Origin of the sequence: Tardiphaga sp. 619_E2_N8_4 (genome assembly GCF_051810905.1) — a bacterium.
Lineage (GTDB): Bacteria > Pseudomonadota > Alphaproteobacteria > Rhizobiales > Xanthobacteraceae > Tardiphaga > Tardiphaga robiniae.
Genome location: NZ_JBPWQJ010000001.1, coordinates 5,344,636 through 5,401,903, shown reverse-complemented (window position 1 = coordinate 5,401,903; position 57,268 = coordinate 5,344,636). Strand labels below are relative to the sequence as shown.

The 57,268-nt window shown below is 62.2% G+C and carries 50 protein-coding genes (1 of these 50 cut by a window edge); 34 read left to right on the top strand and 16 right to left on the bottom strand.

The features are described from left to right. The 8 genes from AB8A23_RS25750 to ligA form a co-directional block, all read left to right on the top strand. Nucleotides 1-131, top strand: the 3' end of a protein-coding gene (locus tag AB8A23_RS25750; protein WP_089267340.1) for a cell division protein FtsQ/DivIB. Its footprint begins 874 nt before the window's first position; the window shows 131 of its 1,005 coding nt (coding positions 875-1,005); its start codon lies off the left edge, out of view; the stop codon is at nt 129-131. Then, nucleotides 128-1,453: a cell division protein FtsA gene (gene ftsA, locus AB8A23_RS25745; RefSeq protein ID WP_068734085.1), complete on the top strand. Its 1,326-nt coding sequence runs from the start codon at nt 128-130 to the stop codon at nt 1,451-1,453. The genes AB8A23_RS25750 and ftsA overlap by 4 nt, the downstream gene beginning before the upstream one ends. Nucleotides 1,454-1,551: 98 nt before the next feature. Next, nucleotides 1,552-3,321 carry a cell division protein FtsZ gene (gene ftsZ / locus AB8A23_RS25740; RefSeq protein ID WP_231077571.1) on the top strand — a complete coding sequence of 590 codons (1,770 nt, stop codon included), beginning with the start codon at nt 1,552-1,554 and terminating at the stop codon, nt 3,319-3,321. Between the two features lie 345 nt (nt 3,322-3,666). Then, nucleotides 3,667-4,632, top strand: coding sequence for a UDP-3-O-acyl-N-acetylglucosamine deacetylase (lpxC, locus tag AB8A23_RS25735; RefSeq protein ID WP_089267338.1), 966 nt, complete (start codon nt 3,667-3,669; stop codon nt 4,630-4,632). Nucleotides 4,633-4,920: 288 nt separating this feature from the next. Next, nucleotides 4,921-5,817, top strand: coding sequence for an outer membrane protein assembly factor BamD (locus AB8A23_RS25730; RefSeq protein WP_120289304.1), 897 nt, complete (start codon nt 4,921-4,923; stop codon nt 5,815-5,817). A gap of 13 nt (nt 5,818-5,830) precedes the next feature. After that, nucleotides 5,831-7,504 carry a DNA repair protein RecN gene (gene recN / locus AB8A23_RS25725; RefSeq protein WP_439057690.1) on the top strand — a complete coding sequence of 558 codons (1,674 nt, stop codon included), beginning with the start codon at nt 5,831-5,833 and terminating at the stop codon, nt 7,502-7,504. 90 nt (nt 7,505-7,594) lie between these two features. After that, nucleotides 7,595-7,879 carry a GIY-YIG nuclease family protein gene (locus AB8A23_RS25720; protein ID WP_439057691.1) on the top strand — a complete coding sequence of 95 codons (285 nt, stop codon included), beginning with the start codon at nt 7,595-7,597 and terminating at the stop codon, nt 7,877-7,879. A gap of 109 nt (nt 7,880-7,988) precedes the next feature. Next, the gene (gene ligA, locus AB8A23_RS25715) at nt 7,989-10,142 is read left to right on the top strand and encodes an NAD-dependent DNA ligase LigA (protein WP_439057692.1); all 2,154 of its coding nucleotides are present in this window, start codon (nt 7,989-7,991) and stop codon (nt 10,140-10,142) included. 1,060 nt (nt 10,143-11,202) lie between these two features. Here ligA and AB8A23_RS25710 read toward each other — a convergent pair. Further along, nucleotides 11,203-12,426 carry a multidrug effflux MFS transporter gene (locus AB8A23_RS25710; RefSeq protein WP_439060453.1) on the bottom strand — a complete coding sequence of 408 codons (1,224 nt, stop codon included), beginning with the start codon at nt 12,424-12,426 and terminating at the stop codon, nt 11,203-11,205. A gap of 78 nt (nt 12,427-12,504) precedes the next feature. Further along, the gene (locus AB8A23_RS25705) at nt 12,505-14,343 is read right to left on the bottom strand and encodes an aminopeptidase P family protein (protein ID WP_439057693.1); all 1,839 of its coding nucleotides are present in this window, start codon (nt 14,341-14,343) and stop codon (nt 12,505-12,507) included. 189 nt (nt 14,344-14,532) lie between these two features. Between AB8A23_RS25705 and AB8A23_RS25700 the strand changes: the two genes are divergently transcribed. Then, nucleotides 14,533-14,748, top strand: a complete 216-nt coding sequence (locus AB8A23_RS25700; protein WP_439057694.1) for a hypothetical protein — start codon at nt 14,533-14,535, stop codon at nt 14,746-14,748. Between the two features lie 71 nt (nt 14,749-14,819). On the opposite strand, the gene AB8A23_RS25695 is transcribed toward AB8A23_RS25700, so the two are convergent. Then, nucleotides 14,820-15,710, bottom strand: coding sequence for a 50S ribosomal protein L11 methyltransferase (locus AB8A23_RS25695; protein ID WP_439057695.1), 891 nt, complete (start codon nt 15,708-15,710; stop codon nt 14,820-14,822). Between the two features lie 203 nt (nt 15,711-15,913). Then, nucleotides 15,914-17,515: a phytoene desaturase family protein gene (locus AB8A23_RS25690; protein ID WP_439057696.1), complete on the bottom strand. Its 1,602-nt coding sequence runs from the start codon at nt 17,513-17,515 to the stop codon at nt 15,914-15,916. 249 nt (nt 17,516-17,764) lie between these two features. On the opposite strand from AB8A23_RS25690, the gene AB8A23_RS25685 reads away from it, so the two are divergent. Then, nucleotides 17,765-20,041 carry a spermidine synthase gene (locus AB8A23_RS25685; protein ID WP_439057697.1) on the top strand — a complete coding sequence of 759 codons (2,277 nt, stop codon included), beginning with the start codon at nt 17,765-17,767 and terminating at the stop codon, nt 20,039-20,041. Nucleotides 20,042-20,101: 60 nt separating this feature from the next. Here AB8A23_RS25685 and AB8A23_RS25680 read toward each other — a convergent pair whose 3' ends face one another. Further along, nucleotides 20,102-20,890, bottom strand: coding sequence for a L,D-transpeptidase (locus AB8A23_RS25680; protein ID WP_439057698.1), 789 nt, complete (start codon nt 20,888-20,890; stop codon nt 20,102-20,104). A gap of 278 nt (nt 20,891-21,168) precedes the next feature. Between AB8A23_RS25680 and AB8A23_RS25675 the strand changes: the two genes are divergently transcribed. Then, complete coding sequence (locus AB8A23_RS25675) at nt 21,169-21,495, top strand: hypothetical protein (RefSeq protein ID WP_089268246.1); 327 nt, start codon at nt 21,169-21,171, stop codon at nt 21,493-21,495. 64 nt (nt 21,496-21,559) lie between these two features. Here the strand turns inward: AB8A23_RS25675 and AB8A23_RS25670 are convergent, their stop codons facing one another. The 4 genes from AB8A23_RS25670 to AB8A23_RS25655 form a co-directional block, all read right to left on the bottom strand. Further along, nucleotides 21,560-22,321 (bottom strand): ABC transporter permease, encoded by a 762-nt coding sequence (locus AB8A23_RS25670; RefSeq protein ID WP_093760486.1) that lies wholly within the window; start codon nt 22,319-22,321, stop codon nt 21,560-21,562. A gap of 1 nt (nt 22,322) precedes the next feature. Continuing rightward, complete coding sequence (locus AB8A23_RS25665; protein WP_089268247.1) at nt 22,323-23,243, bottom strand: ABC transporter ATP-binding protein; 921 nt, start codon at nt 23,241-23,243, stop codon at nt 22,323-22,325. 154 nt (nt 23,244-23,397) lie between these two features. Then, nucleotides 23,398-23,679, bottom strand: a complete 282-nt coding sequence (locus tag AB8A23_RS25660; RefSeq protein WP_089268248.1) for a type II toxin-antitoxin system HicB family antitoxin — start codon at nt 23,677-23,679, stop codon at nt 23,398-23,400. A gap of 2 nt (nt 23,680-23,681) precedes the next feature. Next, nucleotides 23,682-26,147 carry an ATP-dependent helicase gene (locus tag AB8A23_RS25655; RefSeq protein WP_439057699.1) on the bottom strand — a complete coding sequence of 822 codons (2,466 nt, stop codon included), beginning with the start codon at nt 26,145-26,147 and terminating at the stop codon, nt 23,682-23,684. A gap of 271 nt (nt 26,148-26,418) precedes the next feature. Between AB8A23_RS25655 and AB8A23_RS25650 the strand changes: the two genes are divergently transcribed. After that, nucleotides 26,419-26,592: a DUF1328 domain-containing protein gene (locus tag AB8A23_RS25650; RefSeq protein ID WP_309946607.1), complete on the top strand. Its 174-nt coding sequence runs from the start codon at nt 26,419-26,421 to the stop codon at nt 26,590-26,592. 3 nt (nt 26,593-26,595) lie between these two features. Here AB8A23_RS25650 and AB8A23_RS25645 read toward each other — a convergent pair whose 3' ends face one another. Continuing rightward, a complete protein-coding gene (locus AB8A23_RS25645; RefSeq protein ID WP_439057700.1) occupies nt 26,596-27,102 on the bottom strand; it encodes a thioesterase family protein in 507 nt (168 codons plus the stop codon). A gap of 81 nt (nt 27,103-27,183) precedes the next feature. Here AB8A23_RS25645 and AB8A23_RS25640 point away from each other — a divergent pair, with 81 nt between their 5' ends. The 3 genes from AB8A23_RS25640 (at nt 27,184) to AB8A23_RS25630 (ending at nt 34,007) form a co-directional block, all read left to right on the top strand. Then, nucleotides 27,184-28,599, top strand: coding sequence for an FAD-binding oxidoreductase (locus AB8A23_RS25640; RefSeq protein WP_439057701.1), 1,416 nt, complete (start codon nt 27,184-27,186; stop codon nt 28,597-28,599). A gap of 194 nt (nt 28,600-28,793) precedes the next feature. After that, on the top strand, nt 28,794-30,110 hold the full coding sequence (locus AB8A23_RS25635; protein ID WP_439057702.1) for an MFS transporter: 1,317 nt from the start codon (nt 28,794-28,796) through the stop codon (nt 30,108-30,110). A 225-nt stretch (nt 30,111-30,335) separates the two neighbouring features. Then, nucleotides 30,336-34,007: an AsmA family protein gene (locus tag AB8A23_RS25630; RefSeq protein WP_439057703.1), complete on the top strand. Its 3,672-nt coding sequence runs from the start codon at nt 30,336-30,338 to the stop codon at nt 34,005-34,007. A 56-nt stretch (nt 34,008-34,063) separates the two neighbouring features. Here the strand turns inward: AB8A23_RS25630 and AB8A23_RS25625 are convergent, their stop codons facing one another. The 4 genes from AB8A23_RS25625 to AB8A23_RS25610 all read right to left on the bottom strand — a co-directional run bounded on the left by AB8A23_RS25625 (nt 34,064) and on the right by AB8A23_RS25610 (nt 36,837). After that, entirely contained in the window at nt 34,064-34,321 is a 258-nt protein-coding gene (locus tag AB8A23_RS25625; RefSeq protein WP_068734045.1) for a ribbon-helix-helix domain-containing protein, read from the bottom strand. Then, nucleotides 34,318-34,506: a DUF4169 family protein gene (locus tag AB8A23_RS25620; protein WP_439057704.1), complete on the bottom strand. Its 189-nt coding sequence runs from the start codon at nt 34,504-34,506 to the stop codon at nt 34,318-34,320. Before AB8A23_RS25620 ends, AB8A23_RS25625 begins: the two co-directional genes overlap by 4 nt. A gap of 294 nt (nt 34,507-34,800) precedes the next feature. After that, a complete protein-coding gene (gene fumC / locus AB8A23_RS25615; RefSeq protein ID WP_439057705.1) occupies nt 34,801-36,213 on the bottom strand; it encodes a class II fumarate hydratase in 1,413 nt (470 codons plus the stop codon). 108 nt (nt 36,214-36,321) lie between these two features. Further along, on the bottom strand, nt 36,322-36,837 hold the full coding sequence (locus AB8A23_RS25610; protein ID WP_439057706.1) for an SspB family protein: 516 nt from the start codon (nt 36,835-36,837) through the stop codon (nt 36,322-36,324). Nucleotides 36,838-37,093: 256 nt separating this feature from the next. On the opposite strand from AB8A23_RS25610, the gene AB8A23_RS25605 reads away from it, so the two are divergent. The 11 genes from AB8A23_RS25605 to AB8A23_RS25555 all read left to right on the top strand — a co-directional run bounded on the left by AB8A23_RS25605 (nt 37,094) and on the right by AB8A23_RS25555 (nt 47,311). Further along, nucleotides 37,094-37,696 carry a chromate transporter gene (locus AB8A23_RS25605; RefSeq protein ID WP_089268257.1) on the top strand — a complete coding sequence of 201 codons (603 nt, stop codon included), beginning with the start codon at nt 37,094-37,096 and terminating at the stop codon, nt 37,694-37,696. Continuing rightward, nucleotides 37,693-38,229, top strand: coding sequence for a chromate transporter (locus AB8A23_RS25600; protein ID WP_439060454.1), 537 nt, complete (start codon nt 37,693-37,695; stop codon nt 38,227-38,229). Before AB8A23_RS25605 ends, AB8A23_RS25600 begins: the two co-directional genes overlap by 4 nt. A gap of 92 nt (nt 38,230-38,321) precedes the next feature. Next, on the top strand, nt 38,322-38,822 hold the full coding sequence (locus AB8A23_RS25595; protein WP_089268259.1) for a tripartite tricarboxylate transporter TctB family protein: 501 nt from the start codon (nt 38,322-38,324) through the stop codon (nt 38,820-38,822). Between the two features lie 13 nt (nt 38,823-38,835). Then, nucleotides 38,836-40,401, top strand: coding sequence for a tripartite tricarboxylate transporter permease (locus AB8A23_RS25590; RefSeq protein ID WP_170849787.1), 1,566 nt, complete (start codon nt 38,836-38,838; stop codon nt 40,399-40,401). 127 nt (nt 40,402-40,528) lie between these two features. Next, nucleotides 40,529-41,512 (top strand): tripartite tricarboxylate transporter substrate-binding protein, encoded by a 984-nt coding sequence (locus AB8A23_RS25585; protein ID WP_089268260.1) that lies wholly within the window; start codon nt 40,529-40,531, stop codon nt 41,510-41,512. Between the two features lie 167 nt (nt 41,513-41,679). Then, on the top strand, nt 41,680-42,474 hold the full coding sequence (locus AB8A23_RS25580) for a thymidylate synthase (RefSeq protein ID WP_089268261.1): 795 nt from the start codon (nt 41,680-41,682) through the stop codon (nt 42,472-42,474). Beyond that, entirely contained in the window at nt 42,471-43,007 is a 537-nt protein-coding gene (locus AB8A23_RS25575) for a dihydrofolate reductase (RefSeq protein WP_439057707.1), read from the top strand. Before AB8A23_RS25580 ends, AB8A23_RS25575 begins: the two co-directional genes overlap by 4 nt. 153 nt (nt 43,008-43,160) lie before the next feature. Next, complete coding sequence (gene hflK / locus AB8A23_RS25570; protein ID WP_089268263.1) at nt 43,161-44,315, top strand: FtsH protease activity modulator HflK; 1,155 nt, start codon at nt 43,161-43,163, stop codon at nt 44,313-44,315. Further along, the gene (hflC, locus tag AB8A23_RS25565; RefSeq protein ID WP_089268264.1) at nt 44,312-45,205 is read left to right on the top strand and encodes a protease modulator HflC; all 894 of its coding nucleotides are present in this window, start codon (nt 44,312-44,314) and stop codon (nt 45,203-45,205) included. Before hflK ends, hflC begins: the two co-directional genes overlap by 4 nt. Nucleotides 45,206-45,373: 168 nt before the next feature. Then, entirely contained in the window at nt 45,374-45,574 is a 201-nt protein-coding gene (locus AB8A23_RS25560) for a DUF2065 domain-containing protein (protein WP_068734021.1), read from the top strand. A gap of 198 nt (nt 45,575-45,772) precedes the next feature. Then, complete coding sequence (locus AB8A23_RS25555) at nt 45,773-47,311, top strand: Do family serine endopeptidase (RefSeq protein WP_439057708.1); 1,539 nt, start codon at nt 45,773-45,775, stop codon at nt 47,309-47,311. Between the two features lie 1,057 nt (nt 47,312-48,368). On the opposite strand, the gene serB is transcribed toward AB8A23_RS25555, so the two are convergent. Then, nucleotides 48,369-49,259: a phosphoserine phosphatase SerB gene (gene serB / locus AB8A23_RS25550; protein ID WP_439057709.1), complete on the bottom strand. Its 891-nt coding sequence runs from the start codon at nt 49,257-49,259 to the stop codon at nt 48,369-48,371. A gap of 3 nt (nt 49,260-49,262) precedes the next feature. Here serB and miaA point away from each other — a divergent pair, with 3 nt between their 5' ends. From miaA to ilvC, 8 genes are all read left to right on the top strand, one after another. Further along, nucleotides 49,263-50,189 carry a tRNA (adenosine(37)-N6)-dimethylallyltransferase MiaA gene (gene miaA / locus AB8A23_RS25545; protein ID WP_439057710.1) on the top strand — a complete coding sequence of 309 codons (927 nt, stop codon included), beginning with the start codon at nt 49,263-49,265 and terminating at the stop codon, nt 50,187-50,189. 39 nt (nt 50,190-50,228) lie between these two features. Then, nucleotides 50,229-50,525, top strand: a complete 297-nt coding sequence (locus AB8A23_RS25540; protein ID WP_439057711.1) for a type II toxin-antitoxin system RelE/ParE family toxin — start codon at nt 50,229-50,231, stop codon at nt 50,523-50,525. Between the two features lie 8 nt (nt 50,526-50,533). Next, nucleotides 50,534-50,842, top strand: a complete 309-nt coding sequence (locus tag AB8A23_RS25535) for a HigA family addiction module antitoxin (RefSeq protein ID WP_439057712.1) — start codon at nt 50,534-50,536, stop codon at nt 50,840-50,842. A 542-nt stretch (nt 50,843-51,384) separates the two neighbouring features. Continuing rightward, nucleotides 51,385-53,163, top strand: coding sequence for an acetolactate synthase 3 large subunit (locus AB8A23_RS25530; protein ID WP_439057713.1), 1,779 nt, complete (start codon nt 51,385-51,387; stop codon nt 53,161-53,163). 163 nt (nt 53,164-53,326) lie between these two features. Further along, nucleotides 53,327-53,869 (top strand): acetolactate synthase small subunit, encoded by a 543-nt coding sequence (ilvN, locus tag AB8A23_RS25525; RefSeq protein ID WP_068738461.1) that lies wholly within the window; start codon nt 53,327-53,329, stop codon nt 53,867-53,869. 18 nt (nt 53,870-53,887) lie between these two features. Then, a complete protein-coding gene (locus tag AB8A23_RS25520; protein ID WP_439057714.1) occupies nt 53,888-54,760 on the top strand; it encodes an EamA family transporter in 873 nt (290 codons plus the stop codon). Nucleotides 54,761-54,764: 4 nt separating this feature from the next. Next, a complete protein-coding gene (locus AB8A23_RS25515) occupies nt 54,765-55,367 on the top strand; it encodes a LysE family translocator (RefSeq protein ID WP_439057715.1) in 603 nt (200 codons plus the stop codon). A gap of 153 nt (nt 55,368-55,520) precedes the next feature. Next, a complete protein-coding gene (ilvC, locus tag AB8A23_RS25510) occupies nt 55,521-56,540 on the top strand; it encodes a ketol-acid reductoisomerase (RefSeq protein WP_089267877.1) in 1,020 nt (339 codons plus the stop codon). Between the two features lie 51 nt (nt 56,541-56,591). On the opposite strand, the gene AB8A23_RS25505 is transcribed toward ilvC, so the two are convergent. Then, nucleotides 56,592-57,221: a ferric reductase-like transmembrane domain-containing protein gene (locus AB8A23_RS25505; protein ID WP_175365596.1), complete on the bottom strand. Its 630-nt coding sequence runs from the start codon at nt 57,219-57,221 to the stop codon at nt 56,592-56,594. Nucleotides 57,222-57,268 lie beyond the last annotated feature (47 nt).

Here is a 57,268-nt window from a genome sequence, read left to right as displayed (position 1 = left end):
GCGACATCGTCGCCATCGACATGCGGCTGTCGGATCGGCTGACCGTGCGGCTCTCGGAAGACGCCGCGAAGGCGCGCGAAGATCTGTTCAAGGCACAAGACAAGTCCAAGAAGAAGGCTGGCGCGGCATGACCGGTCTCGATCGCAACCAGGCGCCGAAAACGCGTCAGATGGCGGCCAACCGCACCGCGCTGGTGGCGTCGCTGGACGTCGGCACCAGCAAGATCGCGTGCATGATCGCGCGTCTGCGGCCATCCGCGCCGAACGAAGCCCTGCGCGGCCGCAGCCATGCGGTTGAACTGATCGGCTACAGCCAGATCCAGTCGCGCGGCGTCAAGTCCGGTGCGATCGTCGATATGGGCGAGGCCGAGCAGGCCGTCCGTCAGGCGGTGGCGCTGGCCGAACGTATGGCCAAGGTTCGCGTCGAATCCGTTTTGCTGTCGGTGTCGGCCGGTCGCCTGCAGGGCCAACTGATTGAAGCGTCAGCCGATATCAAGGGCGGCGCCGTCACGGCGTCCGATATCGCACGTGTCACCTCGACCGGCATGCGCCACGCGACGCCGCCGGGCCGCACGGTGCTGCATGCATTGCCGGTCGGCTATTCACTCGATGGCGTGAAGGGCATTCGCGATCCCAAGGGCATGGTCGCCTCGCAGTTCGGCGTCGATATGAATGTCGTCACTGCGGACGCGACGGTCGCGCGTAACCTGATGCTGGTCGTCGAGCGCTGCCATCTCAACGTCGAAGCCATGGCTGCGGCGCCTTATGTCGCAGGTCTCTCTGTTCTCACCGACGACGAGACCGATCTCGGTGCTGCGGTCGTCGAGATGGGCGCAGGTACGACAACGATCGCGACCTATTCCGGCGGACGCTTCGTGCACGCGTCGGGATTTGCGGTCGGCGGGCAACACATCACCATGGATCTCGCGCGCGGACTCGGTGCTTGCATCGCGGATGCCGAGCGAATCAAGACGTTATATGGCACGGTGCTGACGGGTGGCTCCGATGCGCGCGAACTGATGAACGTGCCGACGGCTGGTGATAACGATCGCGATTTTCCGCAGGTCGTATCCCGCGCCACGATCGCGAACATCGTGCGTCAGCGTGCCGAGGAGATTTTTGAAATGGTCAGGGACCGGTTGGCGGATTCGCCCTTCGCTGCAGAACCGCGCGCACGCGTGGTGCTGTCAGGCGGCGCGTCGCAGCTCACGGGCCTTGCCGAACTCGGCAGCCAGATTCTCGGACGGTCCGTTCGCATTGCACGACCACTCGGCTTCGGCCGGCTGCCCAATGAAGCCAAGAGCGCTTCGTTCGCGGTGCCGTCGGGCCTCTTGGTCTATCCGCAATTCGCTCATCTTGAACATGTCGAACCGCGGCATACGCGGCAGCTCAAGACAGGGACCAGTGACGGTTATTTCGGAAAGGTCGGACGATGGCTTCGAGAGGGCTTCTGATGAAATTTTTCCGGCCAGTGTTTTTTCCATCTCCGACGCCATCGGCCACCGGTCAATGGCATGACCACACAACGCGCGCGTAATCGAGAGGCAACCTCATGACCATCAATCTCAACGTTCCTGATATCAGCGAGCTGAAGCCCCGCATTACCGTGTTCGGTGTCGGTGGCGCTGGCGGCAACGCCGTCAACAACATGATCACCGCCGGTCTGCAGGGCGTCGATTTCGTCGTCGCCAACACCGATGCGCAGGCGCTGACCATGTCGAAGGCCCAGCGCATCGTGCAGATGGGCACGCAGGTCACCCAGGGCCTCGGCGCCGGTTCGCAGCCGGATGTCGGTGCGGCCGCAGCGCAGGAAGTCATCGACGAAATCCGTGATCACCTGACCGGCGCCAATATGGTGTTCGTCACCGCCGGCATGGGCGGCGGCACCGGCACCGGCGCTGCTCCGGTCATCGCCAAGACCGCGCGCGACATGGGCATCCTCACCGTCGGCGTGATCACCAAGCCGTTCCACTTCGAAGGCCAGCGCCGCATGCGCACCGCCGAAGCCGGCATTGCCGAGCTGCACAAGGTGGTCGACACGCTGTTGATCATCCCGAACCAGAACCTGTTCCGGGTCGCCAACGAGAAGACCACTTTCGCCGACGCTTTCGCGATGGCCGACCAGGTGCTCTATTCGGGCGTTGCCTGCATCACCGACCTGATGGTCAAGGAAGGCCTCATCAACCTCGACTTCGCCGACGTGCGCGCAGTCATGAAGGAGATGGGCAAGGCGATGATGGGCACCGGCGAAGCCACCGGTGAGAAGCGCGCGCTGACCGCAGCGGAAGCTGCGATCGCCAACCCGCTGATCGACGATAGCTCGATGAAGGGTGCCCGCGGCCTGCTGATCTCGATCACCGGCGGCAAGGATCTGACCCTGTTCGAAGTCGACGAAGCCGCGACCCGTATTCGCGAAGAAGTCGATGCCGACGCCAACATCATTGTCGGCGCCACCTTCGACGAGAGCCTCGACGGCGTGATCCGCGTGTCGGTCGTCGCCACCGGCATCGAGCAGGCCATGCTGGCCCGCAATTCCTCGGCTCCGGTGACCACCGTGACCTCGGCCGTTGCGGCTCCTGCTGGCAACGGCGCTCCGGATGCCCGCCTGGCCGATCTGACCGCGCGTCTCCGCGCGGACAACCAGCGTCTCGCTGCCGCAGCGGCTGCCAAATCTGTCGGCGCTCCGGCGCCCGCTGCTGCGCCCCGTGCCCCGGCGACCAGCCATGAGCGTGCCGCGCTCGCCGCCATCGCCGCTGCTGTGGCTCCGGAAGCCGCTGCGCCGCAGCAGTATGGCGACGTGATGGTGCGTCCGATCGCGCAGAAGCCCTCGCTGTTCCCGGAAGCGCCGCGTCAGGAAGCCCCTGTCGAAGCGCCGATCCCCGAACAGTTCATTCCGCCATCGGCCGAACGTGCTCCGCTGCGCGCTCCGCGGATGCCGAAATTCGAAGAACTGCCGATGCCGGCCCAGAACGAGATCCGTCAGGCACGTGGCGAATCGGAAGAGGAACCGCAGAAGGCTCGCCTGTCGCTGCTGCAGCGTCTGGCCAATGTCGGTCTCGGCCGCCGCGACGAGGAAACGGAAGCGCCGGTCTCCGGTCGTCCGTCGGCCCCGCCGATGGCTCCGATGCCGCCGCTGCCCGAGCGTAAGCCACAGCGCAGCGTCGCCCAGCAGATGGGTAACGAGCCGCCGGTGTCCGAATACGCCCGCCGTCCGGCCCCGCAGGGTCTTGATTCTCATGGCCGCCCGGCACCTGTTGCGCCGGCGCCACAGGGCGATGATCATCTGGATATCCCGGCCTTCCTGCGCCGCCAGACCAGCTGACCTTTGTTACAATCGTGACGACGACAGAAGCCCCGGCTGGATCAGCCGGGGCTTTCGTTTGTGACAGCCACCAAAAGGCGTAGGATTTCTTAACCTATTGATAGTAAGTCATTAATCTTTACCGTCGCGCTCTGCCAAGGCTCGAAACGGCCGTGGAACCGGCAGAAATTTTGGTTAACCCCTGGCCTGATTGCGGCAAAGGTGGGGTAACAATCGGTAAAAAAGCGTGAGTTGGCGCACTTTGTGGCAGGGGTTAATGTGACTGCGACTCGGGGACTCAGGAGGCCGCAAGGTTCGACTGAGAGAGTCCCTCTCATGACGAGAGGCTACTTGGGTGGGTACCTTATGACTTTCAGCCGACAGACAACGCTTGGATCGCAAGCCACCGTTACCGGTGTCGGCGTCCATTCTGGAAAGCCTGTCAGTCTCACGCTTGGACCTGCGCCCGTCGATGCAGGTTATATTTTTGTTCGCACCGGTCTTGAAGGTGCTGATCGCGAAATCCAGGCCGACGCCAAATCCGTTATCGCCACCGAGTTTGCCACCGTGCTCGGCGATCGTGAAGGCCCAATCGTTTCCACCGCCGAACATGTTCTCGCTGCGCTGCGCGGCATGGGCATCGACAACGCCACCATCGAAGTCGATGGACCGGAAGTGCCGATCATGGACGGCTCCGCAGCCGCCTTCGTCGCCGCCATCGATCAGGCCGGCGTTGTGGAGCAGGGCGCCCGTCGCCGCTTCATTCAGGTTCTCAAACCGGTGCAGGTTGCCATCGGTGACTCGTTCGGCGAAATCCGCCCCCACGCTGCGGGTTTCCGCGCCGAAGTCGAAATCAGCTTCGCCAATCCGGTGATTGGCCGCCAGAGCTACGTGCTCGATCTCAATCCCGAATCCTTCCGCCGCGATATCGCCCGTGCCCGCACCTTCGGTTGCATGAACGACGTGGCCCGCCTCTGGAGCGCCGGTTTTGCGCTCGGCGCGTCCTTCGAGAATTCCGTCGTGTTCGACGATGACAAGCTGCTCAACACCGAAGGCCTGCGCTACAGCGATGAATGCGCCCGCCACAAGGTGCTGGACGCTGTCGGCGATCTCGCGCTGGCAGGTCTGCCGATCCTCGGCGCTTACCGCTCGGTGCGCGGCGGCCACAAGCTCAACAACGCCGTGCTCTGCGCCCTGATGGCCGATCGTTCGGCCTGGAAGATCGTCGAAGCCGATGCCGTCCCTGTCCGCCGCGGCCGCGCCAGCGCCGATGTCACCTCGGGCATGCTTGGCGGCATGATCGCCCCGGCTTTCGGCCCGGACGTTTCCTAAGATCGGGCTTTCTGGCCTTCTTCTACCCGCTGCCGGTATTTTGCGTTGCGCTTTTGCGGGCGCGTAGACCTTTGCGGGCACCGAGACATCCCCGGTAACCATAACCGCCTGTATCTCCACATCCTTCGCCTTAATCCGGGCGAAATGGCTCCGTATCCGGTTGGTTAACGGATGTCATTCGGGTAGATAGAGCACGCGGTCAAGCGAAGCTGCGGGCGCGTATCCGGTTGGTCCGTGATTGTGCGCGTACCGCGCAGACACCGCATGAAGGCGTCAGGTCTCAGATATATGTCGGCACAGCGCATTACGCTCGAATCCCGTGATTCCCTGCTCACCCGCTTCGGCCGCCATGTGCGGTTGGCGTCGGGCCTCATCGTGCTGGCCGTGCCGCTGAGTGGCTGCGGCACCGGCGCACTGTGGGACAAGTTCGGCACCAAGGACGACACTTTCGTCGAGGAGCCCGCCGACAAGCTCTACAATGAGGGCTTGTACCTCATGAACAACAACAAGGATCCCAAGGCCGCCGCGAAGAAATTCGAGGAAGTCGATCGTCAGCATCCGTATTCGGAATGGGCGCGCAAGTCGCTGCTGATGTCGGCCTATGCGGCCTACGAATCCGCCGACTACGACACCTGCATCGGCTCGGCCACGCGCTATGTGACGCTGCATCCCGGTAGCCCGGATGCGGCCTATGCGCAGTATCTGATCGCCGCCTCGCATTACGACCAGATCCCGGACATCTCGCGCGACCAAGGCCGCACCGAAAAGGCAATGGCTGCGCTCGAGGAAGTGGTCCGCAAATATCCGACCTCGGAATATGCGACCTCGGCCAAGAAGAAGCTGGAAGGCGCACGCGACCAGATTGCCGGCAAGGAAATGGAAATCGGCCGCTACAATCTCGATAAGCGCAACTACACCGGCGCCATCAACCGCTTCAAGACCGTCGTGACACAGTACCAGACCACGCGTCACGTCGAGGAGGCGCTGATGCGCCTGACCGAGGCCTATATGGCGATCGGCGTGGTCAACGAGGCGCAGACCGCTGCCGCCGTGCTTGGCCACAACTTTCCTGACAGCAAGTGGTACAAAGACGCCTACAATCTTGTAAAGTCCGGCGGTCTCGAGCCGAGCGAGAACAAGGGGTCTTACCTGAGCAAGGCCTTCAAGAGATTTGGCCTCGGTTAGGAACTGACCTCCCATGCTGGCCCGTCTGTCGATCCGTGACATCGTCCTGATCGAACGGCTCGATATCGAGTTTTCCCGCGGTCTTGCAGTGCTGACCGGTGAAACCGGCGCCGGCAAATCCATTCTTCTCGATGCCTTCGCGCTGGCCCTCGGCGGCCGTGGCGATGCCGGCCTAGTGCGCCACGGCGTCGAGCAGGGCCAGGTCACGGCCGTGTTCGACCTGGCCAAGGGCCACCCGGCGCTGGCGATTCTCAAGGACAATGGTTTCGACGACGATTCTGGCGAGATGATTCTGCGCCGCGTGCAGCTCGCCGATGGCCGCACCCGTGCCTTCATCAACGATCAGGCGATCTCCGTGCAGACCATGAAGGCGGTCGGCGCAGCTTTGGTCGAGATCCACGGCCAGCACGATGAGCGCGCCCTCGTGGATGCCGCCACCCATCGCCGGCTGCTCGACGCTTTCGCCGGGCTGGAAAAGGACGTCACCGCGCTGGAGACGCTCTGGGACGCCCGCAAGACCGCCTATGCGGCGCTGGAGACCCATCGCGCCAATATGGAGCGCGCCGCGCGCGATGCCGATTATCTGCGCCACGCCGCGGATGAGCTGAAGAAGCTCAATCCGAAGGACGGCGAGGAGAGCAAGCTTGCGGAGCGCCGCACCGGCATGATGCAGGGCGAGAAGATCGCGGCGGATCTGCGCGAGGCACAGGAAGCCGTGTCCGGCCATCATTCGCCGATCTCGTCGCTGGCCGCCGCCGTGCGCCGGCTGGAGCGCCGCGCCGGATCATCGCCGTCGCTGGTCGAGCCCGCGGTGAAAGCGATCGACGTCGCCATCAACGCGCTGGAAGAAGCCGACCAGCATCTCAGCGCCGCGCTCATCGCTGCCGATTTCGATCCTGCGGAACTCGAGCGCATCGAGGAACGGCTGTTCGCGCTGCGCGGCGCCGCGCGAAAATATTCGACGCCCGTCGACGGGCTCGCCGCGCTGGCCGCGAAATACTTTGCCGATGTCGCCACCATCGATGCCGGCGCCGGCCAGCTCAAGGGACTGGAGACCGCGGCGTCGGATGCCGACAGGAAATACAGCGCTGCGGCGACCAAGCTTTCGGCCGCGCGCATCAAGTCCGCCGAGAAGCTCAACAAAGCCGTCATCGCCGAACTCGGGCCGCTCAAGCTCGAACGTGCCAAGTTCATCACCCAGGTCGACAGCGATGCCGCGACGCCGGGTCCGTACGGCATCGACCGCGTCGAGTTCTGGGTTCAGACCAATCCCGGCACCCGCCCTGGCCCGATGATGAAGGTCGCCTCCGGCGGCGAACTCTCGCGCTTCCTGCTGGCGCTGAAAGTCGTGCTGTCCGACAAGGGCTCCGCGCCGACTTTGGTGTTCGACGAAATCGACACCGGTGTCGGCGGCGCGGTGGCCGACGCCATCGGCGCGCGCCTGGCGCGGCTTGCCGGCAAGGTCCAGGTGATGGCCGTCACCCACGCCCCGCAGGTGGCGGCTCGGGCCGACCAGCATCTGCTGATCTCCAAGGACGCCCTCGACAAGGGCAAGCGCGTGGCGACGCGCGTCAACACGCTGGCGGAGGATCACCGCCGCGAGGAAATCGCGCGGATGCTCGCGGGTGCGGAGATCACCGCCGAAGCGCGGGCCGCAGCGGAGCGGTTGCTCAAGGGCGCGGCCTGATTTGAACGTCATTCCGGGGCGCTCGCGCTTGCGAGCGAACCCGGAATCCCATCATGTTCAGCACTGCGTCGTCGCAACACGGTGCGCGTCATGCCCTATTACGTCTACATGCTCGCTTCGAAGAAGAACGGCGTGCTGTATATCGGTATCACCAACGATCTCGTCCGGCGCGTCTACGAACACAAAACGAGCCCGGTGAAAAGCTTCACCTCGCGCTCCAATGTTTCCTTGCTCGTCTGGTTCGAAGTGTACGACGATCCCCTGACTGCGATCAGCCGAGAAAAGGAACTCAAGAAATGGCGACGCGCCTGGAAGGTCGCGCTGATCGAGGTGAGCAATCCCGAATGGCATGATTTGTACGATTCGATCGTGTAAGAGCAGAACATGACGGGATTCCGGGTTCGCCCGCCAAATGGCGAGCGCCCCGGAATGACGGCATGGGGCAGGCCGTTGTTGGAGCCTGTGCAACACGTTATTCTGGGCCATGGCGAAGACATCAAAAATCACTCCCCCCGACATCTCCACGCTCACGAAGCCCAAAGCGAAGATCGAGCTGATGCGGTTGTCGCTGGAGATGGAAGCGCACAACAAGCGCTACTATCAGGACGACGCGCCGACGGTGTCGGATGCGGAGTACGACGCGCTGCGTCGCCGGGTGGAGGCGATCGAGGCGAAGTTTCCCGATCTCGTCACCGGCGCGTCACCGACACAGACGGTCGGCGCGGCGCCCGCGCGCGGCTTCGCCAAGGTGCAGCATGTGGTGCCGATGCTGTCGCTGGGCAACGCGTTCAGCGATGAGGAAGTGACCGAGTTCGTGGAGCGCATCCAGCGCTTCCTCAAGCTTGATGAAATCCCCGCCATCGTCGCCGAGCCGAAGATCGACGGTCTGTCTCTGTCGCTGCGCTACGAGAATGGCGAACTGATCCGCGCCGCCACGCGGGGCGACGGTTTTACGGGCGAGGACGTCACCGCCAATGTTCGCACCATTAAGGACATTCCAACTACGCTGAAAGGCAAGCACATCCCTGCCGCCTGCGAGCTGCGCGGCGAGGTCTACATGCTCAAGAGCGACTTCCTCGCGCTCAACAAGAAGCAGGAAGACGCCGGCGACACTGTGTTCGCAAATCCGCGCAACTCGGCAGCGGGCTCGTTGCGCCAGAAGGACGTGGCGATCACGGCGTCACGCCCGCTGAAATTCTTCGCCTATGCTTGGGGCGAGATGTCGGACTATCCGATGCAGGAGCCGACCCAGCACGCGATGATCGCGTGGCTGGACAAGGCCGGCTTCACGGTCAATCCCGAGATCACGCTCTGCAAGAGTGTCGACGATGCGCTCGCCTTCTACCGCCGCATCGGCGAGATCAGGGCGAAGCTCGGCTATGATATCGACGGCGTCGTCTACAAGGTCGACCGCATCGACTGGCAGGCGCGGCTCGGTTTCGCCGGCCGCGCGCCGCGCTGGGCCATCGCGCACAAATTTGCGGCCGAGCAGGCGACGACGGTGCTGGAAAAGATCGACATTCAGGTCGGCCGCACCGGCGCGATGACGCCGGTGGCGCGGCTGACGCCGATCACCGTTGGCGGCGTCGTGGTGTCGAACGCGACGCTGCACAATGCGGATTACATCAAGGGCATCGGCAATGACGGCCAGCCGCTACGCGACGGCGTCGACATCCGCGAAGGCGACACGGTGATCGTGCAACGCGCCGGCGACGTCATCCCGCAGGTCGTCAATGTTGTCCTCGACAAGCGCCCGAAGAGCGCAAAGCCGTATGAATTTCCCACCAAGTGTCCGGTCTGCGGCAGTCACGCCATCCGCGAGAATGACGAAGTCGTCACGCGCTGCACCGGCGCGCTGGTATGTCCGGCGCAGGCGGTCGAGAAGCTCAAGCATTTCGTCTCGCGCCTCGCCTTCGACATCGACGGGCTCGGCGACAAGCAGATCCAGGAATTCTACGACGAGGGCATCATCATGCATCCCGTCGATATCTTCACGCTGGCCAAACGCGACGAGCGCAACACCAAGAAACTGCGTGACCGCGAAGGCTATGGCGAGACCTCGGTGCGCAACCTGTTCGCCGCCATCGATGACCGCCGCAAGGTTGAGCTCAATCGCCTGATCTTCGCGCTCGGCATCCGCCATATCGGCGAAGGCAATGCCAAGCTGCTGGCGCGACATTACGGCTCATTCACCGCGTTCCGCGATGCGATGCTGGCGGCCGCTGCGGGGCAGGGCGGCGAGGAGAATACGTCTGAAGCCTATGCCGATCTCAACGCCATCGACGGCGTCGGTGAAATCGTCGCGGACGCGGTGGTCGAGTTCTTCGCCGAGAAACGTAACGTCAAGGCGCTCGACGAATTGCTCGGCGAGATCGAGGTGCTCGATGTCGCACAGGCCAAGACCGATACGCCGGTCGCGGGCAAGACGGTGGTGTTCACGGGCTCGCTGACCAAGTTCACGCGTGATGAAGCCAAAGCCGGTGCCGAGCGTCTCGGCGCCAAGGTCGCAGGCTCGGTGTCGAAGAAGACGGACTATGTCGTCGCGGGTGAGGACGCCGGTTCGAAACTCACCAAGGCACGCGATCTCGGCGTCGCGGTGCTCACGGAAGACGAGTGGCTGGCGCTGATCGGGGGGTAGGGGCGGTCGGGTTCGGGCATTTTCCGGCGCGCCTTGCCCACACTCGCCATTTCGGGTGTTGTCTTGGCTCGTCATTCCGGGGCGCATGAAAGCGGCAACGCCGCTGAAATGCGAACCCGGAATCCCGGAGTGTTTTGCGCTGAACATGCCGAGATTCCGGGGTCGCGATACGCCGCCTTCGGCGTCTCCTCGCGCCCCTGAATGACAGTTTGGCGCACCCAAACATTTATTCCTATATCCCGTTGACAATATCTCCGCCAGGTTTATATTCCCTTCCGTCCTGCCCCACCGAGAGGGGCGATCGCGATCGTCACGTTCGCGGGGTGGGATGCGGTGGACGCCGGAGATGCGGCGTCGCGCGGTTCATGGGGGAACGTCTGTCTTCGGGCAGGACGGATCTGCGCCAGCACTGCCACTGGTAAGGAGACGGCCGACCTTGGGATGGAAAGACTCTCTGGACAGTGTGACGGACGACCAAATTGAAACGCGTTCGGCCAAGTGCTTTGCGGCTACCCTGTCCCTCCGCCCTGGGACATTAATTTTGGTGATGGGACCGTTCGCCATGGCAGATGTGCAGGCAACCGAAAAAACACCGCAGGCGGAACGTCGGGCACTCGCTCGGCGCCTCCGAAAGTCCTGATGCACTCTCAATTGCGGAAGACCGCATTCGCATCAGGCCCAAGGGTGCAACGGGCACCCGGCGTTCCGCACGCCCTCTCGCAAGAGGGTGGGAATGCAAGAGACGACGGCGCCCCCGCGCCGCAAACAATGGGGGTGATGACGCATGTCTGAAGAGCAGTGGCTGTTTGACAGTTGAATCTGAACTAGCGTGACGCGCGAACGCCAAAACCAAACGCCGTCATGCCCGGCGCATACCGGGTATCCACGCCTTGGCCACAAAAGAAGACGTGGATGGCCGGAACAAGTCCGGCCATGACGAACGAGAGAGTGATGCGTAGGATGGGTAGAGCGCAGGCGCGTTTGCGCCGAAGCGAAACCCATCAATTGCAAGCCAGGAAAGCGATGGGTTTCGCGAAGACGCTCTACCCATCCTACGCGATCACAACAACCCGCTCTCTTCGCCTTCGGCCTGCTCGATCAGTTCTTCCGTCACCACGGTCTTGCGGCGGGGGACCAGAAAGATCATCGCGGCGGCGCCGCCGCAGGACAGCACGACGAGCGCGATATTGAGCGGCACCGGTGTCGCGAAATGGCCGCCGAGCCAGGCGCCGAATTGCGAGCACAGCGAACCCAGGCCCATCTGCAGGAAGCCCATCATGCCGGATGCCGTGCCCGCGGCCTGCGGGCGAATGCTGAGCGCACCCGCGGCGCCGTTCGACATCACGAAGGCATTGCCGAACATCACGATCATATGGGTGAGGAACAGCCAGGCCGGATTCTGGTTCAGGCCGGTGAGACCCCAGACCACGTTGAGCAGCGCGCCGCCGAATTGCAGCGCGAGGCCAAACCAGATCAGTTGTTCGATGGTCCGGCGCGGCGCGAAGCGCACGCAACACAGATTGCCGACGAGGTAAGCGAGGCCGGACGTCGCGAACCATGCGCCATATTCGGCCGAGGTACGGCCCATCTGCGTGACAACGACATAAGGGCCGCCGCCGGCAAAGGTGAAGATGATCCAGGAGGCCACGACGTAACACAGCAAATAGCCGATGAAGGTCCGGCTGCGCAGCAGGACGCGGGAGTCGGCGATGAAGCCGCCGCCGCTCACGTCACTGGCTGCGCGCCGTCTCGTTTCGGGCAGGAAGAATGCGATGGCCAGTGTCACGACAACAGACGAAGCGGTGACGACGTAGAAGATCGCGCGCCATCCGAAGCCGGTTTCGAGCAGACCGCCGGCCAGCGGGCTCAGCATCTGCGCGATCATCATCACGGCGATGACGAGACTGATCATCGCGCCGACGCGTTCGCGCGGATAGAGATCCCTGATGATGGCGCGGCTCATCACCATGCCTGTTGCGCCGCCGAGCGCCTGAAAGAACCGTGCGGCGATCAGCTGCGGCAATGTGAGCGCAAAGCTGCTGCCGATGCCGGCGATCACCATCAGGCCGAGACCGGCAAGCAGCACCGGGCGTCGGCCGAATTTATCGGACAATGGCCCCATGATGAGCTGCGAGAAGGCGAGGCCGACCATGTAGAGCGACACCGTCATCTGCGCGATGGAGATATCGGCGCCGAAGGTGCGGGCGAGTTCGGGCAGCGCCGGCACCAGCATATAGAGCGAGATCGGCGCGATGCCGGTCATCACCACCAGCAATAGCAGCATCACCCGCGATTTGGAGAGGTCGACGACGTCGACTTTGGGAAAAGGCGGGCTGTAATTCACGTGGTGGCTGTTCTCTCGCTATTGCGGCTGCGTCAGCGGCTCGGTCGCCGCTTCGAGCCAGACGTGCGTCGCTTCATCGTCGAGCAGCGGCATCACCTCGCGGCGAACGCGGGCGTGATAGTCGTTGATCCATTTCAGCTCGCGCTTGCTGATGCGATGCGTATTGATCAGCCGGCGGTCGATCGGCGCCAGTGTCAGCGTCTCGAATTCATTCATCGGCTGCTCGGCGCCCTCGATATGGGCTTCGACCACCAGTTCGAGATTCTCGATGCGAATGCCGAAGGCGTCGGTCTTGTAGTAGCCGGGCTCATTGGAAAGGATCATGCCACGCTTGAGCGGCGTAGTGCCGAGCTTGGAGATCCGCGCCGGGCCTTCATGCACCGAGAGATAACTGCCGACGCCGTGGCCGGTGCCGTGGGCGAAATCGAGGCCGGCATGCCAGAGAAACTGCCGCGCCAGCGTATCGAGCTGTGCGCCGGTGGTGCCGTCGGGAAACGCGGCGCGTGCGATGGCGATATGACCGCGCAGCACGCGGGTGAAGCGGTCGCGCATCTCGTCGGTCGGCTCGCCGATGGCGATGGTGCGGGTGACGTCGGTGGTGCCGTCTTCGTATTGCGCGCCGGAATCGATCAGCAGCAGATCACCCAGCACGATACGGCGGTTGGTCTTGCGGGTGACGCGGTAATGCACGATGGCGCCGTTCGGCCCGGTGCCGGCGATGGTCGGAAACGAGACATCCTTCAGCGCGCCGGTCTGGCGGCGGAAGGTCTCCAGCGCCTCGACGGTGTCGATTTCGGTGAGCTTGCCCTTCGGTGCCTCGCGGTCGATCCAGGCGAGAAACCGTGCCAGCGCCACGGCGTCGCGGCGATGCGCGGTCTGTGTGCCCTTGATCTCGACGGGATTCTTCACTGCCTTGAGCAGAGCGATGGGATCATTGCCGCGCACGGGCTTGCCGCCACTAGACGTGATCAGCCGGCTCAGCGCATCGGCGGCGGTCGCATTGTCGAGTGCGATGGATGCGCCGGAGCCGGCGAGATCGCTCAGCGTCGCAGTCAGCGCATCCGGCTCCTGCACATCGGCCGAGACTTCCAGATGGTTGCGCGTGCTGTTGGAGAGCTTGCGGTGGTCGATGAAGATCTGCGGGCGGCCGTGTTTCGGCACCAGCGCATAGGACAGCGGCAGCGGCGTATGGGAGACATCCGCGCCGCGGATGTTGAAGGCCCAGGCCACCGCATGGGAATCCGACAGCACCAGCGCATCGACGCGCAGGCGCTCCATCTCGCCGCGGATCTGGGCGAGCTTGTCGGCTTCGGAAACGCCGGCATAGTTGAGCGGGTGAATCGATACCGCGCCGAGCGGCGGCGCCGGGCGCTCGGCCCACACCGAATCGAGCGGATTGCTGTCGACCGCCACCAGTTCGGCGCCGGCCTTGGCGCAGGCCGCTGCCAGCCTCTCGGCTGCCGCAGAAGTGTGCAGCCATGGATCAAATCCGAGGCGGTCTTCGGGCTTCAGGTGATCCGTAAGCCAGCTCTCCGGCGGCGGCTCGACCAGCGACTGGATGCTCCACGCATTCACATCGACTTGTTTGGCCGCCTGCAGCGTATACCGGCCATCCACGAACACGGCGGCGTCCTGCAACAGCACGATCGCCATGCCGGCCGATCCGGTGAAGCCGGTGAGCCAGGCCAGCCGCTCGTCGGAGGGCGGCACATATTCGTTCTGCTGCTGATCGGCGCGGGGAATCACGAAGCCTGTCAGTTTCCGGCGCAACAATTCCTCGCGAAATGCGGCCAGCCGCGCAGTCAGCGCCACGCCGCTTTCGGGCTCTTCGAACGTCTGGAAATGGGCTTCGAACATCGCGGGATCATCCTATGGGTGCGCTGTCAGGCCTGCAATCGAGGGGCAGGGTTGCGCAGATTTGGCACAAGTTATGCTTGAAATCTGATGGTTGTGTTCAACCGGATGGAACAACGTCCCCCGGCTCGTGTTGTCGGTGCGATGCTTGGCCATTCAGAGTGTCTCAACTCAACGAAGAGGGGATACACAATGCCTGCTTTTACGTTCGAGAAAATTTCGCCACCCCCCACGCTTGGCCATTCCCAGCCTACCCAGGTGCAGTCCACCCAAACTCCGCCCAGTCAGCCAAATCAACGCAGCGGTATCATCCAGATTCTGGGCCGTTTCGTCGAAGCCCGCGTGACGCGCGTCGAGCGGCTGGAAAATGCAGTGCTTCGTCGCCGCGACGTGCCGCCCCCGAAGTAGCAAAATCAGCCGTCAGCTTTAGCCAGATCGCCCGTCATTATTCCGGAGTTCGGAAAATGACGAGTGGCGTATCAGCCTGCGCGCTGCATCAACAGGCTGCTCCAGCCCTCAACGATCTGATGCTTGCGGAGCACCAGCCCGCGGGCGCGATAGGCGGCGATCACGCTCATCGCCTGATGCGGCAACAGGCCGGATAGGATCACCATGCCATTGCGCGTGAGGTGCCGGCTCATATCGGTCGACATCGCCCGCAGAGGATTGGCGAGGATGTTCGCGAGGATCAGATCGAACGGCGCGCGATCGCCAAACGCCGGCGAGGAGAAGCCCGTTGCGCAAACGGTATCGACGAGATTGCCGACGCCGTTGAGCCGCATGTTCTCGCGCGCCACCTTCACAGACATTGGGTCGATATCGGTCGCGAGCACGCGGCGTTTCGTGGCCTTCGCAGCAGCGATGGCCAGCACGCCTGTGCCGGTCCCCAGATCGAGCATCCGTTTCGGTGCCTTCGCGCGCAGCACATAATCGAGATAGATTAGGCAGCCGCGCGTGGTGCCGTGATGGCCGGTGCCGAAAGCGAGTGCGGCTTCGATCTCGATCCCGAGTTGATTGGGCCGTACTTGGTCCCGGTCATGCTGGCCATGGACGATAAAGCGGCCGGCGCGCACTGGCACCAGACCCTTGAGGCTCTCCTTGACCCAGTCCTTGGCCTCGATGCTGTCGAACACGATGCTCGCCGCCACGGTGTCATCCGAGGCAAGGCTGACGAGCTCGCGGATCGAGGCTTCGTCCGGCGGATCGGCGAAATGGACGGTGACGTCCCAGCGGCCCTCGGGGCTCTCAAATGCAGCAATCGCGGCCTGGCCCTCCTCAAAACTCTCGGTGAGGAGATCGACGATGCGCTTGGCGCTGAATTCGTCGCCGACGGCGAAGGTGGCGCGGCTGGTTCCTTGAGGTGCGGTCATCGCGGGTCCGGGTGGCGTCGTGAACAGGGTCTGCACAGCTTAGGCGCGCTTGGTACAGGGTTTATACCGGCGGGGATACAGGGGCGATACAGCGGCAGCGCACAGGGTTATGAGCCGATTATACCGCCGTCCTCCCGAGCTTTCGCACAGGCTTGTTCAGGACTCATCCACCGCCTGTTCACAGGCTTATCCACAGGATGTCCTCAGGCGAACAGCGCCCGGTGGTCCCTCAGGATCGCCTTGGCCGCATTGTGGCCAGGCGCGCCCGTCACGCCGCCGCCGGGATGTGCACCGGAGCCGCAGTGATAGAGCCCCTTCAGCGGCCCGCGATAATCCGCATGGCCGAGCATCGGGCGGGCCGAGAACAGCTGGTTGAGGCTGAGCGCGCCGTGGAAGATGTCGCCGCCGAGCAGGCCGAAGTCGCGCTCCAGATCGAGCGGTGACAGCGCCTGCCGGCCGATCACGCTGGCGGCAAAGCCCGGCGCGTAGTCGTCGACGGTCTTGATCATCAGGTCCGCGACCTCGTTCCGATGGTCATCCCAGGATGCGCCGTTGGGGAGTGTCGGCGCAACATGCTGGCAAAAGAGACTGGCGACGTGCTGGCCTGGTGGGCTGAGGCTGTCATCAAGAGTGGAGGGGATCAGTACTTCGACAATCGGCTGGCGGCTCCAGCCGTGCTGTTTCGCATCGAGCCAGGCGCTATCCATATAGGCGAGACTTGGCGCGATGATAATGCCCGCCGAGAGATGGTCGCCGTTGCCAGGCAGTGCGGTGAATGAGGGCAGGGTGCTCAGCGCAACATTCATGCGGAACGTGCCGGAGCCGTTGCGCCAGTTGCGGATGCGATCGAGGAACGGCTTGGGCAGCGCATCCGCCGGCATCAGCCGTGTATACAGCAGCTTCGGATTGACGTTGGAGGCGACATATTTCGCGCGGATACTCTCGCCATTGTCGAGGATGACGCCGACGACCTTGTCGTTCTCCACGAGCACTTCGCGCACGCCGTTGTCGAGTTCGATCTGCACGCCGTGCGAGCGTGCCGCGGCGGCCATGGCCTGCGTGATCGCGCCCATGCCGCCGATGGCATGGCCCCAGACGCCTTTCTTGCCGTTCACCTCGCCGAAGGCATGGTGCAGCATCACGTACGCCGAGCCAGCAGCGTACGGGCTCGCATAGTTGCCGACCACGGCATCGAAGCCGAACAATGCCTTGACCAGATCGTGTTCGAACACATCGTCGAGCATCTCGCCGGCGGAGCAGGTGAACAGATCGAGCAATACGCGCTGCTGTTCGATGCTCAGTGCATTGAGAATCTTCGCGGTGCCGAGCGCATTGATGGCTTCGCTGATCGCGCCGAGACCGAAACCTTGCACGACGTTCGGCGGTGAACGCAGCACGAAATCCCTGAGCACATCGGCGATGACTTCGAGCTCATGCGAGAACGCGCCAATCCGCTCGGCATCGCGCGCGTTGAGCTTGGCAACCGACTGTTGCGTGCGGCCTTCACCTGTCAGGAGATAGCTGCCGTCCGGTGCGGGAATGAAATTCTGCGCCTTGCGCTCGACGATCCGCAGGCCGTGTTCGGCGAGCTTCAGATCAGAGGCGATCTGCGGGTTGAGCAGGCTGACAGTGTAGGCCGCGACCGAATTGCGGAAGCCGGGATGAAACTCCTGTGTCACCGCGGCGCCGCCCACGACGGAACGTCGTTCGACCACCTTCACGCGCAACCCGCTCATGGCGAGATAGGCCGCGCAAGTGAGGCCGTTATGGCCTGCGCCGATGATCAAAACGTCGGTGTCTGACATGTCCGCTTCAACAAAGCCTGCTAGAGCGTTTTCTTGCGAAGTGGCGACCGGTTCGCATTAAGAAAACGCGTCAAACGAAAATAGGGCCCTCTTTATCGAAGAGGCGCGCGCGCGGCACAAGGCCGCCCATCACGATTGTGGTTCCATAGTTAGCGCACATTGCCCGAAACGGTGCCATATGCTCCATTCCCGCCCGCCGGCTACCGGCCGGATTCTCGCTTTTCTGCCGTGCAATATGCTGGAGCCTTCATGAGTTCGTCGCAGCCCGTCGCCGCCCCAAACTCGGCCTCCCGCAATCGGCTCCTTCTGGTGGTTTACACCGCGGCGATCTTCACCAGCGCGCTGCTGTTGTTCTCGGTGCAGCCCCTGTTCACCAAGATGGTGCTGCCGCGGCTCGGCGGGTCGCCGGCGGTATGGTCGGTGGCGATGGTGTTCTTCCAGTCGCTGCTGCTCGGCGGCTACGCCTATGCCCACTACCTGATGCAATTGCGCAGCCGGCTGGTGCCGATCGTCGTTCATCTCCTGCTGCTGATCGTTGCGCTGCTGACGCTGCCGCTGTCCATCGCATCGGGTTGGGGCACGCCGCCGGAGAGTGGCTATGCGTTCTGGTTGCTCGGCCTGTTCGGGGTGTCCATCGGTCTGCCGTTCTTCGCGCTCGCTGCGAACAATCCGCTGCTTCAGGCCTGGTTCGTGCGGACCAGCCATCCCAACGGTCACGATCCGTATTTTCTCTATGCGTCGTCGAATATCGGGAGCTTTCTCGCTCTGCTGACCTATCCGGTGCTGCTGGAGCCGATGTTTTCGCTGCGCACGCAGAACCTGATCTGGACGTCCGGCTATGGCCTACTGATCCTGCTGATCGCCGGCTGCGGCGTGTTGCTGCTGAAGTCGCCGCCGGTTGCCGTCGCTGCACCGGGGGCTGATGCCATCGACGCGCCGGCGCCGAGCTGGGCGCTGCGTGCACGCTGGATCTTCCTCGCGGCTGTCCCATCCGGCCTGCTGATCGCGGTCACCGCGCATATCTCGACGGACGTCGCTGCGGCGCCGCTGCTCTGGGTGCTGCCGCTGTCGCTTTATCTGCTGACCTGGGTGCTGGTGTTCCAGTCGCGCCCGCTGCTGCCGCACTCATGGGTCCTGATGTTGCAGCCTCTCGCGATTGCCGGCGTGGTTGTCCTGCTCGCAGTTGGCGGCGAACAGAATCTGCTGCTGACCCTCGGTGGTCATCTGTTGTGCTTCTTCATTATTGCCATGGCGTGCCATGGTGAATTGGCCCGGCAGCGTCCGGCTGCTCGGTATCTCACGGGCTACTACGTCGCACTCTCATTCGGTGGCATGGTCGGTGGTCTGTTTGCTGGCCTGATCGCGCCATTCACATTTTCATGGATCGCGGAATACCCGATCCTGATCGCATTTGCCGTGCTGTGCAGGCCGTCTTTGCCGGAGCGGTATTCCGGCTGGGCGCGCTGGTACTGGATCGCACTGGTCATCGCCGCGGTGGCGCTGATCGCACCGAGCTATACGACTGGCAAGCTGTTTACATGGATCGAAGCCCAGCGCGTCTATGTCGTCAGCGCTGTTGCCATCGTCAGCATGATAATTGCGATCCTGCTAAGGGCCGATCGGCTCAAGCTCGTGGCGATCACTGTTCTTGCGCTGGCGCTGATCCGTTTCTACCCGGCGGACGATGGTCGGGTCGAAACCGTGCGTAGTTTCTTCGGCGTGCACAAGATCGTGGTGACGCCGAACAACCAGTATCACGTGCTGATGCATGGCACGACGATCCATGGCGCCGAGAAATATCTCAATGACGATGGCACGCCGGTGACCGGCCGGCCGGAGCCGATCTCCTATTATTACAAGGACGGTGGAATCGGGCAGGCGATCACGGCGGTGCGCGCCCGCAAGGGGGCGCCGCTTCGCGTGGCGGTGATCGGCCTCGGTTCGGGGTCTCTCACCTGCGCGTCGGCGCCCGGCGAGGACTGGAAGTTTTTCGAGATCGACCAGTCGATGGTAGATACCGCCAAGGATCCGAAATATTTCAGCTACATCCAGAAGTGCGAACCCGACGTCAAGCCGGTGATCGGCGATGCACGGCTCACTTTCGCGAAAGAGCCTGACGGCGTCTACGATCTCATCATCGTCGATGCCTATTCGTCGGACGCGATCCCGATCCATCTGGCGACCGAGGAAGCGATGGAGATTTACAAGGAAAAGCTCGCCCCGCAGGGCGCCGTCGTCATGCATGTGTCGAACCGGCATCTCGAACTCGCCAGCGTCGTGGTCGGCATAGCCGATGCCAATGACATGAAGAGCTGGGTCTATTCGGAGGATTCCGGCCGCGACAACGAATATATCTTCTCGACCAATGTGGTCATCTCGGCCCATGACGCTGCCGATGTCGGCTCCATCGCGACGTCATCGCAATGGGTCCTGACCGAGGCGAACGACGATCAGCGAGTCTGGACCGACGACTATTCCAACGTGCTCGGCGCCGTGTGGCGCCGGCTACGGGACGGGGATAACTGAAGCGTTTTCAAGCGAAGTGGATGCCGGTTCGCGTCAGGAAAACGCGTCACACATCTTCGCTCAGTTGTCCCCGAAGAAGCCGCGCGGCTGATACGGCCGCGGCGCGTAGGCCTGCGGCGGATATTGCCGGCTGTAATAGCCACGATTGGCGTAATACTGCTGGGTCTCGGCTTCCGTCATGCGGCGATAGCCGGGAGGGGCCGGATAACGCTGACCGTCATTGCCATCGGCCGGATAGATGTAACGATCGTCATCCGCCGGCTGTACCTGACGTGCGACGCGGCGGTTCGGTGCCACGGCCTGCGGCGTGAGATCCATGGGATTGCCGGCGGCGTCATACGACGGTGAAGCAGGAGCGATATCGCGGCGGGCGACGGCAGACGGCTTCGCCGGGCGCGGGTTGCGGGCGAGGGCGACCTGCGAGGAGCCCGTCAGCGTGACGGTGGTGTTGAGCACCCCGTCGGCCTTGACCATGGCGAACAAGGTCGCGGCATTCTCGCGCGACAGCCGGACGCAGCCGTGAGAGGCCGGCGAGCCCAGGCGATTCACGGAATCGGTGCCGTGGATGGCGTGGCCCTTCTTGGTGAAGAAGATGGCATGGGGCATTGGCGCGTCGTCGAATTCCTTGGAGAAGTGATCCTCCTCCATGCGGAATGTCTGGAAGCTGCCATTCGGGGTCTCGTAGGACGGAATGCCTGACGAGACCGGCCAGCGATATTTCTCGACGCCGTCCTGAACGACGGTCAGCTGCTGGGCATCCTTGTCGACGGTAATGGCAATCTTGGCCTGCGCAGTGCTGGTGGCGGCGAAAACGGCGAGACCCGCAAGGGTCATGTAAAACGAACGCATCTTACCTTGGCCTCCGGGCCGTAACCTGTTGTACCGCCTGCCGTCCCTGACCCAATATGCATACCGGGCGTTCGGGTTTCCAGTGACAGTTTCGTGCATCCTTAATGTTGGGCTAGGCGGCACCAAGGCGGCGACCGGGCCGAAAGAGGGCTCGGCCCGACCCGAGGATGCGCGATAGGAAGCTTCTCAGGAAGGCAGATGGAACCGGTTCCTAGGTCGCGCGTTGCCCTCCCACAATCGCAAGCGGCGAATTCTCGTCGCTCAGAGGGAAGCTCCAGATGACCGTTAAGACCGCTGTGTTGCCGATCAGTTCATCGATGAAGACCCGCCTGGCGTTCGCCGCGGGCGTGCTGGCTCTGGTCGCCATGCCGCATTTTGCGCAGGCGCAGGGCGTATTCCGGGGTGGTGAGCAGGGTGCCAACCAAGGTTACCGTGACGGCAATCGCGCCGCCGGACCGGTCGGCGGTGTGGTCGGTGGCGCAGTTGGCCTCGGCGTCGGCGCGGCCGTGGGCGGCGTGAAGGGTGTGCTTGGAATTCCCGAAGGCCGACGGACCCAGTGCCGTGGGTATTACAACCGCCATGGCAAATTCCGCTGCTATCGCTAAGCGGATATTGATTTGAAATGAAAATGGCCCGGTTCAAACCGGGCCATTTTTGTTATCAGCGATTTCAGTTTTTCAGTTTGTAACCGGTCTTGAAAATCCACCAGACGACCAACATGCAAATCACCAGGAACATGCAGGTGACGCCGATGCTCCAGCCGACGCTGACGTCGGAGATCTCGTAGAAGCTCCAGCGGAAGCCGCTGATCAGATACACGACCGGATTGAGCAGCGTGACGGTCCGCCAACCCGACGGCAGCATGCTGACGGAGTAGAAGCTACCGCCCAGGAAGGTCAGTGGCGTCACCACCAGCAGCGGGATCGCCTGCAGTTTCTCGAAACCGTCAGCCCAGATGCCGATGATGAAGCCGAACAGGCTGAACGTCACTGCCGTCAGCACCAGGAAGGTCAGCATCCACCACGGATGCAGGATGTGCAGCGGCACGAACAGTCCGGCGGTGGCCAGAATGATCAGGCCCAGCAGGATCGACTTGGTCGCAGCAGCACCGACATAGCCGAGCACGACTTCGACGTAAGACACCGGCGCCGACAGCAATTCATAGATCGTACCGGTGAATTTGGGGAAGTAGATGCCGAACGAGGCGTTGGAAATGCTCTGCGTGAGTACCGACAGCATCACGAGACCAGGCACGATGAAGGTGCCGTAGCTGACGCCCTCGATGGAGGTGATGCGCGAGCCGATCGCGGCGCCAAACACCACGAAATACAGCGAGGTGGAAATCACCGGCGAAACGATGCTCTGCAGCACGGTGCGCCAGGTGCGCGCCATTTCGAACAGATAGATGGCGCGGACAGCTCTGAAGTTCATGTTACTTCCTCACCAGGCTGACGAAGATGTCTTCGAGCGAGCTCTGTGTGGTGTCGAGATCGGAGAAGCGGATGCCGGATTCGCGGAGATCGCCGAGCAGGCTGGTGATCCCGGTGCGCTCGCTCTTGGTGTCGTAGCTGTAGATCAACTGATGGCCGTCCGCTGCCAGTTCGAGGTTGTAGTGAGCCAGGCTGGCTGGAATCTCCGTAACCTTGCCTTGCAGATACAGCTTGAGCTGCTTCTTGCCGAGCTGCTCCATCAGCTTGGTCTTTTCCTCGATCAGGATGATCTCGCCTTTGTTGATGACGCCGATGCGGTCGGCCATCTCCTCGGCTTCTTCGATGTAATGCGTGGTGAGGATGACCGTGACGCCGGCAGCGCGCAGCGTGCGCACGACTTCCCACATGCCCTTGCGCAATTCGACGTCGACGCCGGCAGTGGGCTCATCGAGGAACAGGATCTGCGGTTCGTGCGACAGCGCCTTGGCGATCATCACGCGGCGCTTCATGCCGCCGGACAGCGTGATGATCTTGTTATCCTTCTTGTCCCACAGCGAGAGGTCTTTCAGGATTTTCTCGATCAGCGCCGGGTTCTTCGGCTTGCCGAACAGGCCGCGGCTGAAACTGACCGTGGCCCAAACCGATTCGAAGGCGTCGGTGTGCAGTTCCTGCGGCACCAGCCCGATCAGCGACCGCGCGGCGCGATAGTCCCGGGCGATGTCGTGACCATCGACCATGACCTTGCCGGAGGTGGCATTGGCGATGCCACAGATGATGCTGATCATCGTCGTCTTGCCAGCGCCGTTCGGCCCCAGCAGCGCGAAGATCTCGCCGCGGTTGATGTCGAGGTCGATACCCTTCAGGGCCGTAAAGCCCGAGGCATAGCTCTTGGTCAGATTGGAAACGGAAATGATGGGAGACATCGGCGATATGATCGTTCGAAAAGGGGAAGGCAGAGGACCGGGCGGTCATACCGGGATGCACGAACGGCGCAGCCGAAACGGCTTTGTCGGGCGCGGGGTGCGTACATAGGAATGCAGATGCGCCGGCGCAATCGCGGAACAGGCGATTTTAGGGCTATTCTGCGGCTTCGTAGTCGATCTCGACAATCGTGCCACCGTCGGCCGCATCGGCAAATGCAGGGTCGCTGGTTAATTGCTCGATGGTGCGCGGCGTCGGAAGGCCGCTCGAGCCGTCCGGATTGCGCCAGTCTCCGGCCGCGTATTCGAGCGTTTCCTCGGCTTCCTCGATGGCTTCATCGAGGGTGTCACCGGCGGTCACGATGCCGGGCAGGTCGGGAAAGGAAACGTTGAAGGTGCCGCTGGCGTCCTTCTGAATGAGCGCAATATAGACCGGCATTGTCAGACACGTTCCACGAAACTGTCGACGACCTTCTTCTCCCCCGCCTTCTCGAAGACGATGGTGAGCTTGTTGCCGTCGATCTTGGTCACATTGCCGTAGCCGAACTTCTGGTGGAAGACGCGATCCTGCAGCGTGAAGTCGGACTCCGTGCCGGTGGACTTCGCGATCAACTCGCCCTCGATAGTCATCGGCCGCTTGTTTCGCGATGAAGAAGAGCCGCCGAAAGGCGACTGGCCTTCGCTGAAGCCGCTGCCGCCCTGTCCGCCGCGCGAGCGGTTGGCCTGCGCGCGCTGCCAGCCCGGTGTCGAATAGCTCGATCCGAACGATTCCACGTTGTCGAAGCGTGATGCGCCGTAGCCGCCTGCGCCGCCCCAGCCCGAACCGCCCTTTGATTCCGTGATCTCGACATTGGCCGCCGGCAATTCATCGAGGAAACGCGACGGCATCGTCGTGTTCCAGGTGCCGTGAATGCGCCGGTTGGTGGCGAAATAGAGTTTGGCGCGGCGGCGTGCGCGGGTGATGCCGACATGGGCGAGGCGACGCTCTTCCTCGAGCCCGGCGCGGCCCTGATCGTCGAGTGCCCGCTGATGCGGGAACAGGCCTTCTTCCCAGCCGGGTAAAAATACGTTGTCGAATTCGAGGCCTTTGGCGGAATGCAGCGTCATCACCGACACGGCATCCTCGTCTGCACCGCCCTCGCGGTCCATCACCAGCGAGATGTGTTCGAGGAAACCCTGCAGGTTCTCGAACTCCTCCATCGAGCGCACGAGTTCCTTGAGGTTTTCAAGGCGGCCAGCGGCGTCGGCGGAGCGATCCTTCTGCCACATATCGGTGTAGCCACTCTCGTCGAGCACGACTTCGGCGAGTTCGGTATGCGGCATCACTTCGCTTTGCTTGCGCCAGCGTTCGAAGCTCATCATCAGGTCGCGCAGGCTGCCGCGCGCCTTCGGCTTCATCTCGTCAGTCTCGACAACCTGACGTGCAGCCTCCGACAGCGGAATGCGACGCCGGCGGGCATGATCGTGCAGCATCTGCACCGTGGCATCGCCGAGGCCGCGCTTGGGCACATTGACGATGCGCTCGAAGGCGAGATCGTCGGCCGGCGAATTGATCACGCGCAGATAGGCCAGTGCGTCGCGGATTTCGGCACGCTCATAGAAGCGTGGACCGCCAATCACGCGATAGGGCAGGCCGAGCGTGACGAAGCGGTCTTCAAACTCGCGCATCTGGAACGAGGCGCGGACGAGGATGGCGATGTCGTTGAGCTTGTTACCCTCGCGCTGCAACTGCTCGATTTCTTCGCCGATGGCGCGGGCTTCTTCCTCGGAATCCCACGAGCCGGTGACGGTGACCTTCTCGCCATCGACATCTTCGGTACGCAGCGTCTTGCCGAGACGTCCCTCGTTGTGCGCGATCAGATGCGAGGCCGCGGCAAGGATATGGCCGGTCGAGCGGTAGTTGCGCTCCAGCCGCACGACCTTGGCGCCGGGAAAATCATGTTCGAAGCGCAGGATGTTGTCGACCTCGGCGCCGCGCCAGCCATAGATCGACTGGTCGTCGTCGCCGACGCAACAGATGTTTTTGAGCGGCACGGCCGGTTTGCTGTCTGCCGATGGCGCGTCCGCTTCCGGCAGCAAGCGCTGACCGGGCGCCTGCGACAGCAGCCGCAGCCACAGATACTGCGCGACGTTGGTGTCCTGATATTCGTCGACGAGAATATATTTGAAGCGCTGCTGATACTGCTTCAGCACGTCCGGATGTTCGCGGAACAGCCTGATACATTCCAGCAGGAGATCGCCGAAATCCGCGGCGTTGAGTGTCTTCAACCGGTCCTGATAGGCGGCATAGAGCTTGCCGCCCTTGCCGTTGCCGAACACGGCCGCTTCGCCGGACGGCACCTGCGATGGCGTTAGTCCGCGGTTCTTCCAGCCGTCGATCAGGTTGGCCAGCATTCGCGCCGGCCAGCGCTTGTCGTCGATATTGTCGGCCTGCAGGAGCTGCTTGAGCAGTCGGATCTGGTCGTCGGTGTCGAGCACCGTGAAGTTGGATTTCAGCTGCACCAGTTCGGCATGGGTGCGCAGGATGCGGCCACCGATTGAGTGGAAGGTGCCGAGCCACGGCATGCCTTCAACCGCCTGGCCGAGCATGATGCCGAGCCGGTGCTTCATCTCGCGCGCGGCCTTGTTGGTGAAGGTCACCGACAGGATTTCGGCGGGCCGCGCACGGCCCATGCTGAGGATGTGGGCGATCCGCGAGGTCAGAACCTTGGTCTTGCCGGTGCCGGCACCCGCGAGCACGAGGACAGGGCCGTCGAGCGTCTCGACGGCGTCGCGCTGCTCCGGATTGAGCCCGCTCAGATACTGTGCAGCTGGCGCCGCAGCGGCCCGCGCACGCGCGCCAATGCCGCCCGCCGCCGGCTGGTAGGCAGGGAGATCGTTGGCGGGCATTTTGCGTGCGTCACTCATGCGAATCGTATTCCGCCCACGTTGGCACCGTGGGGCCTTAAAGGGGAGCCTTCTTAGCAGGATAGGAGGGCATATAGGAGCGAGAGGCTTCTGGCGACAGACTTATCCCCGCATGGGGCTCATCTGACGCCCGTTGGCACGCAGGAGCGCTCTCGTTTCAGTGATGTTGGCTGGTACGTGGGTCGGGAACTTTCGTTTTCGCTCCGGCTTGTTTCAGCATCAAGCGCGACGGCGAATGCCGCGTCAAAAACCAAAAACTGAGGTTTGTGCCATGTTCAGCTGGGTCGTTACCTTCCTCGTCATTGCTCTCATTGCCGGCATTCTCGGCTTTGGCGGTGTCGCCGGCGCCTCCATCGAAATCGCCAAGGCGATCTTCTTCATCGCCATCGTCCTGTTCCTGATCTCGGCCGTTGTGGGCCTCGTCCGCGGCCGCACGCGCGTCTGACGGCTATTTCTTCGAGGGCATCCCGATCGATCGGCCGATGCCCTCCGGCCGCTCTGCGGAGTGATGTGCTTTGGCCAGCGCCTGCACGCGGGCGCTGATATCAGGCGGAAACGGCGCAACCTTCCGGGCGGCCATGTCCATGTGGAGCGTCATGTTCTCTGAGGTCGCCGACAGCCATCCCTCGGTGGCGTGGCGTAACTCCTTGAAGGTGTGAATGCGCTTGTCGTCTGCAGCGACAACCAGGATCGACACCTGCGCGGGATCACCGAGATGGATTTCCCTGACATAGCGAACATGGCATTCGGCCGTGAAGGTCGAGTTGTTGCGCGCCCTCATATATTCGGGACCGATCCCGATCTTGAGCCAAAGGTCGTCGATCGCTCGGTCGAACAGCACGTTGTAATAGGCCATGTTGAGATGGCCATTATAGTCGATCCATTGCGGTTCGATCTGCATGACATGCGCCCGGAAAGGGACGGGTTGCAGCAGATCGTCGGTTGCCTCAATCATCGGTAATTCCTGTCCCGCTCTCACGTCTCTTGACCCGTTATACAACCTTTGCCACGGTCCCGCCGCGTCGGAGGGACTGCTGTGGCTAGCATTGCGAACAATTTGAAACGACCGGAGCCGAAGGCCTTGGCCACGGCGCTTGAAGCGCTGACGGCGCGTTTTGGCAATCGGCTGGTGACGTCGCAGGCGGTTCGCGAGCAGCATGGCCATACCACGACATGGCTTGCCAACCAGCCGCCGGATGGCGTCGTGTTCGCGCAGGAAACCGCGGATATCCAGGACGTAGTCCGGATTTGTGCAGCGAACAAAGTTCCGGTGATCGCATTCGGCACCGGCACGTCGCTGGAAGGTCAGGTCAATGCGCCGGCAGGCGGCATTTGCATCGACATGCGCGACATGAACCAGATTCTGGAAGTGCACAGCGAAGACCTCGACTGCGTGATTCAGCCCGGCGTCACCCGCAAGGCGCTCAACGAAAATCTGCGCGATCAGGGCCTGTTCTTCCCGATTGATCCCGGCGCCGATGCGTCGCTTGGCGGCATGGCGTCGACGCGCGCCTCCGGCACCAACGCAGTGCGTTACGGGACGATGCGCGACAACGTGCTCGCGCTCAAGGTCGTGCGCGCCGATGGTGAGATCATCAAGACCGGCACCCGCGCGAAGAAATCCTCGGCGGGCTACGACCTGACGCATCTGTTTGTCGGTGCTGAGGGCACACTGGGTATCATCAGCGAGCTGACCATCAAGCTGCGTGGCATTCCTGAAACCATGGCTGCCGCGTCATGTTCGTTCGCCACGGTGGCAGGTGCCTGTCAGGCGACGATTCTCGCGATTCAGACCGGCATTCCCGTTGCTCGGATCGAGCTGCTGAACGAGGCGCAGGTTCGTGCCTGTAATTCCTATTCCAAGCTGACGCTGCCGGAAACGCCGCTGCTGCTGCTGGAATTCCATGGCAGCGAGGCCGAAGTGGCCGAGCAGTCGCGAAATTTTCACGAGATCGCACTGGAATGTGGCGGTGGCGATTTCTCATGGACGACGAAGCCGGAGGATCGCACCAGACTCTGGCAGGCCCGTCACGATGCCTATTGGTCGGTGAAGAGCATGCGACCGGGCTCCGATGTCGCGGCCACCGACGTTTGCGTGCCGATTTCCAAACTCGCGGAATGTGTCGCTGCGACGGAAGAGGATCTCGCGCGGCTCGGCCTGTTGGCGCCCATCGTCGGCCACGTCGGCGATGGCAACTTTCATTGCTCGATGGTCTGCGATCGCAACGATGCCAACGAGGTCGCCCGCGCTGAGGACTTCATGCATCGCCTCGCTCAACGGGCGCAGGCGATGGGGGGCACCTGCACGGGTGAACATGGCATCGGGCAAGGCAAGCAAAAGTATATGCAGGCCGAACTGGGCAGTGAGGCGCTCGACGCCATGCGGGCGCTCAAGAAGGCACTCGATCCCGACAATATCTTCAATCCCGGGAAAATCCTGCCGCAGGCGTGACGCCAGATTGCCGCATCCGGTCAGGCCGAATGCGGACGGGAAAATTCGGCAGCACCGGCGATGCTTAACTATTCTTAAAAAGTTTAAAGTTGTAGATATAATTATATACCAGCATGGATTGCGCTTTTCGGTTACGGAGGGTGCGATCAAAAAGCTTTGACGCAGAATGCGTCCAATAAAAAAGGCATCATCCGATGCGGCTACCGTTTTTCTATGGTTGGGTCATCGTCGCCGTCACGTTCGTTTCCATGGCCATCGGGGTCAATGCGCGGACATCGTTCTCGCTGTTCTTCCCGCCAATTCTCCAGGAATTCGGCTGGGACCGTGGCGTCACCGCCGGTGCCTTTTCATTCGGCTTCCTGATTTCCGCGATCATGAGCCCGCTGATGGGCAGACTGATGGATCGTGGCGGCCCTCGCGCGGTGATGGAGCTTGGCACCGTGCTGATGGCAGCCGGGTTGTTGCTGGCGCCGCTGACGACGCAGCCGTGGCATCTCTACCTGACCATCGGCGTTCTGGTCGGCGCAGGCAGCGTCTGCCTCGGCTATTCCGGACAATCGCTGTTTCTGCCGAACTGGTTCAGCCGCAAGCGCGGCCTCGCGGTCGGCCTCGCATTCGCCGGCGTCGGCATCGGTTCCGTAACGGTGCTGCCCTGGGTGCAGGTGATGATCGAGCAGACCGGCTGGCGCACCGCCTGCACCGCCGTGGGGCTCCTGGTGCTGGTTGTACTGGTGCCGATCAACCTGCTGCTGCGCAAGCGCCCGCAGGATATGGGGCTGCTGCCGGATGGCGATCCGGCACCGACGTCGTCGACGAAGCATATATCCAATGTGGTCGACCCGGTCTGGGCCAGTATCGATTGGACGCTGGCGCGCGCCGTGCGCACGACGCGGTTCTGGTGGCTCGCACTCGGCCTGTTCGGCGGGCTGTATGCCTGGTACGCGGTTCAGGTCCATCAAACCAAGTATCTGCTCGACATCGGCTTCACGCCGGGTGTCGCCGCCTGGGCGCTCGGTATGGTCAGTCTGTTCGGTGTGCCCGGCCAGATATTTCTGGGCCATTTGTCCGATCGCATCGGCCGCGAATGGATCTGGACCGTCAGCGGTGTCGGTTTCGCAATCTGCTTTGCGTCCCTGATTGCGCTGGAGTCCGTGCCGAGTCTGGCGCTCGTCTATGTCATGGTGATCTCGCAGGGCCTGCTGGGCTATGGCGTGACGTCCATCATGGGCGCCGTGGTTTCCGAGATTTTCCAAGGCGAGCATTTCGGCAGCATTTTCGGCACGCTCATGCTGGCCGCGCTGGCCGGCGGCGCCGCCGGTCCCTTGGTGACAGGTGTCCTGCACGACCACTTTGGTACCTATACGCCTGCATTTGCCCTTGGAATCGCAGTCAGCTTCCTCGCGACCTTCGCGGTCTGGATGGCGTCGCCGGGCAAGGTAAGGGCGGTGGCCGGACGTTTGCACCGCGCCCATGGCGCCGCAAAACCGCTGGAGCAGGGTGCTTCGACTTGATCGAAGCCGGGCGATTTGCCGCAAGCGGATGGCGAGGGATGGCTGATCTGGCCATGTATTGCGTGCTGTGACTTCGCCACAGTTGGTTCTATAAATAGATGCGTTCCCGCGTATTTCTGCGTGGCCCTGCAACGTCTGTAAGGCGTATTGCCCAGTGACGTGCTGCAATGCACTTTGCCTGGCAGGCAGGCGGACATTCTGCCGGAGCGCTTGAGGGGAGATTCGGTGCAGACGACACTGCTCGGCCTGGCAATTGCATTTATCCTGGCGCTGGTTGCTGCTCTGGTCGGGCCCTATTTCGTCGACTGGAATCAGTTCCGCCCGCAATTCGAGGCTGAAGCCACGCGCGTGGTCGGTGCGCCCGTTCGCGTCAGCGGCGGGCTGGAGGCGCGGCTGCTGCCGGCGCCGTCGCTACGGCTACAGTCGATCACGGTGGGAAGTCCCAACGATCTCGGCAGGATCCGTGCAGACAATCTCGATGTGGAATTCAGCCTCAGTTCGTTGATGCGCGGCGAATGGCGCGCGACAGAACTCACCATCGGCGGCGCTGCGATCGATCTCGGCCTCAATGCGCAGGGGCGTATCGAACTTCCGGCTTCCACAGGGCCATTCAATCTTGGCGCGCTGGCGATAGACCGGTTGAACTTCACCGGTCGTGCTGCACTCCATGACGCTGCGAGCAAGAGCACGCTCGAACTCTACGACATCGCCTTCAGCGGCGATGTTCGTTCATTGGCGGCCGGCGCCATGCGCGGTGATGGCAATTTCCTGTTGTCGGGCGCGCGCTATCCGTTCCGTTTGTCCTCCGGGCCGACCGGCGACGGCAACGGCACGCGCGTTCGTTTTACTGTGGACCCCGGCGAGAAGCCCTTGTCCGTCGATCTCGATGGCGTGCTCAACTTCGACAATCGCACGCCACGCTTCGACGGCGCACTGACTCTCGCAAGCCCGGCCGGCCTGAAGGCGAATGGTGCGGGCGATCAACTGCCAACGCCGTGGCGCGTCTTCGCCAAGGTCAAGGCCGATCCGGCCGCTGCGCATATGGAAGCGCTTGAAGTCAGCTATGGCGCGGAAGACACCGCTTTCAGGTTCGCTGGTCTTGCTGACATGCGCTTTGGCGCATCGCCACTGCTGCATGCGGTGCTGTCGGCCAAGCAGCTCGATGCCGATCGCCTGCTCTCCAGGGATCAAGCGACCAACGATACCGCCACACCGTTGCCGGTGCTACGCAGGCTGCTGGCGAGCATTCCGTCTGCGCCTTTGGCGACACAGATCGAGATCGGCGTAGAGCAGATCATGCTCGGCGGAAAGCCTGTGCAGAATATCGGCGCTGACCTGCGTAGCGATGCAGCAACATGGACGGTCGATCGTCTCGAGTTTCGCGCGCCAGGCGCGACCCGCGTCACGTTGAGCGACGGCGCAGCACAGCCAGGTGCATCGAGCGGCTTCAAGGGGGCCATCGCGGTCGAGTCGTCCGATCCGGATACGCTTGCTGCGTGGCTCAAGGGCCGAACAGACGTCGGCTTGCGCAATCAGAAGCCGCTACGCATTCGTGGCAATATCACTTCGGTGTCCAATCGCTTGGCCATCGAGGCACTGAAGGCGGAGATCGACGGGGGTACGATCGAAGGTCGTGCTGCATATTCGTATTCCTCGGCTGCTGGCGGCTCCCGCTTCGATGCCGACCTGAAGGCCGACCGGCTCGATCTCGACGCAGCGGTGGCTTTGATCCGATCGCTTGGCGAGCCGCAGGCCGAGTGGCCAGATGTAGGGCAGGTGTCACTCGATATCGGTCGTGCTGTGTCAGCCGGGCAGGAGATGCGCCCGTTCGTGGCGCAACTGGCCTACAGCCCAAAGACGATCTCGGTCGATCGCTTCAAAGTCGGTGAAGCCACCGGCCTGATGCTCGATGGCCGCGCTTCGTTCGATCGCATGGAAGCCACGGGCGGACTGACACTCAACGCCACGTCCGCATCGATGAGTCAGATCAGCAACTTGCTCACGCCGCTGGCGCCGTCTGTTGCGGCGAGGCTCAGCGCCATGACCGCGACGCCCGGTGCGGTTCGAGTCAAACTGTCGCTCGATCTGGCAAAGGATCAACAACGCGCCGATCGCACAAATGCGCGCGCCGTATTCGATATCGATGCGGCGCAGGTGAAGGGGACGACGACGTTGACCGCATCTGCTCCCCTAGCGGCGATGCGTGGCGTCGACCTCAATGAGCTGTCGCGCAGCGATGTGACACTCGAGTCTAAATTGGTCGGGCAGGGCGGGCAACTTCTCGCATTGTTGGGCCTGAGTAACGTGATCGCCGCAAGCGACGCCGTTGTGAATTTCGAAGGATCGGCAAAAGGACAATGGCGCGCGCCGCTGCGCGTCACGGCAAAACTGTCCGGCGCGGATGTCGATGCCGATGTTCAGGGTAGTGCAGAACCTTGGGCGGGATCACCGAAAGCATCGCTCGTGGTTGCGATACGTCGCGCCAATCTGGCGCCGCTGGTCGCTCTCAAGCCGTCGGATGCGGCCGCGCAGAATGTCAGCCTGTCATCGCGGCTCACATTGAACGGCGACAAAGTTACGTTGGAGGATATCGACAGCACACTGGCTGGCTCACGCGTGCGCGGCCGTATTGCGCTGACGCTGGGTGCCGAGAAAGCCATCGATGGTCAGATCGGCATGGATGCGATCGAACTTGGACCGGCCTTTGGTCTCGCTGTGGGCACGAGAGGTCGCGACGCCACGGATCCGCTCGGGCATGGTGTGCTGCAGGGATGGCGCGGGCAGATGGCCTTTCAGGCGCTGCGCGGGACATTGCCTGGCGGTGTTGAATTGCGTCCCATCAGTGGCACTGTGAAGAGCGACGGCCAGGCCCTGACGATCGATACGATCAAAGGGTCTGTCGGTGGCGGCGAAATCACGGCTGATGTCGATCTCAAGCCATCGATCACCGGATATGCGCTTGGCGCCCGCGTGCAATTCTCCGGCCTAGATGGAGCGGCGTTGCGCTATCGCTCTCTGACAATGCCCGCGGGCAAGACGTCGCTGCGGATGACGCTGGCCAGTCAGGGGCGCAGTGCCTCGGCTCTGGAAGGCGCATTGTCCGGCAATGGATTGCTGACGATCGACGGGGCGCGCATCAATGGCCTCGATCCACGTGCCTTCGACATTGCCATTCGCGCCAGCGATTCCGGGCAGGCTACGAATGACGTCAAGTTGCGTCAGATCGTCGATACCGCGATCACCGGCGGTGCATTGTCCGTAACTTCGGTGCAGGTCCCGTTCAGTATCAAGGATAGCCGCCTGCGGGTTGGTGCGACGACGCTCGATGGCGAAGGAGGGCGTGCGATCGTGTCAGGAGGTTACGATATCGTTGCCGACCAGGTGGATATGCGCGCGACATTGACCGGCACGAGCGCGGGGACGTCGAGCGTTCGACCGGAAGTTCAGATCTTCGCGGTGGGAACGCCTGACAAGCTCGATCGCACGCTTGATGTGGCGGCGTTATCATCCTGGCTCGCAGTGCGCGCAATCGATCGCGAGACGCGCCGGCTTGATTCGCTTGAACGCGGTGAGTTGCCACCGGCGGCTGTGCCCGTTGCCGTTCCTCCGCCGTCCGCCTCGCTGCCCGTCGACACGCAGGCGCATGCGAGCGATCCACCGACAGCCTCTGCGCCCTCTGATGTGCTTCTTCCCGGTCGCGATCCGCGCCGTCTTGCACCGAAGGCTGCTACGCCTCGTCCTGCGACACCGCCTGTTGCAAGTCAGCAGGTTGCGCCGCTGCCAGCACCCATTGAAGTTCGTCCGGCACCCGGTGCTGCACGCGCACCAAGGCCGAGGCCCGCGCCTCCGCTAGTACTGACACCGCCGACCGCGAGTTCAGCGCGGCCGACGTTCTGACGATGACTCAGCAAACACAACCGGCGGCGAAGCGATTCGCTTAAGGTCGGCTGTGTTTACGCCGAGAGATTGTGCTCCGGCATCCGCTGTTGCGGAACGGCACGTGTACGGAAGTAATCGAGCACGAACAGCCGAATCGCGGACGACAAATTGCCCTGCTGACGGTTCGTGTCGATCTCACCAACCAGCTCAGAAAGCGTCATGTCGCGAAGATTCGAAATCTCCTTCATGCCGTTCCAAAACGCCTCTTCGAGACTCACGCTGGTCTTGTGACCCGCAACAACGATCGATCTCTTAACTACGGGCGATTTCATGATGCGTCCTCGCCATCGATGTGATGCTGATCCAGCACGTTGTTCGCACGGACTGTGCGCTGCTCCTGCAATGCTCGTTCTGACTTAGTTCGTCCGAAGCGCGCACGGTTTATATCGGCTTGTTTTGCCGATTCCTCTCGTGCAGTGCGCTTCTTGAAGCGATTGAGATTGATCAGGTCACCCATGATCGCTCCTGTCTTTAAAAAATGATGGGGTGGGAAACGTCGTCTTCACCATCCAGTAGTTGTACGAGACGAGGGTGAATTCGGTTTCGGTATCCATCCTAAAATATTCTCCGTAGTTCCAAACAAGCTCCGCAGAAAAATGAAGTCATCTACGAAGCGTAACCAGATCACCTTCTGCTGTATCACAAGGAAAAACGCGTCTGATATGCGACCATTCTAACCATTTAGCAGATATGAATTATAACTATTTCCTTCTGGAGTTATTCTCAACAAGCTGTGAGCAAATATTCTTGCTTACCCAGGATGTATCATTTTGGCCGGCTGAACAAGAAGATCGAACTCTGCTGCACTAACAAAACCGAGCCGCAGCGCTTCCTCCTTCAATGTCGTTCCGTTTGCATGAGCAACCTTAGCTACTTTCGCCGCGTTATCGTAACCGATTTTCGGTGCGAGTGCAGTCACGAGCATCAGTGATCGTTCCATCAACTCATGAATTCGTTTTTCATCGGCGCGAATGCCGTTGATGCAGTGCTCTGTGAAGGATCGCGCAACGTCTGCCATCAATTGGATGGACTGCATCATGCAATGGGCCATCACCGGCTTGTAGACATTGAGCTCGAAGTGACCCTGACTGCCGGCCACCGTAATTGCCGTGTGGTTACCGAATACCTGACAGCATACCATTGTCATTGCTTCACATTGTGTCGGATTTACCTTTCCAGGCATGATCGATGAGCCAGGCTCGTTCTCCGGAAGTATCAATTCGCCGAGTCCGGAACGGGGCCCGGATCCGAGCAGCCGGATGTCGTTTGCAATCTTAAATAGACTAGTTGCAGCCGAGTTGATCGCACCGTGTGCAAACACATAGGCGTCGTTTGATGCGAGTGCTTCGAATTTGTTCGGTGCAGTGATGAAAGGCAGCTTGGTAATTGTTGCTGCGTGCTTCGCGAACAACTTCGCAAAACGAGGCTTGGAGTTGAGGCCGGTCCCGACTGCAGTTCCACCTTGGGCGAGCGGGTAGAGATCCTTCACGACGCTTCGTAGGCGTTTGATGCCGCTTTCGATCTGTGCGGCATAGCCTGAAAACTCCTGCCCGAGCGTGAGCGGCGTCGCGTCTTGTGTATGTGTACGTCCGATCTTCACGATCTTTGCGAAGGCTTTTTCCTTCTTGCGCAACGCAGCATGTAGTTCGCTTAGTGCGGGGATGAGGTACTCAACAATACCCTGCGTTGCCGCAATGTGCATCGCAGTCGGAAACGAATCGTTGGACGATTGACTCATGTTGACATGGTCATTGGGATGCACTGGCTTCTTGGCGCCGCGTTCACCGCCAAGAAGCTCGTTCGCACGATTGGCAATGACCTCGTTGAGATTCATGTTGGTCTGCGTGCCGGAGCCGGTTTGCCAGACGACCAGTGGGAAGTGATCATCCAGTTTCCCGTCGATGACTTCGCGTGCTGCGCTCACAATGGCCTTTGCAAGCTTGGGCTCGAGAAGTTTGAGTTCGCGATTGGTTTCGGCCGCTGCCAGCTTGACGATGCCGAGCGCGCGAATGATCGGCATCGGCATGCGATCGTGACCGATCTTGAAATTCTGTCGCGACCGTTCCGTTTGCGCTCCCCAATAGCGATCCGCTGCGACCTCGATCGGACCGAAGCTGTCGGTTTCGGTGCGGGTGGTGGCGGAGGTCTTCGAGGATTTGGCCATGGGTACGGTCCTTGCGATGCCGCGCTCCCTGTAGAGACTTCTGGCGGGTGCGGCGCATAAGAATGGGGCCGCGCGAACGCGGCCCCGGCACCTTACAACGTCTTGCGATTATTTTTTCCGGAAGCGGTCTAAACGGACGACTTCTGCACCTTCGCCCGATTTTGGCGGTTCTTCCTCTGAAGCAGGCGCGGGCGGAGCCGGAGGGGCGGCGAGAGCAGATGCCGCAGTGGCTGCGGACGACGCACCGGCAGCCGGGGTCTCTGCAGCGGTTTCGGTTTCGAACTGCAGGCCGAACTGCACCGAGGGGTCGTAGAAGCTCTTAATGGCGTTGAACGGCACGACCAGGCGCTCGGGGATTCCGTTAAAGGACAGGCCCACCTCGAAGCGATCTTCGGTGACCACGAGATCCCAGAACTGATGCTGCAGGATCACCGTCATTTCCTCTGGATACTGGGCCAGCAGGCGCGGCGATAGTTTGACGCCGTCAGCCGTTGAAACGAAGGTGATAAAGAAGTGGTGCTCGCCCGGCAGGCCATGCTCGGCAGCGTCGATCAGCACGCGCCGCAGAACGCCACGAAGGGCGTCGCGCGCCAGCACATCGTATCGAATATGATCGGTTGCCATCGGTCGGTCCCGTCGCTTGTCTTGGTCATGGCCATACATGGAGTGAGGGCGAGGCCGGAGGCCGACTCGCGTCACATACTGTTCTATCCATTCTATCCCGGTCTTGACCCGAGGTCAGCAGCCGGAAAAGCTGGCGCCCTCTATATATGACGCAAATTGGACGCGATACAGCCGGGCGGTCATTTCAACCGCCGATTGGCGTGGAAACAGGCAAAAATCAATTGGCCCAATGGGCGGATGGCCCTAGTTCTGGACCATGCGTCCAAGTTCACCACAGGCTGACGCCCCCATAGCGGAACTCGCGTCGGCATCGCCGCCGGGACTGCTGACGCTATTCCTCGCCTTTGCAAAGATGTCCCTGGCCGGTTTCGGTGGCGTTCTGGTTTGGGCGCGCCGGGCGATCGTCGAGCAGCACGGCTGGATGACGCCCGAGGAATTCAATGAGACTTTCGCACTTTGCCATTTCTTGCCGGGGCCGAATATCGTCAATCTGTCGGTGGTGTTCGGGGCGCGGTTTCGCGGTGTGCCTGGCGCTATTGCAGCCTTTGCGGGATTGCTGGGTCCGCCCGTGGTCATCGTGACCATTCTGGCGATCCTGTATGCACGCTTTGGGGATATCGAAGCGCTGCGGCGCACACTTGCCGGCGTCTCATGCGCTGCCGTTGGACTGCTGTTCGCGGTGATTTTCCGAATGATGCTGCCTCTTCTGAAGAAGCGTGAGCCCGTCAGCCTGGCGCTCCTGATCGCCGTTTTCGTCGCCGTTGGCGTGATGCGATGGCCATTGCCGACCGTTCTTCTGGTGTCGATTCCCGTCAGTATCGGCCTGACCATGTTGATGCGACGGCGGGCGGCAGCATGAACGATGCCACTCCCGGATCGCTTGTCACGCTGGCCTGGTCGGTCGGGCTGATGTCGCTTTTTGCCGTGGGCGGCGCCAATTCGGCCATTCCCGAAATTCATCGGCTCGCGGTCGATGTCAACCACTGGATGTCCGACAAGCAGTTCGCGGATGTGTTTGCGATCTCGCAGCTGTCGCCGGGGCCGAACGTTCTCATTGTGACGCTGATCGGCTATCAGGTCGCCGGCATCCTCGGTGCGATGGTTGCAACACTGGCCATGTGCGGGCCGACGGCCGTGTTTGCTTATTTTGTCAGCCAATTGCTTGCGCGGTCGGGCCACGCGCAATGGCCGGGAATCGTACAGGCCGCGCTGGTCCCCTTATCGATAGGTCTCATGAGCGCGAGCGGGTTGGTTCTGCTGTTCGCTTCCGACACCACCTGGACGGCGTTTCTGGTAACGGGGAGCGCCGCCGTTTTGGCGTTTGCCACGCGGCTTAACCCGCTATGGTTGTTAGTTGCCGGGGGCCTTCTTGGTTTCGCTGGCGTTCTCTGACGAAAATCGCTAGCAAGCTTGACCACGGAGCCGTTGGGCGGTCTCCGAACGATGTTGTTTGGGCTAAATGCTCGTGACAGGGGAACGTACCAATGAGTGATGCGCCGAGCCATGCGCCGGAGAAATCCATCTTACCGAGCTGGGTCAAAGGCCCTCAAGACTTTATCGGCGGCCTTGCTTTGGTGGCGATTGCTGCATTTGCTCTGTGGGCATCCAGCGATCTGCAGGGCATGCATGGCTTCTCGTTCGGAGCAGGTACCGCGCCGCGGATGTTCGGCATTCTGCTGCTGGGTCTTGGTGCAGCCGTAACCGTTGTCGGCATTTTCACAGAAGGCCCCGGGCTCTCCAAGTTCCACTGGCGCGGTCCGTTTTTTGTGGCGCTGGCCATTCTGGTTTTCGCGGTCGGCATTCGTCCGATGGGCATGATCTTCGCGGCGATGTCGAGTTTTCTGATTGCTGCGCTCGGCACGCCCGAGACGCGCTGGAAAGAAACGATCATCGTTGGCGCCTGCCTCACGGGCTTCTGCGCCTTGCTGTTCCCGTATGCGCTTGGTCTGCCGTTGCAGATGTGGCCGACATTTCTGATCCGCTAAGAACGAGGGCGTCATGGGTGATCTTTTTTCGAATCTCGGTCTTGGCTTCAGCACCGTCTTCCAGTTCGTGCAGTGGACGCCGGCGTTCCTTGGCGGAATGTCGATCCCGCTTCCGATCAATATTCTGCTCTGTCTGATCGGTGCGCTGGTCGGTACGCTGGTCGGCGTTCTGCCGGGCATCGGTACCATTGCCACCGTGGCGATGTTGCTGCCGATCACGTTCGGTCTGCCGCCGGTCGGCGCGCTGATCATGCTCGCCGGCATCTATTACGGTGCGCAATATGGCGGTTCGACCACGTCGATCCTGGTCAATATTCCGGGTGAAGCAGGTTCGGTCGTAACTGCGCTCGACGGCTTCCAGATGGCGAAGCAGGGCCGTGCCGGTCCGGCGCTCGCGATTGCAGCAATCGGCTCGTTCTTTGCGGGTTGCGTTGCGACGGTCCTTATCGCTGTGCTCGGCGCGCCGCTCACCAAGCTCGCGCTTGCGTTCGGTCCTGCAGAATACTTCTCGCTCATGGTGCTCGGCCTGATCTTTGCCGTGGTGCTTGCCAAGGGCTCGGTGCTGAAGGCGATCGCGATGATCGTATTCGGTCTGCTGCTGTCCATGGTTGGCTCCGACATCGAGACCGGTGCGTCGCGCATGTCGTTCAACATCCCTGAACTCGCTGACGGCCTAGGCTTCGCTACGGTCGCCATGGGTCTGTTCGGCTTTGCGGAAATCATCCGCAACCTGGATGCGGGCGGCGAGGAAGATCGCCAGCTCGTGCAGCAGAAGGTCACGGGCCTGATGCCGACCAAGAAGGATTTGAAGGACTCTGCGCCGGCAATTCTGCGCGGCACGGTGCTCGGCTCCATTCTCGGCATTCTGCCGGGCGGCGGCGCGGTCATCGCATCCTTCGCGGCCTATACGCTTGAGAAGAAGCTGTCGAAGGATCCGAAGCGTTTCGGTCGCGGAGCGATCGAAGGCGTTGCGGCGCCGGAAAGCGCCAACAACGCTGCAGCGCAAACCTCGTTCATCCCGCTGCTCACCCTCGGCATTCCGCCGAACGCGGTGATGGCGCTGATGGTCGGCGCGATGACCATCCATGGCATCGTGCCAGGCCCGCAGGTGATGCAGAAGCAGCCGGAACTCGTCTGGGGCATGATCGCCTCGATGTGGATCGGAAACCTGATGCTGCTCGTCATCAACCTGCCGATGGTCGGCATCTGGGTTCGGCTGCTTCGTGTGCCGTATCGCCTGATGTTCCCGTCGATCGTGGTGTTCTGCAGCATCGGCATCTATTCGGTGAACAACGCACCGATGGACGTGGTGCTCGCAGGCGTGTTCGGTTTGCTCGGCTACTGGTTGATCAAGCATGACTTTGAACCGGCGCCGCTGCTGCTCGGCATGGTGCTTGGTCCGCTGATGGAAGAGAACCTGCGTCGTGCACTGCTGATCTCGCGCGGCGATGCGACGGTGTTTTTCACCCGTCCGTTGTCGGCCACCCTGATGGCAATCTCGGCGTTCCTGCTGATCCTCGCTGTGCTTCCCGCACTGCGAAAGAAACGCGACGAAGTCTTCGTCGAATCCGAGAGCTGACGAATCTCTCCACGCATCTGCGTCGTTACGCCACGGCCCGAAGTCGAATAGACTTCGGGCCTTTGCTTGTATTCAGTCCCGCGACTGTCGTTATTTTCGCGGCAAAAACATTTTCGGAGGAAACCAAATGAAGCTGTTCAATCGCAGAGTTGCGATCAGTGGCCTGGCGGCCGTCGCCGGCTTCGGCGCACTGGCAACCACTGTTCAGGCGCAGGAATACCCGACGCGCAACATCACCATGATCGTGCCGTTCGCGGCCGGCGGCCCCACCGATGTGATCGCGCGCATCGTCGCTGCGGACATGTCGAAGACGCTGGGCCAGCAGATCATCATCGAGAACGTCGTCGGCGCTGGCGGCACGACCGGCGCGACGCGTGCAGCGCGTGCGGCCAATGACGGCTACACGATCATCACCGGCCACATGGGCACCCATGCTGCGGCGGTGCCGCTGTATCCGAAGCTCGCTTATCACCCCGAGAAGGATTTCGAGCCTGTCGCGCTGCTCGCCGGCACGCCGATCCTGATCCTGGCGAAGAAGGATTTCGCGCCAAAGGATCTCAAGGAATTCGTCACCTATGTGAAGGCCAACAGCGACAAGTTGAACATGGCTCATGCCGGCGTCGGTTCGGTGTCGTACTCGTCCTGCGAATTGCTGAGCTCGGTTTTGGATATCAAGCCGACCGGCGTGCCGTTCAATGGCACCGGTCCGGCGATGAACGCGCTGGTCGGTGGTCAGGTCGATTATATGTGCGACCAGATCGTCAACGCGGTTCCGCAGATCAAGGGCGGCACCATCAAGGCCTATGCCATTGCGACGCCCGATCGTAACCCGTCGCTGCCGGACGTCCCGACCACCATCGAAGCCGGGCTGCCGAAGTATCAGGCCTCGGCCTGGAACGCGATCTTCGCACCCAAGGGCACGCCTGCCGCGATCACTGCCAAGCTGAACGCCGCGGCCGCCAAGGCGCTGGACGACGAGAACGTCAAGAAGCGTCTGCTCGATCTCGGTTCGGACATTCCGAAGCCGGAAGCCCGCACCCAGGCGGCGCTCGGTTCGCTGGTGAAGAGCGAAGTGGAGAAGTGGTCGGCGGTGCTCAAGCCCGCAATGTGATCGGGAACCGGCTAACCGGTTGATTTCAAGGGCCGGATCCCCAAGGGATCCAGCCCTTGCCGTTTGCGGGCAGGGACACACTTTTTCGGGTATAATCCGGGAATCGGCGTGTCCGACCACCGGACGAGGCGATAAGTTCGCCCGCTCACAAGCCCGCAAGATCGACCATGAACCAGTATCACGACCTGCTAGAGCGAATCCTGAGCGACGGTGCCGAGAAGCACGACCGCACCGGCACAGGCACGCTGTCGGTGTTCGGCCATCAGATGCGCTTCAAGCTCAGTGATGGTTTCCCCGTGCTGACCACCAAGAAGCTTTCGCTGAAGGCGATCATCCACGAGCTGCTGTGGTTTTTGGCAGGCGATACCAATATCAAATATCTCAAGGACCACGGCGTCTCGATCTGGGATGAATGGGCGGACGCCAATGGTGATCTCGGCCCGGTCTATGGATCGCAGTGGCGCTCATGGCCGGCGCCCGACGGACGGAGCATCGACCAGATCGCCAATGTGGTCGATATGATCAAGCGCAATCCGGACTCGCGCCGGCTGATCGTGACGGCATGGAATCCCGCCGAGATCGACAAGATGGCGCTGCCGCCATGTCATTGTCTTTTCCAATTCTATGTCGTGAACGGCAAGCTGTCGTGCCAGCTCTATCAGCGCTCGGCCGACGTCTTCCTCGGCGTGCCGTTCAATATCGCCTCCTATGCACTGCTGACGATGATGATCGCGCAGGTCACGGGTCTCAAGCCCGGCGACTTCGTCCACACCCTTGGCGACACGCATCTCTATTCGAATCACCTGGAGCAAGCGCGGCTGCAGTTGACGCGGCCGACGCGTACGCTGCCGGTGATGAAGATCAATCCGGACGTGAAGGACATCTTCGCGTTCCGCTATGAGGACTTCACCCTCGAAGGCTACGATCCGCATCCGCACATCAAGGCCGAGGTCGCGGTTTGACCGCAACGACGGCTACCCCTCAGATCGTCCTCATCTACGCCGTAGCCGAGAACGGCGTGATCGGGCAGGGCAACGCCATGCCATGGCGGCTGAAGTCGGACATGCAGCGGCTCAAGGCGCTGACGATGGGCAAGCCGATCGTGATGGGGCGCAAGACGTTCGAGTCGTTTCCGAAGCGACCGCTGCCGGGCCGCACCAATATCGTCATCACGCGCAATGCCGACTATCAGGCCGCGGGGGCTGTAGTCACTACGTCGCTTGCCGATGCGCGCGCGGTGGCGACTGGCGATGCGCTGCGGCGTTTGGTCACTGAGATTGCCGTGATCGGCGGCGCCGAGATCTATGCCCAATGGATGGGGATCGCCGACCGTCTCGAAGTGACCGAAGTTCACGCGCAGCCGACCGGCGATACCTTTATGCCGCCGGTCGATCTCACTGTGTGGGAAGAAGTGGCACGCGTCAGGAATGCGGCGGCGGGCGAGGACAGCGTCGATTTCTCCTATGTGACATATTGCCGGAGAGCGCCCCGTTAACCGCGTTTTCCGCCCGTTAACATTGACTTTCGCGGCCTCGGGCATAGCTCCAGCGATCAAGAACCCCGCGTTGTAAGAGCTGGGGTCGTCCCCTATAAAGCCATGCAGACGTGGCGAGACCGGTATGTCCGGCCGCGCAGAGGAGAGTGTTGAATGCCGTGGAAGAATCAAGGCGGAGGCCCATGGGGCTCTGGTCCGAAGGGACCTTGGGGTTCTGGTCCGCAATCATCCGGACCGAGGCCGCCTGATCTTGAGGATCTGCTGCGCAAGGGGCAGGACCGCCTGCAGTCGATGTTGCCCGGCGGCTTCGTCAGCGGCATGGGCATCGCGCTCGTGCTCGCCGTGGCGCTGGTGATCTGGGGTCTGTCCGGCTTCTTCCGCGTGCAGTCCGAAGAGCTCGGTGTCGTGCTGCGCTTCGGCAAGCATGTCCGCACCGTGCAGCCCGGCCTGAACTATCATCTGCCTTATCCGATCGAGACCGTGCTGTTGCCGAAGGCGCTGCGCGTATCGACCTTGTCGGTCGGCATGTCGATCCTGGAAGATACCGGTCGCCGTGGCCGCACTATCCGCGATGTGCCGGAAGAAAGCCTGATGCTGACCGGCGACGAGAACATCGTCGATGTCGACTTCACCGTGTTGTGGCGCATCAAGCCCGACGGTGTCGGCAACTTCCTGTTCAACATCCAGAACCCCGAAGGCACCGTCAAAGCGGTCGCCGAAAGCGTGATGCGTGAAGTGGTTGGCCGCGCCAACATTCAGCCGATCCTCACCGGCGCACGCACCACCACCGAAACCCAGGTGCAGGAACTGATGCAGAAGACGCTCGACGGCTATAGCGCCGGCGTCCTGATCCAGCAGGTCCAGCTGCAGAAGGTCGATCCGCCGGCACAGGTGATCGATGCGTTCCGTGACGTGCAGGCGGCACAGGCCGACGCCCAGCGTCTGCAGAACGAAGCCCAGACCTATACCAACCGCGTTGTGCCAGATGCGCGCGGTCGCGCCGCGCAGATCCTGCAGGTCGCCGAAGGCTATCGCGAACAGGCGATCGCCGAAGCCAAGGGCCAGAGCGCGCGCTTCCTGAAGGTCTACGACGAGTACAAAAAGGCGCCTGATGTAACCCGTCAGCGTATCTATCTCGAAACCATGGAGCGGATCTTCGGCGGTGCCGAGAAGCTGGTCTATGACGGCGGCCAGGGCGCCGGTGCTTCGCAAGGCGTCGTGCCTTACCTTCCCTTGAATGAACTGACGCCGCGGCGTCAGCCTCCGGCGCCATCTGGTCAGCCTCAGCAGAGCGGGAGCACCCGATGAAAACCGGCATCTCAGGTATCGTTGCACTGATTGTAGTGCTGGTGCTGGTCATCGTGGGCTTCGGCTCGATCTATACGGTGCGCCAGACTGAACAGGCCCTTGTGGTGCGACTCGGCGAGCCCGTTCGCGTGGTCACCGAACCCGGTCTGAACTTCAAGATCCCGTTCATCGACAGCGTGATCTCGATCGACAAGCGTATCCTCGATCTGGAAAACCCGGCTCAGGAAATCATCGCCAATGACCAGCGTCGTCTGGTGGTCGATGCCTTCGCTCGCTACAAGATCAAGAACGCGTTGCGCTTCTATCAGAGCATCGGCTCGATCCAGGCGGCGAACATCCAGCTCACCACGCTGCTCAACGCGGCCATGCGCCGTGTGCTCGGCGAGGTCACCTTCATCCAGATCGTGCGCGACGAGCGCGAGAACCTGATGAACAAGATCCGCGAGCAGCTTGACAAGGAAGCCGACGGTTACGGCATCTCCGTCGTCGACGTTCGTATCCGCCGCGCCGATCTGCCGGAGGCGAACAGCCAGGCGGTGTATCAGCGGATGCAGACCGAGCGTCAGCGGGAAGCTGCTGAATTCCGCGCCGGCGGTGGCCAGAAGGCGCAGGAGATTCGCTCCAAGGCCGATCGTGAAGCAACGGTGATCATCGCCGATGCGAATTCGACGGCTGAACAAACCCGCGGTGCCGGCGACGGCGAGCGCAACCGTCTGTTTGCCGAATCCTACGGCCAGGATCCGGAGTTCTTCGCGTTCTACCGCTCGATGACGGCTTACGAGAACGGATTGAAGAGCAACGACACCCGCTTCCTGCTGCGGCCGGATTCGGAGTTCTTCCGCTTCTTCGCCAATCCGTCGGGCAAGCCCCCCGCGGCAAAGCCGCAGTAACGGCGTCACTGGTTAAGCTTACGCGGATACCTGTTTTGCGTTCGCTGCCACTCTGATCTAAAGGATGAGGCGCGCCATCGTGGCGCGCCTCATTTGTTTTCAGAAAAGCGCCAAGAAAACTGCCAAGAAACTGCGGCCAGGGTGCGAACGTTCGGGAGTTGAAGTCGGATGAGGTCCATAGCGTTTGCCGACTTCCTCATCGGCATCGGAATCCTGTTCGTATTCGAAGGCATCCTGTTCCTGGCATTTCCCGGATGGATGCGCCGCGCGATGAAGAGCGCGCTGCAAAGCCCTGACAATATCCTGCGCATCGCCGGTCTGGTCTCGGCCGTCGGCGGCCTGATCCTGATCTGGGCGATCCGGCGCTAGCGGCGGTTCATAATCTCTCCGGGCGTCCGAAAAAGCTCTTCCGGATCAACGCGATCGTGCACGTTTACGTCCGCATTCCGCCGCAATCCACGTCCCAGATGGGCCAGCCGGATGGCCCGCGCGAAGGCTTGCGCGATGTCGCCGTTCGGGCGCACTCTCAGCCAAATTTGCCGACTCTCTTTTGGAGACGTTTCCGACATGTCAATCGCTCATCCCTCTCTGAGCTCCGTTTCGCGCCGTGCACCGTATGGCGGCCTGCGTCCGCTGCTGACGGCGCTTTGTTTTGGCGCCGCGGTCGCCACGTTTTCCGCGCCGGCCTCGGCCCGCGGACCGGATGGCATCGCTGACGTCGCCGAGAAGGTGATCGATTCCGTGGTCAATATCTCGACCACCTCGACTGTCGAGGCGAAGAACAGCGACAAGGGGGAGGGCGGTGGCCGCGGGGCGATGCCGCAACTGCCGCCAGGCTCGCCGTTCGAGGAGTTCTTCGACGACTTCTTCAAGAACCGTGGCGGCCGCCCCGGCGGCGACAAGAATGGCGGCCTGCAGCCGCGCAAGACCAATTCGCTGGGCTCCGGTTTCATCATCGACACCTCGGGTGTCGTGGTCACGAACAACCATGTCATCGATGGTGCCGACGAGATCACCATCATCATGAATGACGGCACCAAGATCAAGGCCGAGCTGGTCGGCGTCGACAAGAAGACCGATCTGGCGGTGCTCAAGTTCACCCCGGTAAAGCCTGTGGTCGCCGTGAAGTTCGGCGATAGCGAGAAACTGCGGCTTGGCGAATGGGTGATCGCCATCGGCAATCCATTCTCGCTCGGCGGCAGTGTCACCGCCGGCATCGTCTCCGCGCGTAACCGCGAGATCAGCAACAACAGCCCCTATGACAGCTACATCCAGACCGACGCTTCGATCAATCGCGGCAATTCGGGTGGTCCGCTGTTCAACCTCGAGGGCGAAGTGGTCGGCGTGAACACGCTGATCATCTCGCCCACCGGCGGCTCCATCGGCCTCGGCTTCGCCGTGCCGTCGAAGACCGTGGTCGGCGTCATCGAACAGCTGCGCGAATACAAGGAAGTCCGCCGCGGCTGGCTCGGTGTGCGCATCCAGCCGGTGACGGACGAGATTGCCGAGAGCCTGAACATCAAGCCGGCGCGCGGCGCACTGATCGCGGGTGTCGATGACAAGGGCCCGGCCAAGCCTGCCGGCCTCGAGCCCGGCGATGTGGTGATCAAGTTCGACGGCCGTGATGTCAAGGAGCCGAAGGACCTGTCGCGCATCGTTGCCGGCACCGCCGTCGGCAAGGCCGTCAATGTGCTGATCATTCGCAAGGGCAAGGAAGAGACCAAGCAGGTCACCCTCGGCCGTCTCGAGGATGACAAGCCGGTGCAGGCCTCGATCAAGGCCACGCCGGAAGCCGAGAAGCCGGCGACGCAGAAGGCGCTGGGCCTCGACCTCACCGGTCTCAGCAAGGATCTGCGCACCAAGTACAAGATCAAGGACAGCGTGAAGGGCGTCATCGTGACCGGCGTCGATGCCGGCTCCGACGCCGCCGAGAAGCGCCTGGCCGCCGGCGACGTCATCGTCGAGGTCGCGCAGGAAGCGGTCACCAACGCCGCCGACGTCAAGAAGCGCGTCGATGCCTTGAAGAAGGACGGCAAGAAGTCGGTGCTGCTGCTGGTGTCGAATGCCGAAGGCGAGCTGCGCTTTGTGGCGCTGAGCGTGCAGTAGGGGTGCTTTCTTCTCCCTCCCTCAAGCGCGGCGAAGCCGCGCGCAGCGGGGAGGGTGGCGCGTTTGAGAGCGAAGCGAACAAACGTGACGGGTGGGGTGCCCCACGTGAGGGCGTCGCTCGTGGCACCTCCACCCCGGCCTCCACTTCGTCGATGCTGCGCATCGCCTCGTTCGGCCGACCCTGCCCGCCTAGCGAAGCTTCGCTTCGCGCGGGGGGGGGATGCCACAAACGCCTGCGCGTCATTCACAGATTCAACTGTCAAACAGCCACTGCTCTAGACAACACGTGTTCTTCAGACATGTGTCATCACCCCTGTTGTTTGCGGCGCGGGGGCGCCGTCGTCTCTTGCATTCCCACCCTCTTGCGAGAGGGCGTGCGGAACGCCGGGTGCCCGTTGCACCCTTGGGCCTGATGCGAATGCGGTCTTCCGCAATTGAGAGTGCATCAGGACTTTCGGAGGCGCCGAGCGAGTGCCCGACGTTCCGCCTGCGGTGTTTTTTCGGTTGCCTGCACATCTGCCATGGCGAACGGTCCCATCACCAAAATTAATGTCCCAGGGCGGAGGGACAGGGTAGCCGCAAAGCACTTGGCCGAACGCGTTTCAATTTGGTCGTCCGTCACACTGTCCAGAGAGTCTTTCCATCCCAAGGTCGGCCGTCTCCTTACCAGTGGCAGTGCTGGCGCAGATCCGTGCTGCCCGAAGACAGACGTTCCCCCATGAACCGCGCGACGCCGCATCTCCGGCGTCCACCGCATCCCACCCCGCGAACGTGACGATCGCGATCGCCCCTCTCGGTGGGGCAGGACGAAGGAGAATATAAACCTGATAGGGATGTTGTCAACGGGAGATAGGAAAATATGTTTGATCGCTGTCGTGCCGCCTCACACTGTCATTCCGGGGCGGGACCGGCGCCGCAGGCGACGGGACCGAGCCCGGAATCCCGACATGTTCAGCGCAAAACACACCGAGATTCCGGGTTCGCGCCGGCCCGCTTCGCGGTCCTCTGCGCCCCGGAATGACGAGGAAGAGACGGTGTTACCAAACTAGGACTTTGCCTAGCTCACAAACTCGCTGCGCTTGTAGCCCTGCGCATACAACAACGCCGTGAGATCGCCGTGATCGATCCGGGCTGCTGCGGCAGCTGCCACCGCAGGCTTGGCGTGATAGGCGACGCCGAGGCCGGCATCCTGGATCATCGCGAGATCGTTGGCGCCGTCGCCGACGGCCATGGTGTCGAGATTGTCGAGATCGAAGGACTCGCGTAGCTCCACGAGTGTGGCGAGTTTCGCGGCCTTGCCGAGGATCGGCTCGGCGACCGTGCCGGTCAGCTTGCCATCCGCGACATGCAACACGTTGGCGCGGTTTTCCTGGAAGCCGACGAGTTCGGCGACCTTGGCTGTGAACAGCGTGAAGCCGCCGGAGACGAGGCAGGTATAGGCGCCATTGGCGCGCATAGTCTGCACCAGTTCGCGGCCGCCCGGCGTCAGCGTGATGCGCTCGGCCAGCACCTCATCGACGACGCCGACTTTCAGGTCTTTCAGGAGCGCCACGCGTTCGCGCAGCGCCGGCTCGAATTCGATCCCGCCGCGCATGGCGCGCTCGGTGATGGCGGCGACATGAGCCTTGAGGCCGGCGAAGTCAGCGAGCTCGTCGATACATTCCTGGCCGATCATGGTGGAATCCATGTCGGCGAGAAACAGCTTCTTGCGGCGGTCGCTGACAGGCTGCACGACAACGTCGATCGGCATATCGCCGCGCGCTGCGCGCAGGCGGTCGCCGAGCGCGAGCATGTTGTGGTCGCTGGCGAATAGGATGTCGGCGGCGACGCCGTCGCTCAGCCAGTGCATCTCGGTGTCGCCCGGCAGAAGTGCGCGCAGACCGTCGACCACCGTGCTATCGAGAGCGGGATTGGCGGGGTTGCAGATCAGGGTCGCAACGAGAGACATGACGTGAGTTCCAGTCCGGACAACAGAGCGCTGCTTATCGCAGGGCCGACCGCCAGCGGCAAGTCGGCGCTGGCGCTGGCCGTGGCGCGCGCGCAGAACGGCGTGGTCATCAATACCGACAGTATGCAGGTCTATCGCGACCTGCGCGTGCTGACGGCGCGCCCGACGGTCGAGGAAGAAGCGCAGGCGCCGCACCGGCTCTATGGCACGGTCGATGCCGCGGTGAATTTCTCCGCCGGCGCCTGGGTGGAGGAGGCGGCGCGGGTGCTTGCCGAGGTGCGGACGCAAGGCAAACTGCCGATCTTCATCGGCGGCTCCGGACTGTACTTCAAGGCGCTAACGCGCGGGCTGTCTGCGGTGCCGCCTGTTGCAGCCGAGGTGCGCGAGGATGTCCGCGCGCGGCTGGAGCGCGATGGGCCTGAGACATTGCATGCGCAACTCGCGCTGCTTGATCCGGTCTCTGCCGCGCGGCTGAACCTGCGCGACCGCACGCGCATCGCCCGTGCGCTGGAAGTCGTGGAAGCGACCGGACGTTCGCTCACCGACTGGCATAGCGAGGGCTTGCCGCCGCTGCTGCCGCCGGAGGGCGTCACCGCGCTGTTTCTGGCGCCAGACCGCGACGAGCTCTATGCGCGGATCGATGCGCGGTTCGGGCGAATGCTGGACGAGGGAGCGCTGGACGAAGTCGCGGCACTGGCTGCGCGCGGTCTCGATCCGCTGCTGCCGGCGATGAAGGCTCATGGCGTGCCGGCGCTGATCCGGCATATCCGCGGCGAGATCTCGCGCGAGGAGGCCGCGGAGATCGGGCAGGCGGATACGCGCCACTACGCCAAGCGGCAGTTCACGTGGTTTCGGCATCAACTGCCGGAGTTCGCGTGGATGACGGTGGAGGAGGCGGGGACGAGCTTGGCCAGAGCTCTTGTCAGTTGACCCATAGGGTGGTACAATGGCTCATCTGGGAGGCTCTGAATGATCGTCGGGTTTCGCGATGATTGGTTGCGGGCCTTCTTCGTGGACGACGTCCATTCTCGCAACATTCCGGCGGACCTTGAAATCCGGCTGTTTCGCAAGCTTCAGATGATCGACGATGCGACCACCGATCAGGATCTGCGCGTACCGCCGAGCAATCATTTCGAAAAGCTGCGCGGCAAACTTGGCGGCTTGCACTCGATCCGCGTCAACAACCAATGGCGGCTGATCTTCCGCTGGGATAGCAGCCGCGGCGAAGCGTCGGATCTTTATCTCGACGATCACAGCTATCGATGAGGTGACTCATGCTGATGACCAAACGCAAGCCGGCCACTGTCGGTGAAATCCTGGTCGAGGAATTCATGCAGCCGCTTGGCCTGACACAAGGGACATTGGCAAAGGCGATGGGTGTCCAGCGCAAGCATGTGAACGAGTTGTGCAACGATCGCCGTAACGTGACCGCGGCGACCGCGCTCATTCTCGCGCGCGTCTTCGGCAACAGCCCGGACTTCTGGCTGAACGTGCAGCGCCGCGGCGACCTTTGGGAGGCGATGAACTCGCCGCAGGAACTGGCGCGGATCGAACGTGCGACGCCTCTGGTGACTGCGGCGTAGTTCGCCCCAAGACGGTCATTCCGGGGCGCCGGGCAGCGGCGTAGCCGCTGGCAGGCGACCCCGGAATCCCGACATGTTCATCACCTCTAAAACCCGGGCGTCGGAGAGGTGGCCTTCATTCTGGGATTCCGGGTTCGCGTGCGCAAAGGTGCGCCCGCGCCCCGGAATGACGAGTGTGAGGCCTTTGATCGTAACCGCCGCATATCTGCCCGCCCGTTTTTTCCGCTCGCCGAATGCCAAAGACCCGGCTAGGCTCCAAAATCAGCGCGATCACAGCAACTTCCCTTGACATCCCCCGTTTGCTGGCTATGTTTCGCGCAAGTTTTGAAAAGTCGGACTGATCCTGTGCGCAACAAAGTTACAAATCTCCTTATTATCGTGGTACCCTGGCGCACCGCCGGGGGTAGCTGACGGCTACCCACGAACCGAGCGGTGTGCACAGGGTCCTGAACGGGCCCTTTTTTATTGTCTGAACTTCAAGCTTTCCGAACCCAGCGACCATCCAGACCAAGCCGCGCCGCAGAGCGCATCCGGAGCGAACCATGAGCGACAGCAAGCCTCACGATCCCAATCAGATGACCGGCGCCGCGATGATCGTGCGCGCGCTTGCTGATCATGGCGTCAAGCACATCTTCGGCTATCCCGGCGGTGCGGTGCTGCCGATCTATGACGAGATCTACCAGCAGTCCGAGGTCGAGCACATTCTGGTCCGCCACGAGCAGGGCGCCGGCCATGCCGCCGAAGGTTATGCGCGCTCCACCGGCCTGCCGGGCGTCGTGCTGGTGACCTCGGGTCCGGGCGCCACCAATATGGTGACGCCGCTGGCCGACGCGCTGATGGATTCGATCCCGCTGGTCTGCATCACCGGACAGGTCCCGACGCATCTGATCGGCAATGACGCGTTCCAGGAATGCGACACCGTCGGCATCACGCGGCCCTGCACCAAGCACAACTGGCTGGTCCGCGACGTCAACGATCTCGCCAAGGTGCTGCATGAAGCCTTCTATGTTGCGACCACCGGCCGTCCGGGCCCGGTCGTCGTCGACGTGCCGAAGGACGTGCAGTTCGCCACCGGCACCTATCATCCGCCGCGCAAGTCGGACGTCCATATCTCCTATTCGCCGCGCGTGAAGGGCGATGCCAATGCGATCCGCAAGGCGGTGTCGTTGCTGGCAGGGGCCAAGAAGCCGATCATCTATTCCGGCGGCGGCGTCATCAATTCGGGTCTCGCGGCATCGAAGCTGCTGCGCGAGCTGGTCGAGGTCACCGGTTTCCCGATCACCTCGACGCTGATGGGCCTCGGCGCCTATCCGGCATCCGGCCCGAACTGGCTGGGCATGCTGGGCATGCACGGCACTTACGAAGCCAACATGGCGATGCATGACTGCGACGTCATGCTGTGCGTCGGCGCGCGCTTCGACGACCGCATCACCGGCCGCACCGATGCGTTCTCACCGAACTCGAAGAAGATCCATATCGACATCGATCCGTCGTCGATCAACAAGAACATCCGCGTCGACGTGCCGATCATCGGCGATTGCGGCAATGTGCTGGGCGACATCCTGCAGGTGTTCAAATCCGAGGCGAAGAAGCCGGATACCAAGGATTGGTGGAAGACCATCGCCACCTGGCGCGCGCGCAATTCGCTGGCCTACAAGAAGAACGATGATGTGATCCTGCCGCAATTCGCGATCCAGCGGCTGTTCGAGGCGACGCGCGGCCACGACACCTACATCACGACCGAAGTCGGCCAGCATCAGATGTGGGCGGCGCAGTTCTTCGGCTTTGAGGAACCGCATCGCTGGATGACATCCGGCGGCCTGGGCACCATGGGCTACGGCCTGCCGGCGGCGCTGGGCGTGCAGGTTGCGCATCCGGACTCGCTGGTCATCGATATCGGCGGCGATGCCTCGGTGCAGATGACGATGCAGGAAATGTCGGCGGCGGTTCAGCACGAGCTGCCGATCAAGATCTTCATCCTTAACAACCAGTATATGGGCATGGTGCGCCAGTGGCAGCAGCTGCTGCATGGCAACCGGCTGTCGCATTCGTACTCGGAAGCACTGCCTGACTTCGTCAAGCTCGCTGAGGCCTATGGCGGCGTCGGATTCCAGTGCAGCAAGCCCGGCGATCTCGACGGCGCGCTGCAGGAGATGATCAAGGTGAAGAAGCCGGTGCTGTTCGACTGCCGTGTCGCGGCGCTGGAGAATTGCTTCCCGATGATCCCGTCCGGCAAGGCGCATAACGAAATGCTGCTGCCGCTGGAAGCCAATGATGAAGCCACCGCCGCGGCCTTCGCCGGCGGCAAGGCGCTGGTGTGATGCAGATAACACAGGCCCTCATCCTGAGGAGCCGCACTTTTGTGCGGCGTCTCGAAGGATGAGTGTCCAAGCTCATGGTTCGAGACGCGCGAAGCCGCGCTCCTCACCATGAGGGATGTAACATCGTGGCGAAAGCCAAACGAGACTTCGACAGGGAACGACAATGGAACAGCCTGCCTCCGCCTATTTCATGGAAGAGCGTCACGATCCCAACGAGACGCATACGCTGACGGTGCTCGTCGCCAATGAGCCCGGCGTGCTCGCGCGCGTCATCGGTCTTTTCTCCGGCCGCGGCTACAACATCGAAAGTCTCACGGTGTCCGAGACCGAGAGCCACAAACATGTCTCGCGCATCACCATTGTCACCACCGGCACGCCGATGGTGATCACGCAGATCAAGCATCAGCTCGATCGCATGATTCCGGTGCATCGCGTCGTCGACATGACGCTGACCGGCCGCTCCATCGAGCGTGAGCTTGCCATGGTCAAGCTGCGCGGCACCGGCGAGCATCGCGTCGAGGCGCTGCGGCTCGCCGAAGCGTTTCGGGCGCGCGTTATCGACGCCACCATCGAGAGCTTCGTGTTCGAGATCACCGGCAATACCGGCAAGATCAACCAGTTCATCGACCTGATGCGGCCGCTTGGCCTCGTCGAGATCTCGCGCACCGGCGTCGCCGCCATCAGCCGCGGACCGGAGGGGATGTAGCCTCCGCGCATCGCAGTCATGAAACCTCTCGACATCGCGTTGGCCGTGGCAGTGGCCGTGATCTGGGGCGTCGGCTTCGTGCTGACGCGGATCGCGGTCGACGAGATGTCGTCGACGCTGCTCACCACGCTGCGCTTCGGCATCACGGCGCTGCCGTGCCTGTTCCTGCCGAAGCCGAAGCTGTCATGGCTGCTGATCGTCGCCACAAGCTGGCTGCTGGTGGCGCAATTCCTGGCGCAGACCTATGGCATGGCGCATGGCGTGCCGGCGGGGCTGACTTCGGTGATCGTGCAGAGCCAGGCGCTGTTCACGGTGGGCGCCGCCGCGCTGTTCCTGCGGGAATTGCCGACGCTGCAGCAGGTCGTGGGCATCGTCATCGCCATGGGTGGGCTGCTGATGATCTGCTTCACGGTCGGCTATGACTTCAGCGTGTTTCCCTTCACCGTGCTGATGACAGCACCGGTGAGCTTTGCCTTCTCCAACCTGCTGCTGCGGCGCGCGCAGGGTGTGCCGATGCTCGATCTGTTCGCGTGGATCAGCCTCGTCGCGCTGCTGCCGCTGCTGGTGGTGTTGTTCAGCGTCGATGGCGCGAGCACGACGTGGCAATCGCTCACGCATGTCTCGCTGAAGGCTTTCGCCTGCGTTCTGTTCCTCGCAGTGGTCGGCACCACGCTGGGCTACTGGATCTGGGGGCGGCTGCTGCGTGATTATTCCGCCGCACAGGTCGTGCCGTTCGCGCTGCTGGTGCCGTTCATCGGTGCGGCCGCGTCGAGTGTCACGTTCGGCGAACAGTTTGGATCACTGCGGCTCGCCGGTATGATCGTCGTCGTCTGCGGCATTGCCGTGATGTTGCTGTCGAAGCGCCCACCCACGCTTGTCGAGGTGGTTTGAGGTCATGTCGCAACAACTCTTGTTCGCCTTTATCGTATTCGCCATCGTGATGTTCTTCACGCCCGGCCCGAACAACATCATGCTGCTCGCGTCGGGGCTTAATTTTGGCTTTCGTCGCACGCTGCCGCATGTCTTCGGCGTCACCGTCGGCTTTGCTTTCATGGTCGCCGTCACGGGCCTCGGATTGGGGGCGGTCTTCACCTCCTATCCGGTGCTGCACACCGTCCTGAAATATGCCGGCGCCGCGTATCTCGTTTATCTCGCCTTTGCGATCGGGATGTCGGGTCCGCCCAACCCGGGTGACGCCGAACGGCGCCGGCCGATGACGTTTTTCGGCGCAGCGCTGTTTCAATGGGTCAACGTCAAGGGCTGGGTGATGGTGATCGGCACCATCACCGCCTATGCGGCGATTGCGAACTATCCCTGGAACATCCTGCTGCAGGTCGCCCTGTCGCTGCTGCTCGGGTTCGTCTCCTGCGTCACTTGGGTGCTGTGCGGCACCTCGCTGCAATCGCTGGTAAAATCGCCTGGCGCGGTCAGAGCCTTCAATATCGTCATGGGGCTGCTGCTGCTGGCCTCTCTGTATCCGGTGCTGGTCGAGCTATGAGCCCGACGCGCAGCGTAAAATCACCGTCGCGGGCTTGTCTCGCGGCACCCGTCGCCCTAGAAACCGGCGGCAATTCATGGTCATCCACCACGCGGTGGTGACCCGTTCGAACGGGCAGCTTTGAAATATAGTTGCTGAAGAGAGGAAATACCCATGCGAGTTTATTACGATCGCGACGCCGACCTGAACCTGATCAAGGGCAAGAAGGTCTGCATCGTCGGCTACGGCAGCCAGGGCCATGCCCATGCGCTGAACCTCAAGGACTCCGGCGTCAAGGACGTGGTCATTGCGCTGCGCAAGGGCTCGGCCACCGCGAAGAAGGCGGAAGCCGCCGGCTTCAAGGTGATGGAAGTCGCCGAGGCCGCCAAGTGGGCCGACCTGATGATGATGCTGACCCCTGACGAATTGCAGGGCGACATCTATCGCGACCACATGCATGACAACATGAAGAAGGGCGCTGCGCTCGTCTTCGCGCACGGCCTCAACGTGCACTTCAACCTGCTCGATCCGCGCGAAGATCTCGACGTGCTGATGATCGCGCCGAAGGGCCCCGGCCACACCGTGCGTTCGGAATATCAGCGCGGCGGCGGCGTGCCCTGCCTGATCGCGGTTCACAAGGACGTCTCGGGCAATGCCCATGACCTCGGCCTCAGCTACGCTTCGGCAGTGGGCGGCGGCCGCGCCGGCATCATCGAGACCTCGTTCAAGGAAGAGTGCGAAACCGATTTGTTCGGCGAGCAGGCCGTTCTCTGCGGTGGCACCGTCGAGCTGATCCGCGCCGGCTTCGAGACGCTGGTGGAAGCCGGCTACGCGCCGGAAATGGCTTACTTCGAGTGCCTGCACGAACTGAAGCTGATCGTCGACCTGATCTATGAAGGCGGCATCGCCAACATGAATTACTCGATCTCCAACACCGCCGAATACGGCGAATACGTCACCGGCCCGCGCATCGTCACCTCGGAGACCAAGGCCGAGATGAAGCGCGTGCTGACCGACATTCAGTCCGGCAAGTTCGCCCGCGACTGGATGCTGGAAAACAAGGTCAACCAGGCCTCGTTCAAGGCGACCCGTCAGCGCAACAACGCGCATCCGATCGAGGAAGTGGGCGCCAAGCTCCGCGACATGATGCCGTGGATCAAGGAAAAGGCGCTGGTCGACAAGACCAAGAACTAAGCGCTTTTCAAATCGCAGCTACCAACGGGACCGCGGCAACGCGGTCCCGTTTTAGTTTGCAGGCACTGATATGCGCGCCTGGCGCCGTTTCAGCACCGCCGCAGCGATCCTGAGCGCCATCACCACAATCAACGGCATCAGGAACCAGACATAGTTCGGCATCTGCGGAATGCGCATGCCGAAGCTCACCATGAACTGGAACCAGAGATAATAGATGCCGGTCGTATGCAGGATGCGCCATGCGCGCGGGCCGATGGCGGCCGCCGAGCGGTCGAATGACGTTGCCGCCATCGCGATGATGAAGGCGTAGCCAATGCCGCCGAAGATGTAGGAGGCGGGCGTCGTTGCTGCTGCATAGTCAGCGGGCGCCATCACGGCGAAGCAGACGATGGCGACGGCGTGGATGGCGTGAGATGCCGCAAAAGTGAGCCCAAGATAGCGGCGGTTGCGCCGCAGCCAGCGCGTACCGGATGTCGGCCAGAGCAGGGCGAGCGCGGATGCTGCGAAAGCGAGGCAGAAGAACAGCAACGAGCTGCGCGCGGTGAAGCGGATCACCATCCTGATGCCATCGACCTCGAAGCCGCGCATGCCGGCGATCCAGACGCTGAGCGCGATCAGTACAAGCGTCAGTATGGCGAGCAGCCGCCAGCCTTCGAACCAGTTGCGACGATCCAGTGTCATGACGTTCCCCTGTATTGCCATATGTAATCACTAGTTACATTCGGGGC

What these genes read in the sequence shown, in the direction of transcription:
- ftsA (WP_068734085.1), top strand. Translation starts at nt 128, where the DNA reads ATGACCGGTCTCGATCGCAACCAGGCGCCGAAAACGCGTCAGATGGCG.
- ftsZ (WP_231077571.1), top strand. Translation starts at nt 1,552, where the DNA reads ATGACCATCAATCTCAACGTTCCTGATATCAGCGAGCTGAAGCCCCGC.
- lpxC (WP_089267338.1), top strand. Translation starts at nt 3,667, where the DNA reads ATGACTTTCAGCCGACAGACAACGCTTGGATCGCAAGCCACCGTTACC.
- AB8A23_RS25730 (WP_120289304.1), top strand. Translation starts at nt 4,921, where the DNA reads ATGTCGGCACAGCGCATTACGCTCGAATCCCGTGATTCCCTGCTCACC.
- recN (WP_439057690.1), top strand. Translation starts at nt 5,831, where the DNA reads ATGCTGGCCCGTCTGTCGATCCGTGACATCGTCCTGATCGAACGGCTC.
- AB8A23_RS25720 (WP_439057691.1), top strand. Translation starts at nt 7,595, where the DNA reads ATGCCCTATTACGTCTACATGCTCGCTTCGAAGAAGAACGGCGTGCTG.
- ligA (WP_439057692.1), top strand. Translation starts at nt 7,989, where the DNA reads ATGGCGAAGACATCAAAAATCACTCCCCCCGACATCTCCACGCTCACG.
- AB8A23_RS25710 (WP_439060453.1), bottom strand. Translation starts at nt 12,426, where the DNA reads ATGCTGCTATTGCTGGTGGTGATGACCGGCATCGCGCCGATCTCGCTC.
- AB8A23_RS25705 (WP_439057693.1), bottom strand. Translation starts at nt 14,343, where the DNA reads ATGTTCGAAGCCCATTTCCAGACGTTCGAAGAGCCCGAAAGCGGCGTG.
- AB8A23_RS25700 (WP_439057694.1), top strand. Translation starts at nt 14,533, where the DNA reads ATGCCTGCTTTTACGTTCGAGAAAATTTCGCCACCCCCCACGCTTGGC.
- AB8A23_RS25695 (WP_439057695.1), bottom strand. Translation starts at nt 15,710, where the DNA reads ATGACCGCACCTCAAGGAACCAGCCGCGCCACCTTCGCCGTCGGCGAC.
- AB8A23_RS25690 (WP_439057696.1), bottom strand. Translation starts at nt 17,515, where the DNA reads ATGTCAGACACCGACGTTTTGATCATCGGCGCAGGCCATAACGGCCTC.
- AB8A23_RS25685 (WP_439057697.1), top strand. Translation starts at nt 17,765, where the DNA reads ATGAGTTCGTCGCAGCCCGTCGCCGCCCCAAACTCGGCCTCCCGCAAT.
- AB8A23_RS25680 (WP_439057698.1), bottom strand. Translation starts at nt 20,890, where the DNA reads ATGCGTTCGTTTTACATGACCCTTGCGGGTCTCGCCGTTTTCGCCGCC.
- AB8A23_RS25675 (WP_089268246.1), top strand. Translation starts at nt 21,169, where the DNA reads ATGACCGTTAAGACCGCTGTGTTGCCGATCAGTTCATCGATGAAGACC.
- AB8A23_RS25670 (WP_093760486.1), bottom strand. Translation starts at nt 22,321, where the DNA reads ATGAACTTCAGAGCTGTCCGCGCCATCTATCTGTTCGAAATGGCGCGC.
- AB8A23_RS25665 (WP_089268247.1), bottom strand. Translation starts at nt 23,243, where the DNA reads ATGTCTCCCATCATTTCCGTTTCCAATCTGACCAAGAGCTATGCCTCG.
- AB8A23_RS25660 (WP_089268248.1), bottom strand. Translation starts at nt 23,679, where the DNA reads ATGCCGGTCTATATTGCGCTCATTCAGAAGGACGCCAGCGGCACCTTC.
- AB8A23_RS25655 (WP_439057699.1), bottom strand. Translation starts at nt 26,147, where the DNA reads ATGAGTGACGCACGCAAAATGCCCGCCAACGATCTCCCTGCCTACCAG.
- AB8A23_RS25650 (WP_309946607.1), top strand. Translation starts at nt 26,419, where the DNA reads ATGTTCAGCTGGGTCGTTACCTTCCTCGTCATTGCTCTCATTGCCGGC.
- AB8A23_RS25645 (WP_439057700.1), bottom strand. Translation starts at nt 27,102, where the DNA reads ATGATTGAGGCAACCGACGATCTGCTGCAACCCGTCCCTTTCCGGGCG.
- AB8A23_RS25635 (WP_439057702.1), top strand. Translation starts at nt 28,794, where the DNA reads ATGCGGCTACCGTTTTTCTATGGTTGGGTCATCGTCGCCGTCACGTTC.
- AB8A23_RS25625 (WP_068734045.1), bottom strand. Translation starts at nt 34,321, where the DNA reads ATGAAATCGCCCGTAGTTAAGAGATCGATCGTTGTTGCGGGTCACAAG.
- AB8A23_RS25620 (WP_439057704.1), bottom strand. Translation starts at nt 34,506, where the DNA reads ATGGGTGACCTGATCAATCTCAATCGCTTCAAGAAGCGCACTGCACGA.
- fumC (WP_439057705.1), bottom strand. Translation starts at nt 36,213, where the DNA reads ATGGCCAAATCCTCGAAGACCTCCGCCACCACCCGCACCGAAACCGAC.
- AB8A23_RS25610 (WP_439057706.1), bottom strand. Translation starts at nt 36,837, where the DNA reads ATGGCAACCGATCATATTCGATACGATGTGCTGGCGCGCGACGCCCTT.
- AB8A23_RS25605 (WP_089268257.1), top strand. Translation starts at nt 37,094, where the DNA reads ATGCGTCCAAGTTCACCACAGGCTGACGCCCCCATAGCGGAACTCGCG.
- AB8A23_RS25600 (WP_439060454.1), top strand. Translation starts at nt 37,693, where the DNA reads ATGAACGATGCCACTCCCGGATCGCTTGTCACGCTGGCCTGGTCGGTC.
- AB8A23_RS25595 (WP_089268259.1), top strand. Translation starts at nt 38,322, where the DNA reads ATGAGTGATGCGCCGAGCCATGCGCCGGAGAAATCCATCTTACCGAGC.
- AB8A23_RS25590 (WP_170849787.1), top strand. Translation starts at nt 38,836, where the DNA reads ATGGGTGATCTTTTTTCGAATCTCGGTCTTGGCTTCAGCACCGTCTTC.
- AB8A23_RS25585 (WP_089268260.1), top strand. Translation starts at nt 40,529, where the DNA reads ATGAAGCTGTTCAATCGCAGAGTTGCGATCAGTGGCCTGGCGGCCGTC.
- AB8A23_RS25580 (WP_089268261.1), top strand. Translation starts at nt 41,680, where the DNA reads ATGAACCAGTATCACGACCTGCTAGAGCGAATCCTGAGCGACGGTGCC.
- hflK (WP_089268263.1), top strand. Translation starts at nt 43,161, where the DNA reads ATGCCGTGGAAGAATCAAGGCGGAGGCCCATGGGGCTCTGGTCCGAAG.
- hflC (WP_089268264.1), top strand. Translation starts at nt 44,312, where the DNA reads ATGAAAACCGGCATCTCAGGTATCGTTGCACTGATTGTAGTGCTGGTG.
- AB8A23_RS25560 (WP_068734021.1), top strand. Translation starts at nt 45,374, where the DNA reads ATGAGGTCCATAGCGTTTGCCGACTTCCTCATCGGCATCGGAATCCTG.
- AB8A23_RS25555 (WP_439057708.1), top strand. Translation starts at nt 45,773, where the DNA reads ATGTCAATCGCTCATCCCTCTCTGAGCTCCGTTTCGCGCCGTGCACCG.
- serB (WP_439057709.1), bottom strand. Translation starts at nt 49,259, where the DNA reads ATGTCTCTCGTTGCGACCCTGATCTGCAACCCCGCCAATCCCGCTCTC.
- AB8A23_RS25540 (WP_439057711.1), top strand. Translation starts at nt 50,229, where the DNA reads ATGATCGTCGGGTTTCGCGATGATTGGTTGCGGGCCTTCTTCGTGGAC.
- AB8A23_RS25535 (WP_439057712.1), top strand. Translation starts at nt 50,534, where the DNA reads ATGCTGATGACCAAACGCAAGCCGGCCACTGTCGGTGAAATCCTGGTC.
- AB8A23_RS25530 (WP_439057713.1), top strand. Translation starts at nt 51,385, where the DNA reads ATGAGCGACAGCAAGCCTCACGATCCCAATCAGATGACCGGCGCCGCG.
- ilvN (WP_068738461.1), top strand. Translation starts at nt 53,327, where the DNA reads ATGGAACAGCCTGCCTCCGCCTATTTCATGGAAGAGCGTCACGATCCC.
- AB8A23_RS25520 (WP_439057714.1), top strand. Translation starts at nt 53,888, where the DNA reads ATGAAACCTCTCGACATCGCGTTGGCCGTGGCAGTGGCCGTGATCTGG.
- AB8A23_RS25515 (WP_439057715.1), top strand. Translation starts at nt 54,765, where the DNA reads ATGTCGCAACAACTCTTGTTCGCCTTTATCGTATTCGCCATCGTGATG.
- ilvC (WP_089267877.1), top strand. Translation starts at nt 55,521, where the DNA reads ATGCGAGTTTATTACGATCGCGACGCCGACCTGAACCTGATCAAGGGC.
- AB8A23_RS25505 (WP_175365596.1), bottom strand. Translation starts at nt 57,221, where the DNA reads ATGACACTGGATCGTCGCAACTGGTTCGAAGGCTGGCGGCTGCTCGCC.